At 63.7% G+C, this 49,664-nt stretch carries 44 protein-coding genes (1 of these 44 only partly in view); 27 read left to right on the forward strand and 17 right to left on the reverse strand.

Annotation, left to right across the window (positions count from 1 at the left end; all coding sequences use genetic code 11):
* On the forward strand, positions 1 to 1,582 hold the 3' portion of the coding sequence (locus AC3WL7_RS12005; RefSeq protein WP_492750389.1) for an ATP-binding cassette domain-containing protein. Its footprint begins 26 nt before the window's first position; only the last 1,582 of its 1,608 coding nucleotides appear in the window; the start codon falls outside the window, past its left edge; it ends in the stop codon at positions 1,580 to 1,582.
* A 63-nt stretch (positions 1,583 to 1,645) separates the two neighbouring features.
* On the opposite strand, the gene AC3WL7_RS12010 is transcribed toward AC3WL7_RS12005, so the two are convergent.
* Both AC3WL7_RS12010 and AC3WL7_RS12015 read right to left on the reverse strand, forming a co-directional pair.
* Positions 1,646 to 2,971 carry a GTP-binding protein gene (locus tag AC3WL7_RS12010; protein WP_492750390.1) on the reverse strand — a complete coding sequence of 442 codons (1,326 nt, stop codon included), beginning with the start codon at positions 2,969 to 2,971 and terminating at the stop codon, positions 1,646 to 1,648.
* Between the two features lie 129 nt (positions 2,972 to 3,100).
* Entirely contained in the window at positions 3,101 to 3,385 is a 285-nt protein-coding gene (locus tag AC3WL7_RS12015) for a metal-sensing transcriptional repressor (RefSeq protein WP_079220449.1), read from the reverse strand.
* Between the two features lie 50 nt (positions 3,386 to 3,435).
* On the opposite strand from AC3WL7_RS12015, the gene dmeF reads away from it, so the two are divergent.
* Positions 3,436 to 4,422 carry a CDF family Co(II)/Ni(II) efflux transporter DmeF gene (dmeF, locus tag AC3WL7_RS12020; RefSeq protein WP_492750391.1) on the forward strand — a complete coding sequence of 329 codons (987 nt, stop codon included), beginning with the start codon at positions 3,436 to 3,438 and terminating at the stop codon, positions 4,420 to 4,422.
* Positions 4,423 to 4,514: 92 nt separating this feature from the next.
* Here the strand turns inward: dmeF and AC3WL7_RS12025 are convergent, their stop codons facing one another.
* A complete protein-coding gene (locus AC3WL7_RS12025) occupies positions 4,515 to 4,790 on the reverse strand; it encodes a hypothetical protein (RefSeq protein WP_079220447.1) in 276 nt (91 codons plus the stop codon).
* Positions 4,791 to 4,878: 88 nt separating this feature from the next.
* Between AC3WL7_RS12025 and AC3WL7_RS12030 the strand changes: the two genes are divergently transcribed.
* Positions 4,879 to 5,295 (forward strand): hypothetical protein, encoded by a 417-nt coding sequence (locus tag AC3WL7_RS12030; RefSeq protein ID WP_492750392.1) that lies wholly within the window; start codon positions 4,879 to 4,881, stop codon positions 5,293 to 5,295.
* A gap of 252 nt (positions 5,296 to 5,547) precedes the next feature.
* Positions 5,548 to 6,390, forward strand: a complete 843-nt coding sequence (locus tag AC3WL7_RS12035) for a class I SAM-dependent methyltransferase (protein ID WP_492750393.1) — start codon at positions 5,548 to 5,550, stop codon at positions 6,388 to 6,390.
* 17 nt (positions 6,391 to 6,407) lie between these two features.
* Here AC3WL7_RS12035 and AC3WL7_RS12040 read toward each other — a convergent pair whose 3' ends face one another.
* Genes AC3WL7_RS12040 through AC3WL7_RS12055 form a run of 4 tightly spaced genes read right to left on the reverse strand, consistent with a single transcriptional unit; the run spans position 6,408 to position 9,268 of the window.
* Positions 6,408 to 7,376, reverse strand: coding sequence for a polysaccharide deacetylase family protein (locus tag AC3WL7_RS12040; RefSeq protein WP_492750394.1), 969 nt, complete (start codon positions 7,374 to 7,376; stop codon positions 6,408 to 6,410).
* 33 nt (positions 7,377 to 7,409) lie between these two features.
* A complete protein-coding gene (locus AC3WL7_RS12045) occupies positions 7,410 to 8,027 on the reverse strand; it encodes a hypothetical protein (RefSeq protein ID WP_492750395.1) in 618 nt (205 codons plus the stop codon).
* On the reverse strand, positions 8,024 to 8,569 hold the full coding sequence (locus tag AC3WL7_RS12050; RefSeq protein WP_079220442.1) for an RNA 2'-phosphotransferase: 546 nt from the start codon (positions 8,567 to 8,569) through the stop codon (positions 8,024 to 8,026). Before AC3WL7_RS12050 ends, AC3WL7_RS12045 begins: the two co-directional genes overlap by 4 nt.
* 51 nt (positions 8,570 to 8,620) lie before the next feature.
* On the reverse strand, positions 8,621 to 9,268 hold the full coding sequence (locus AC3WL7_RS12055) for a hypothetical protein (protein ID WP_492750396.1): 648 nt from the start codon (positions 9,266 to 9,268) through the stop codon (positions 8,621 to 8,623).
* Positions 9,269 to 9,406: 138 nt separating this feature from the next.
* On the opposite strand from AC3WL7_RS12055, the gene AC3WL7_RS12060 reads away from it, so the two are divergent.
* Positions 9,407 to 10,126 (forward strand): hypothetical protein, encoded by a 720-nt coding sequence (locus AC3WL7_RS12060; RefSeq protein ID WP_492750397.1) that lies wholly within the window; start codon positions 9,407 to 9,409, stop codon positions 10,124 to 10,126.
* Here the strand turns inward: AC3WL7_RS12060 and AC3WL7_RS12065 are convergent.
* The 3 genes from AC3WL7_RS12065 to AC3WL7_RS12075 all read right to left on the reverse strand — a co-directional run bounded on the left by AC3WL7_RS12065 (position 10,123) and on the right by AC3WL7_RS12075 (position 12,363).
* Positions 10,123 to 10,293 (reverse strand): hypothetical protein, encoded by a 171-nt coding sequence (locus tag AC3WL7_RS12065; RefSeq protein ID WP_174208929.1) that lies wholly within the window; start codon positions 10,291 to 10,293, stop codon positions 10,123 to 10,125. The two genes, AC3WL7_RS12060 and AC3WL7_RS12065, sit on opposite strands and share 4 nt — an antisense overlap.
* Before the next feature lie 51 nt (positions 10,294 to 10,344).
* The gene (locus AC3WL7_RS12070) at positions 10,345 to 11,469 is read right to left on the reverse strand and encodes a hypothetical protein (protein ID WP_492750398.1); all 1,125 of its coding nucleotides are present in this window, start codon (positions 11,467 to 11,469) and stop codon (positions 10,345 to 10,347) included.
* A gap of 81 nt (positions 11,470 to 11,550) precedes the next feature.
* Complete coding sequence (locus AC3WL7_RS12075) at positions 11,551 to 12,363, reverse strand: alpha/beta fold hydrolase (RefSeq protein WP_492750399.1); 813 nt, start codon at positions 12,361 to 12,363, stop codon at positions 11,551 to 11,553.
* A 301-nt stretch (positions 12,364 to 12,664) separates the two neighbouring features.
* Here AC3WL7_RS12075 and AC3WL7_RS12080 point away from each other — a divergent pair, with 301 nt between their 5' ends.
* The 8 genes from AC3WL7_RS12080 to AC3WL7_RS12115 all read left to right on the forward strand — a co-directional run bounded on the left by AC3WL7_RS12080 (position 12,665) and on the right by AC3WL7_RS12115 (position 22,195).
* Complete coding sequence (locus AC3WL7_RS12080; protein WP_492750400.1) at positions 12,665 to 15,403, forward strand: type VI secretion system Vgr family protein; 2,739 nt, start codon at positions 12,665 to 12,667, stop codon at positions 15,401 to 15,403.
* A 124-nt stretch (positions 15,404 to 15,527) separates the two neighbouring features.
* A complete protein-coding gene (locus tag AC3WL7_RS12085; protein WP_492750401.1) occupies positions 15,528 to 15,806 on the forward strand; it encodes a hypothetical protein in 279 nt (92 codons plus the stop codon).
* A gap of 21 nt (positions 15,807 to 15,827) precedes the next feature.
* On the forward strand, positions 15,828 to 17,162 hold the full coding sequence (locus AC3WL7_RS12090) for a hypothetical protein (protein ID WP_492750402.1): 1,335 nt from the start codon (positions 15,828 to 15,830) through the stop codon (positions 17,160 to 17,162).
* The gene (locus AC3WL7_RS12095; RefSeq protein ID WP_492750403.1) at positions 17,159 to 18,022 is read left to right on the forward strand and encodes a hypothetical protein; all 864 of its coding nucleotides are present in this window, start codon (positions 17,159 to 17,161) and stop codon (positions 18,020 to 18,022) included. Before AC3WL7_RS12090 ends, AC3WL7_RS12095 begins: the two co-directional genes overlap by 4 nt.
* Positions 18,023 to 18,175: 153 nt before the next feature.
* Positions 18,176 to 19,018: a hypothetical protein gene (locus tag AC3WL7_RS12100; RefSeq protein WP_492750404.1), complete on the forward strand. Its 843-nt coding sequence runs from the start codon at positions 18,176 to 18,178 to the stop codon at positions 19,016 to 19,018.
* A gap of 50 nt (positions 19,019 to 19,068) precedes the next feature.
* Entirely contained in the window at positions 19,069 to 19,908 is an 840-nt protein-coding gene (locus tag AC3WL7_RS12105; RefSeq protein ID WP_492750405.1) for a hypothetical protein, read from the forward strand.
* Between the two features lie 73 nt (positions 19,909 to 19,981).
* Positions 19,982 to 21,025 (forward strand): PoNe immunity protein domain-containing protein, encoded by a 1,044-nt coding sequence (locus AC3WL7_RS12110; RefSeq protein WP_492750406.1) that lies wholly within the window; start codon positions 19,982 to 19,984, stop codon positions 21,023 to 21,025.
* A gap of 297 nt (positions 21,026 to 21,322) precedes the next feature.
* Complete coding sequence (locus tag AC3WL7_RS12115) at positions 21,323 to 22,195, forward strand: PoNe immunity protein domain-containing protein (protein ID WP_492750407.1); 873 nt, start codon at positions 21,323 to 21,325, stop codon at positions 22,193 to 22,195.
* Between the two features lie 98 nt (positions 22,196 to 22,293).
* On the opposite strand, the gene AC3WL7_RS12120 is transcribed toward AC3WL7_RS12115, so the two are convergent.
* Complete coding sequence (locus tag AC3WL7_RS12120) at positions 22,294 to 23,436, reverse strand: YncE family protein (RefSeq protein WP_108745821.1); 1,143 nt, start codon at positions 23,434 to 23,436, stop codon at positions 22,294 to 22,296.
* 316 nt (positions 23,437 to 23,752) lie between these two features.
* On the opposite strand from AC3WL7_RS12120, the gene AC3WL7_RS12125 reads away from it, so the two are divergent.
* Together AC3WL7_RS12125 and AC3WL7_RS12130 are read left to right on the forward strand one after the other, a co-directional pair.
* Positions 23,753 to 24,886 (forward strand): hypothetical protein, encoded by a 1,134-nt coding sequence (locus AC3WL7_RS12125; protein ID WP_492750408.1) that lies wholly within the window; start codon positions 23,753 to 23,755, stop codon positions 24,884 to 24,886.
* A gap of 492 nt (positions 24,887 to 25,378) precedes the next feature.
* Complete coding sequence (locus tag AC3WL7_RS12130) at positions 25,379 to 26,026, forward strand: hypothetical protein (protein WP_492750409.1); 648 nt, start codon at positions 25,379 to 25,381, stop codon at positions 26,024 to 26,026.
* Between the two features lie 21 nt (positions 26,027 to 26,047).
* Here the strand turns inward: AC3WL7_RS12130 and AC3WL7_RS12135 are convergent, their stop codons facing one another.
* The 3 genes from AC3WL7_RS12135 to AC3WL7_RS12145 are packed head-to-tail and all read right to left on the reverse strand — an operon-like array spanning position 26,048 to position 31,005.
* Positions 26,048 to 27,046, reverse strand: coding sequence for a helix-turn-helix transcriptional regulator (locus AC3WL7_RS12135; RefSeq protein WP_108758651.1), 999 nt, complete (start codon positions 27,044 to 27,046; stop codon positions 26,048 to 26,050).
* Positions 27,043 to 28,746 carry a LeoA/HP0731 family dynamin-like GTPase gene (locus AC3WL7_RS12140; protein ID WP_492750410.1) on the reverse strand — a complete coding sequence of 568 codons (1,704 nt, stop codon included), beginning with the start codon at positions 28,744 to 28,746 and terminating at the stop codon, positions 27,043 to 27,045. Before AC3WL7_RS12140 ends, AC3WL7_RS12135 begins: the two co-directional genes overlap by 4 nt.
* Positions 28,747 to 28,758: 12 nt before the next feature.
* Entirely contained in the window at positions 28,759 to 31,005 is a 2,247-nt protein-coding gene (locus tag AC3WL7_RS12145) for a GTPase family protein (protein ID WP_492750411.1), read from the reverse strand.
* 809 nt (positions 31,006 to 31,814) lie between these two features.
* Between AC3WL7_RS12145 and AC3WL7_RS12150 the strand changes: the two genes are divergently transcribed.
* The 10 genes from AC3WL7_RS12150 to AC3WL7_RS12195 all read left to right on the forward strand — a co-directional run bounded on the left by AC3WL7_RS12150 (position 31,815) and on the right by AC3WL7_RS12195 (position 41,457).
* Positions 31,815 to 33,869 carry an McrB family protein gene (locus tag AC3WL7_RS12150; protein WP_492750412.1) on the forward strand — a complete coding sequence of 685 codons (2,055 nt, stop codon included), beginning with the start codon at positions 31,815 to 31,817 and terminating at the stop codon, positions 33,867 to 33,869.
* Between the two features lie 2 nt (positions 33,870 to 33,871).
* Entirely contained in the window at positions 33,872 to 35,173 is a 1,302-nt protein-coding gene (locus AC3WL7_RS12155) for an McrC family protein (protein ID WP_492750413.1), read from the forward strand.
* A 116-nt stretch (positions 35,174 to 35,289) separates the two neighbouring features.
* Entirely contained in the window at positions 35,290 to 35,505 is a 216-nt protein-coding gene (locus AC3WL7_RS12160) for a hypothetical protein (protein ID WP_200733685.1), read from the forward strand.
* Positions 35,506 to 35,988: 483 nt separating this feature from the next.
* A complete protein-coding gene (locus AC3WL7_RS12165; protein ID WP_492750414.1) occupies positions 35,989 to 36,357 on the forward strand; it encodes a hypothetical protein in 369 nt (122 codons plus the stop codon).
* 294 nt (positions 36,358 to 36,651) lie between these two features.
* On the forward strand, positions 36,652 to 37,443 hold the full coding sequence (locus tag AC3WL7_RS12170; RefSeq protein WP_492750415.1) for a hypothetical protein: 792 nt from the start codon (positions 36,652 to 36,654) through the stop codon (positions 37,441 to 37,443).
* 97 nt (positions 37,444 to 37,540) lie between these two features.
* Positions 37,541 to 37,759, forward strand: coding sequence for a hypothetical protein (locus AC3WL7_RS12175; RefSeq protein ID WP_492750416.1), 219 nt, complete (start codon positions 37,541 to 37,543; stop codon positions 37,757 to 37,759).
* A 159-nt stretch (positions 37,760 to 37,918) separates the two neighbouring features.
* Positions 37,919 to 38,686 carry an HNH endonuclease gene (locus tag AC3WL7_RS12180; protein WP_492750417.1) on the forward strand — a complete coding sequence of 256 codons (768 nt, stop codon included), beginning with the start codon at positions 37,919 to 37,921 and terminating at the stop codon, positions 38,684 to 38,686.
* Between the two features lie 96 nt (positions 38,687 to 38,782).
* Positions 38,783 to 39,214, forward strand: a complete 432-nt coding sequence (locus AC3WL7_RS12185) for a very short patch repair endonuclease (RefSeq protein WP_492750418.1) — start codon at positions 38,783 to 38,785, stop codon at positions 39,212 to 39,214.
* A gap of 64 nt (positions 39,215 to 39,278) precedes the next feature.
* Entirely contained in the window at positions 39,279 to 40,178 is a 900-nt protein-coding gene (locus AC3WL7_RS12190) for a NaeI family type II restriction endonuclease (protein WP_492750419.1), read from the forward strand.
* A gap of 322 nt (positions 40,179 to 40,500) precedes the next feature.
* Positions 40,501 to 41,457, forward strand: a complete 957-nt coding sequence (locus AC3WL7_RS12195) for a DNA cytosine methyltransferase (RefSeq protein ID WP_492750420.1) — start codon at positions 40,501 to 40,503, stop codon at positions 41,455 to 41,457.
* Between the two features lie 68 nt (positions 41,458 to 41,525).
* Here the strand turns inward: AC3WL7_RS12195 and AC3WL7_RS12200 are convergent, their stop codons facing one another.
* The 3 genes from AC3WL7_RS12200 to aceE all read right to left on the reverse strand — a co-directional run bounded on the left by AC3WL7_RS12200 (position 41,526) and on the right by aceE (position 47,327).
* Entirely contained in the window at positions 41,526 to 42,128 is a 603-nt protein-coding gene (locus AC3WL7_RS12200) for an HNH endonuclease (protein ID WP_492750421.1), read from the reverse strand.
* On the reverse strand, positions 42,125 to 44,560 hold the full coding sequence (locus AC3WL7_RS12205; RefSeq protein ID WP_492750422.1) for a tetratricopeptide repeat protein: 2,436 nt from the start codon (positions 44,558 to 44,560) through the stop codon (positions 42,125 to 42,127). The genes AC3WL7_RS12200 and AC3WL7_RS12205 overlap by 4 nt, the downstream gene beginning before the upstream one ends.
* A 79-nt stretch (positions 44,561 to 44,639) precedes the next feature.
* A complete protein-coding gene (aceE, locus tag AC3WL7_RS12210) occupies positions 44,640 to 47,327 on the reverse strand; it encodes a pyruvate dehydrogenase (acetyl-transferring), homodimeric type (protein ID WP_492750423.1) in 2,688 nt (895 codons plus the stop codon).
* Positions 47,328 to 47,964: 637 nt separating this feature from the next.
* Between aceE and AC3WL7_RS12215 the strand changes: the two genes are divergently transcribed.
* Positions 47,965 to 48,531 (forward strand): PadR family transcriptional regulator, encoded by a 567-nt coding sequence (locus AC3WL7_RS12215; protein WP_492750424.1) that lies wholly within the window; start codon positions 47,965 to 47,967, stop codon positions 48,529 to 48,531.
* 66 nt (positions 48,532 to 48,597) lie between these two features.
* A complete protein-coding gene (locus AC3WL7_RS12220; RefSeq protein WP_492750425.1) occupies positions 48,598 to 49,395 on the forward strand; it encodes a siderophore-interacting protein in 798 nt (265 codons plus the stop codon).
* Positions 49,396 to 49,664: the final 269 nt, after the last annotated feature.

Here is a 49,664-nt window from a genome sequence, read left to right on the forward strand (position 1 = left end):
TCGCGTGTCCTATCGGTTGGCCGATGGCCGATCGCTGTTTTCCGAACTGTCGTTTTCCTTTGAACCGGTGGCCACCGGCCTCGTCGGCGCCAATGGCACCGGCAAGAGCGTGCTCGCGCGCCTGCTGGCCGGGCAACTTCTGCCCGACAGTGGGCAGGTACGCAGCAGCGGCCGGGTCTTCCTGCTGCCCACGCCCGGTTATCCGCCACGCGGCTCGGTCGGCGAACTGGCCGGCGTCGGTGATGCACTGGCAGCGCTGGCGCGCATCGAAGCCGGCAGCATCGACGAAGCGGACTTCGCCTGCGTCGGCGACCGCTGGGACCTGCGCGAACGCCTGCAGCAGCAGTGGCATGCCCTCGGCCTGCCCGATGACCTGCAGCCCACCCAGCCAGCCGCACGCCTCAGTGGCGGCCAGGCCATGCGCGTGGCCCTGTCCGGCGCATGGGCCAGCGGTGCCGACTGGCTCATCCTCGACGAGCCCAGCAATCATCTGGATGCGCGCAACCGCCAGCAGTTGTACCAGCAGCTGCAGCGCTGGCCGGGTGGACTGCTGGTCATCAGCCACGACCGCGAACTGCTGGCCAACATGCAGCAGATCGTGGAACTGGATGCACGCGGGCTGCACCGCTATGGCGGGCCCTGGCAGCACTATGCCGACGCGCGCGCGGCCGAGCGCGATGCCGCCGCCGCGCAGCTCGACCATGCCCGCGCGCAGCACCGCCAGCAGCAACGCAGCGCGCGCGAACAGCACGAACGCCAGCAGCAGCGGCAAGCGCGCGGCAACCGCGATGCCAAGCAGGCCAACCAGGCACCGATCCTGCTGGGCGGGCAGAAACAGCGTGCGGAGGCCACCCTGGGCCGCGCGCAGCAGATCCAGGCCGACCGCCTGCAGGCCAGCGCGCAGCAGCTGCGCAGCGCGGCGGCAGCCGTGCAGGCCGCCCCCGAACTTGCCCTGTTTGCCAGCGATGGCGAACGTGGCAGCGCGCGCCTGCTGCAGGCACACGATCTGGTGCTGCCGCACGGTTGCAGCGCACCGCTGCAGCTGGAGATCCGCCGTGGCCAGCGCATCGCCGTGGTGGGCGACAACGGCAGCGGCAAATCCACGCTGCTGCGCGTACTGGCCGGGCAGCTGCAGCCGCGTGCGGGCGAGGTGCAGCGGCACGCACCGCTGGCCCTGCTCGACCAGCAGCTGCTGGCCCTGGCTGGCGAACGCAGCATTCTGGAGACCGTACAGGCAGCCAACGCGGCCGCCGACCCGGCCGAGCTGCGCACACGGCTGGCCCTGCTCGGGCTGGATGCACACCGCATCCAGCGCCCCGCCAGCAGCCTCAGCGACGGCGAGCGGGTGAAGGGTGCCCTGGCCAGCGTGCTCTACGCGCAACCCGCGCCGCAGCTGTTGCTGCTGGACGAGCCCGGCAACGCGCTGGACCTGACGGCACTACAGGCACTGGAATCGCTGCTGGGTGCGTGGGAAGGCGGTTTGGTGATGGTCAGCCATGACACCCACCTGCTGCATGCGTTGCAGCCAACGCAGGTGCTGCAGGTGGGCAGCGATTGCTGGCAGTGGCGCGACGCGTTGTAGAGCCACGCCACGCGTGGATGGCACGGCCCAGTAGAGCCACGCCACGCGTGGCTGCTTCTGCCCTCAGCGCTTCCACACCGGAAACGCCTGCGGCAACTGCTGCCACAACAACGGCCCCGCGCGCAGTTCGCTGTCGTTGAGCAGGCACGCATCCAACGCCGCGCGCACCGCACGCTCATCCATGTGCACGCCGATCACCACCAGCTCCTGCCTGCGGTCGCCCCAGAGCGGGTGCCAAAGGCGGGCCATCGCCGCGTGTGCCTCGCCATCCGGAAATTCCTCCCGCCCCGGCAGCGGCGCGCTCCAGCAGTCGGCCTGCTGCCGCGCCCAGCCCAGGTCGCTGTACGGCAGCGGTGTCGGCGGCAACAGCGGCGTGGTGTCCTCATTGCCGGCACGCACGCGCTCGCGCGCCGCGTACCAGAAGCCAGCCGCCTGCGTACGCGTCGCCGCCCCCACGCTGCTCAACTCGCCCACCCAGTCCATGCGGTTGGCCAGCCAGAACCAGCCCTTGCTGCGGATCACCCCGGGCATGCCCTCCTGCAGTGCGCGGGCGAAACGCCCCGGGTGGAACGGCCGGCGCGAGCGATAGACGAAGCTGCCGATCCCGTACTCCTCGGTTTCCGGCGTGTGCTCGCCGCGCAGTTCCTTCACCCAGCCTGGTGCCTGCTGTGCACGGTCGAAGTCAAAGCGTCCGGTGTCCAGCAGCTCGCGCAGCGGTACATCGCCAAACGAGGACAGCAGCAGCTTCGCATCGCGGTTCAGCCCGCGCAGCACCGCCAGCGTGTCCTGCAGCACGTCCTCATCGGCCCGGTCGACCTTGCTCACCACGATCACATCGGCAAACTCCACCTGCTCGCACAGCAGGTCCACCACGCCGCGATCATCGTCCGGGCCGGCCTGCTGGCCGCGCTCGGCCAGGCGCAGGGTCGATCCGAAATCAGCGAGGAACGCGCTGCCATCGACCACGGTCACCATCGTGTCCAGGCGCGCGATGTCGCTCAGGCTGAAGCCCTGTTCGTCGCGTACGGCGAAGGTGGCAGCCACCGGCATGGGCTCGCCGATACCCGTGGATTCGATCAGCAGGTAGTCATAGCGCCCGGCATCGGCCAGGCGGCGTACTTCCTGCAGCAGGTCGTCGCGCAGGGTGCAGCAGATGCAGCCGTTGCTGAACTCCACCAGCGTTTCCTCGGTGCGGCGCAGCTCGGCACCACCGTCGCGCAGCAGCTGCGCATCGATGTTGACCTCGCTCATGTCGTTGACGATGACCGCCACGCGCAGGCCATCGCGGTTGCGCAGGATCTGGTTGAGCAACGTGGTCTTGCCGGCCCCCAGGAAGCCGGACAGCACGGTGACCGGCAGGCGGCGGTCGGCGCGGGAAACAGGGTTCATGCGGGGCGAAGGGCTGTGGATGGAAATGTTACTATATAACATTAAACGGCCACGACGCAGCGACGGACTGCCGGCCAGCGGCCGGCATTACCGAGGGGTGCGTAGAGTCGAGCTCGCTCGACTGCTCCGCTATTTGCCGTAGCGGCGCAGCAGTTCCACCAGTACTTCGGCTTCCGCCGCCCGCTGCTGCGGGTCTTCGGCAGCCACCACGTGTTCCTGCAGGTGCTCGTGCAGCAGCTCCATCAGCAGGCTGTGCGCCGCGCCACGCACGGCAGCCACCTGCACCAGCACGTCCGCGCAGTCGCCTGCCGCGCCCTCCGGGCGGTCCAGTGCCTGCTCCAGCGCCGCCACTTGGCCGCCGATGCGGCGCACCCGGGTCAGCAGTTGTTTCCGGTTCTTGTGTACATGTGCCATGGCCGTATCGTATACCCTATGGGGGTATCCTTCCACTCATGAATGCCCCCATGCACCTGGACGCCCTCGCCGCCTCCCGCCGCCACGACCATCGCTTCGACGACGGCAATCCACTGGCCGAACGCAATACCCGCCGTGCCATGTGGCTCACCGTCAGCATGATGTTCATCGAGATCTTCGGCGGCTGGTGGTTCAACTCCATGGCCGTGCTCGCCGATGGCTGGCACATGAGCTCGCACGCCCTGGCGCTCGGCCTCTCGGTGTTCGCCTACCGCTGCGCACGGCGCTACGCGCACGACCCGCGCTTTGCCTTCGGTACCTGGAAGATCGAGATCCTGGCCGGCTACACCAGCGCCATTGCCCTGCTCGGCGTGGCCGCGCTGATGGCCGTGCAGTCGCTGCAGCGCCTGTGGGTGCCTGCGCCCATCCACTACGACGAGGCCATCCTCATCGCCGTGGTCGGCCTGGGGGTGAACCTGCTGTGCGCGTGGTGGCTGCACGACAGCCCGGGCCATCCCCACCACCATCACGGCCACGCGCATGGTCACGCGCATGGACACGACCATGACCATGACCACCACGATCACGCGCACGGTCATGCCCATGGCCACGACCTCAACCTGCGCTCGGCCTACATGCATGTGCTGGCCGACGCCGCGACCTCGGTGCTGGCCATCGTTGCGCTGCTCGGCGGCAAGCTGTGGGGCGCCGCCTGGCTGGACCCGGTGATGGGCCTGATTGGCGCCGTGCTGGTGACGGTCTGGGCCGTCGGCCTGCTGCGCGACAGCGGCCGCGTGCTGCTCGATGCGCAGATGGACGCGCCGGTGGTCGCGGAAGTACGCGAAGTGATCGAACAGGGGCCCTGGCCGGCACGCCTGGCCGATCTGCATGTGTGGCAGGTGGGCCGTGGCAAGTACGCCGTGGCTGCCAGCGTGGTCACCAGCGATGTCGATCTGGATGCCGACCAGCTGCGCCAGGCGCTCGCCGTGCACGAAGAACTGGTGCACGTGACGCTGGAAATCCATCGCACGGCGTGATGCCGCGGTTCTTTCCTGTAGAGCCGAGCCCATGCTCGGCTGGTTCTGCCCAGAGCAGCCGAGCATGGGCTCGGCTCTACCAAAGCGGGCGCCTACAGCTTGAACAGCATCCGCAACAGGTAGAGCTTCAACGGCAGCGCGCTCAACAGCGCGCCGCCGATGCCCAGCCACGCATGGCGCTCATCCCGCGCCCGCGCCGCCACGGCCAGCCCCAGCCCAACCACTGCCGAGGCCAGCACCCCCACGCTCAGCCCGGCCGCCGGTGCGCTGCCGCCAAAGGCCAGCGCCGCCAGCCAACCCGCGCCCCACCCGGCCAGCAGCCCCAGCCAGCTTGCCAACCCACACCACGGTGCCTTGCCCTGTGCCATCGCAGTTCCCTGGTTCTTGCCGATTATCGGTACGGGCAGGCCCTGCCCTCGCCCTACACTAGCTGCACCTGCCCCGTCGGGACATCCCATGCGCGCGCTCCGCCTGCTGCTGCCCGGCACCTTCCTGCTGCTGGGCGCCTGTTCCGGCGATACCCAGCTGCCGTTCTCCTCCGATCCCCTGCAGGGCTGCTTCACCACCAGCACGCGCAAACCCGCCGAGTTCCGCATCGACAAGGAAGGCGGGCAGTACTTTGTCTCCTTCGAGCGCGACGGCCACTGGCAGCGCGAGCCCAACGCACTGACCCAGGCCAGCCGCACCGACATCGCCCGCTACTTCCGCGACGATGCCGAACAGATCGACAGCGCCCTGATCCGCCGCGCTGGCGGCTTCGGCCTGTTCCATACCAAGCGGGGCGCCTCGCTGAAGGCCAAGGCGGGCGACAGCGACTATATGGCCCTGCTGCTGATCGGTGCAGGGCCGGTGTATGCGGTGAAGTGCGAATGATCTGCAACTTTCCTGATGGTATTGCGCTGCTGCGGACCTGAGGCTGGCCACTTTTGGGGGCTACGCCATGCTGCTGCTGTCGCTGCTCTTTGCCGTCGTGCCGGTCACCACCACCGGCGCCTATGACGAGGTGCGCCTGACCGACGATGGCCCAGCTGCAGCAGCACGCCATAGCGCCGACCCCACCCGTCCCTGCAGGGCTCACGGCCGGTCGGGTACCATGCCCTCCCCCGCCCAGCCCCGGTACCCGCCGTGACCCATTACACCGGCCCCCTGCTCACCCGCGACAGCGCCGATGCCCTGCGCCGCGCGCACGACAAGGATGCTGCCGACTGGCAGGGCTCGCTCGACCTGGGCCGCAGCCAGGACACCGTCGGCCTGGACGCCGAGGGCTTCAATTTCCGCGGCCGGCCGTACCCGTGGCCGGGCAAGCTGAAGGACCGCACGCTGTACTACTGGGACGGCGAGGACTTCGCCTCGATCTCGCGCTTCAGCGGCTCGCTCATCAAGCTGGTGCCCACCGAATGGGGCGCGCCCACCTTCGAGATCGACGGCATCAAGATGCTGCCGACCTCCAAGCTGTCACCGTTCGAAGACGCGCGCCGCAAGGTCGAGCTGGTTGCGCCTGCCGGCAAGTCCATCCTCGATACCTGCGGTGGCCTCGGCTACTTCGCCGCCTGCGCGCTGGAAGCCGGCGTCGGCCAGATCCGTTCGTTCGAGAAAAACGCAGACGTCATGTGGCTGCGCACGCTCAATCCGTGGTCGCCCGATCCGGAGTCGGCTGCCGCCGGTGGCCGCCTGCACTTCGGCCAGGGCGATGTCTCGCAGCAGATCGAACAGGTGGCCAGCAACAGCGTCGATGCCATCCTGCACGACCCGCCGCGTTTCGGTATCGCCGGCGAACTGTACTCGCAGGCGTTCTACGATCACCTGGCCCGCGTCATCCGCAAGGGCGGGCGCCTATTCCACTACACCGGTGCGCCGAACAAGCTGACCAGCGGCCGCGACGTGCCGCGCGAAGTGGCCAAGCGCCTGGAGAAGGCCGGCTTCAAGGCCGAGCTGGCGCTGGATGGCGTGCTGGCCGTCAAGCGCTGACGGCTAGCAGCTGGCCGTCATTCGTAATCGACCTTGGCCAGCGTCTTCACCCACTGCGGCACTGCCGGCTCGTTGCCGTAGTACGCCTTCGGCTTCTTCTCGGCCATCGCCCAGCGGTGCAGCCAGCTGGGGCCATAGCGGCCATCGTAGCCCTCGGTGCCACGCGCATAGGCCGGGTCGCGCAGCGCCTCTTCCAGCGAAATGAAGCGATAGCCGCGGCGCTTGGTGGCAGCCACCAGTTCGGCAAACGTTGCTGCATTGAGTTCGTTGGCATGCATCAGCCACACCTGCGGCAGGGCATATCCCAGCAGCGCCTGCGACTGCTGCTCGTAGTAGTCCAGCTTGTTCAGCATGTAGGGCACGTAGCCCTTGCGCAGGCGCGCCAAGGTGGCCGCGCGCTCGGGTGAATCCGGCTGTTCGTTCATCACGTTGGCGTAAGCGAACGCCCAGACCCACTCACCGTTGTCGACGGTCACCGGCGCGATGCGGTAACCATGCTCAGCGAAGAAGGTATCCATCACCGCACGGTCCTTCGGCGTGCGGCCCGCCCGCAGGTACGGATGGCGCATCCACTGCGGCACCTGGCCGCGCTCGGCCAGCAACGGCTTCAGTACGTCCTCACCGCGCAGGAAATCCTGCTGGAACGCGGCCACGCCCTTGGCGTTCAGATCCATGTGCGACCAGGTGTGGTTGCCCAGCACGTAACCGGCATCGCGCCAGTCGCGCAGCATCTGCACCCGCGCCGGCTGCACCACGCCATCCACTTCCAGCTTGTTGCCGTTGACGAAGCCCACCACCGGCACGCCCGCCTGCTGCAGCTGCGCCATCAGCGCCTCATGACGCGCCTGCAGATCAGGCGGCACGATCTCGTCCAGGCGCGCCCACGGCAGGTCGTCGATGGTCACCGCGATACGGCGATCCACCTCAGCGGCCTGCGCCACCAGCGAAAGCAGCAACAACGGCACGGCACGCAGCAACGAACGCATCAGTACATCCGGTTTCCGGCGGGAACCGACACTCTACCTGCGCTCACCGCGCCACAGCCACACCCCCATCACCAGCGCGACCAGCAGCACTGCCGCCAGCACCATCGCCAACCGCCCGGGGTTGTGCAGCAGGCCCGCGCTGCTGCCCATGAACAGCGCGAAGGCCTGCTGCGGCACCTGCGCAAGGGGCACGTCCGGATTGGCCGGGTCCAGCGCGCAGACCACCGGCGCCAGCTTCACCATGCGTGCCCAGGCGGTTTCGGCGCGGTACAGCGCCCAACCGGCCAGGCCCAGCGCGCCCGCGTGCAGCAGCACGTAAGCGATGGCGACCCTGCGCACCCGGCCCGCTGCGTGGCGTACCGCAGACACGCCGGCCAGCACGGCCGCCAGCAAGGCCAGCAGCACACCCGCAATGGGAATCCAGCGCAGTTCCACCCAGGGCTGCAGCGCCCGGCCCCGCTCCACCATCGCCATCACCACGGCACTGCGCGAGGCCAGGTCCGGGTGCGCGCAGGCGCCCGCGGCGGGTTCCAGCAGGTACTGCACACGGAAGTGCAAGCCGCCCTCGGCCAGCGCCAGTGCACACAGGGCCAGCACCGGCAGCAGGAACAACGGCGGGCCCAGTCCACGGGCAACAGCGAGGCGCTTCATCCCGCGATGTACTTCGGCGGCACGTGCGCGGTCAGCCACACGCCGTTTTCCGACTGGTGGAACACATGGCCATCGCCGTGCATGCGCCCGGCATCGATGCTGAGCACCACCGGCGTACCCCGCCGCGCACCCACCTGCAAGGCGGTGTCGCGGTCCAGGGACAGGTGCACGTGCTGGCGTTCTCCGGGGCGCAGGCCCTCGGTGGCAATGGCCTCCAGGAAGCGCGGCACCGTGCCGTGGTACAGCCACGGCGGAGGCACGAGCGGCGCAAGCCCAAGGTCCACCGCAATCGAGTGCCCTTGGCTGGCGCGGATACGCAGGCCATCGTCACTGATGGCAAAGCGTCGCTTGTCGTTCTCCTGCACCAGCCGATCCAGGCTCGCACGGTCCAGCGGCAGCCCATGCCGGCCCAGCCGCTGCAACAGCTCATCAATGCCGGCCCAGCCCTGCGCATCCAGCTGCAGGCCGATCTTCTGCGGTTCGTGCCGCAGCACCAGGCTCAGGAATCTGCTGGCCCGGTCAAGGGAAATGTCCTTTTCCATGGGCATAGCCTGACGCACTGCAGCGGCGAATGCCAGCGCCCATCCGCCGCATCACTCCACCGCCGACAGCGGCAGCGTCCGCCACAGCCATATCCCCACCACCGTCGCTGCCAGCAGCAGCGCGCTTACCAGCATCGCCAGGGCATCCGGCAACTGTGGCACCGGCAGGCCAGCGCCGGCCAGCATCTGCGGCACGGTGCGATGTGCCCCGCTCGTTGCATCGTCTTCCAGGGCGGTGGGACCGACCATGCATGCCGCCGGCAGGCCGGTCACCATGCCCGTCCACACCTGTTCGTACAGCCGCAGCAACTGCATCGCCAGGCCCAGCACCAGCAGATGCAGGCCGAACAGCCCCCAGGCACCTTGCCGGCGCCCACCCCATGTCCGGCGCAGCAGGTTCACGCTCACCGCAAGCGCGCCCAGCAGCGATGACAGCAGGGCGCTCACTACCACCCAGTGCACGGGCTGCCAGTCATCCAGCGCACCCGCTCGTGCCAGCAGCAGATCCGCCACATGCAGGCGCGCCACCGGATCGTGGCCGCCACACGCTGGCAGCAGTGGCATCGGGAAGGGCTCCAGCAGCAGCTGCGTGCGGTGGTGGAAGTAGCTCACCGCCAGTCCCAGCGACGCCAGCGCCAGACCATGCAGCAGGAAGAGCATCAACCCGGCGCCACAGAGGCGTCGGAGGCGGGCAGTCATGAAGGCCACGCGGTGCATTCCAGCAAAGGTTGGGCATCCTAACGAAGCAGTGGGGCGCTGTCGGCTGGCAGAAGCGACACCGGCGTCCATCTCGGCCATCATGTACGTCCTGCACAGGACGGCAGTACGCACCACGCAATGAGCGACTCACAGATCTACGCGCTATACCTGCTTGCCTGCCTGGTCACCTGCGGCATTCCGTTCGCACTGGCCGCGTATGGCTTCATCAAGGTGGTCGATGCGCGGCTGGCCAAGCTGCCGCCCCGCGTACTGGTCTCCCCGCTCGGGCCACACAGCCCCACGCGCCGGCAGCGCAAACGGTACTGGCGCGCCATGCGCAGGAATCCGGAATCGCTGACCTACAAGGTTCAGGCGAAAGCGCCACGGTGGTGGTCATTCGTGGGCGCAGCCCTGTTCATCACCATCATCGCCGTGTGGGCGTGGCTGATGCCCAACCCGGCACGCTTCAACGTGATGGTTCGCAACGCCTTCGGTTACACCGCCAACGTGGCCGAGGTGCGCATCGTGCAGCACCAGCACGGCGAACTGCTGCTGCGCTGGGCGCCCGTTGTCGTGCGCACCCCTCAGTACATCGTCCTGCCGCGCTATTCACGCGGGCCCATGCCCTACATCAACGGCTACCACGCCGATGTCCTGCCTCCGCTGGTGCGCCAACAGGGTGATGTGCTGCAGGTCGCCATGCCCATCCGCGCCGATCCCGCCGTGCTGCGGCGCGAACTGGCCAGGGCCAGTGGCCTGCCCGAGGAGAACATCCACATGCAGCAGCGCACGTTGGTGCCTTGGCGGGAAGACGGCTGGGAACCCTGGCCGATGGAGGAAGACGAGCCCGCGCGCTAGCCCCGTGGCAGCTTGGCGGCCCACATGTTGTCCACCAGGTTCGGGTAGCGCCGGCCGTTCTCCTCGGCCCGCTGCCGCGCCGCCGCCTTCTGCGCGTCGGACAGCGGCTGCTTTTTCTGCCCCTTCGGGTTGGGCTTCTTCCAGGGGGGCGTGCGTGCTGTGGGCATGGTGGCAGTGTGGCGCACTCCCGCACCAACGGTTGTGAACGACGGTGGTTGTCAGCAAGGCGCGTCTGGCATCAGCTCACCGCCGATCCACGCCTCCCCGGCCGCGAATGCACGCATCAGGCGCCGCTCTCTGCCCCACACCGCATACTCGAGCCGTACACCGTCGATGACTTCAGGCAATGGCGGCATCACGGCCGGTGCGTAGTCCGTCGTGGGCAGGCGGACGAGCCTGTGCCATTGGTTCCCCAGCAGCATCCAGCGTTCGAGGTACGCGATGGATGCCCCACCCTTAGCGGGAAGCGGCCAACGGAAGTGCAGGACGCCCTGTGCCCTGCCCTCCAGAACCTCCATCTGCGGTGCCGCACCGCGACGCCTCCACAGCCGGGCGCCATGATGAAGCCCTTGGCCTCCTGCCCAGAAACCGCCACCGCCTGCAACAATGAGCAACAGCACGGCGAGATAGGGATGGGCGCCGGAAACCAAGGCCAAACACGCGGCGAGCGCGGCACCCAGCAACATCAGGGCAACCGCCACAAGAAACTCCGCCATGCTCCACTCCGTCGGCGGCAGCGGCCACCCGGCCATGGGCGCGGTGTACGCCGCGGGTGCAGGCTCATCGGGCTGATGCAGCGCGTACAGGACTTTTCGGGGACCACCCCACGGCGCAACATGGAACTGCATCGCAGACGCACGCGGCAGCATCATCAGGTGCTGAACGTGGGTTCCGAATATGGGGCCGAAGCGCTCCGGCAGCTCCAGCTGCACCACGTAGTCGCCTCCATCCTTCCCAATGCCGGCAAACCACACCTCTGCCGAGAAGGAAGCACGCGACTCCCGCACGGAGGTCGGCGGAAGCGCTGCCCGGAGTCCCTGCCCGCGCCAAAGGGCTTGCAGGTAGGGGCCAAATATCCGAAGCACCAGACGTGCCTGTGCAATCGTTACCGCCGCGCCCGCAAGGGCCCATATCCCAAGGCCGATTCGAAACGGTGCCTCGATTGGGAAGAGGTATACGGCGGCAGCAGGAAGGAGCGCGAGGATCACCCCCATCAAGCTGGTGAAGACCAGGTTCCCAACCATCACCCCACGGCGGGCACGCACAGCCTCCCACAACTGCTCCCGCGCAAAAGGCGTCAGCGGCTCGCGTGTAAAAGGTGTTGCGTGTGGGTCTGCAGGCATAACGCGTCCTTGCGTCTGAATGCCCGCATGCTGAGCGCCACATCCCTCCTGGTCAAGTCGGTCGCGGCGCTTCCGTACGTTTCACTTCTTCAGGAAGTTCAGCAGCGCCAGATTGAAGTCATCAGCATGGCTGGTGTTGCAGCCGTGCGGCGCATCCTTCAGCAGCACCAGCTCGCTGCCGGCCAGCGCCGCATGCGTGCGCTCGCCTGAGCCTTCGAACGGCACGGTCGCATCCGCGTCGCCGTGCAGGATCAGCGACGGCACTGTCACGCGCTTCAGGTCAGCCCTGAAATCGGTGGTGGCGAAGGCCTTCATGCATCCCAGTGCCGCCGTCTGGTCGGACTGGTGGCACAGCGCGATCGCTGCCTGGCGCTCCTCTTCGGTCACCTTCAACTTGCCGTTGGCACTGAAGAAATCGTGGGTGAAGCCGTCGAAGAATTCCTCGCGGTCCTTTTCCAGGCCTTGGCGCATTTCGTCGGCCTTTGCCTGCGGCAACGGGCCATCCGGATTGTCGTCCGTCTTCAGCAGGTACGGCGGCACCGCTGACGCGAAGACCACGCTGTGCAGGCGGTCCTCACCGTGGTTGTTGATGTAGCGCGCGACTTCGCCGCCGCCCATCGAAAAGCCGACCAGGCTGACATCCTTCAGGTCACGTTCTTCGATGAGGGCTGCTAGATCAGCGGCCAGAGTGTCGTAGTCGTAGCCTTCGGTGGGCTTCTCCGAGCGGCCGAAACCGCGCCGGTCGTAGCTGATCACGCGATAGCCGGCGTCGCGCAGGATCGGCACCTGTGCCTTCCAGGCCTCGGCCGAGAGCGGCCAGCCGTGGATGAGGATGACCGGGCGGCCGGTACCGCCGGTGTCTTCGATGTGGAGGCGGACGGAAGAAGCAGTCATGGGAGCTCCCAGGGGAAGGAAGGCCCCAGCCTAGGGAGCCGGAGCGTCAGGCCCCGTGAGAGATTTGGCAGGCGCGCTGACGCGGCCTACACGTGCGGCGGCGGGCGGATCGCGAGGTCAGTCCACGCCAGCTTGTCGCGTTCAGCCGGATTCCCAGCCAGATCCGGTATCGCCGATTGTCGCTATCCGCACCCTTGTGAGCGGCGATCTGCGCACCTGCACACACTTCGAACGGATTCAACAAGGCTCTCCCCGCAGCCCTACCGGACAGTGAGCGCCTGACCTTCGCTGACCCCTCATCATGGCAATGGACGCCATTCATGCACTGGCACGCGCCATTGCACTCAGCAGCCAACATCCTCGCCAGCTCACGCTTCATGGCCTACATGAAGCGTGGGTGGTCGAGCGCTTCGAAGGCACCGAATCGGTCTGCGGCGACAACCGCCTGCAGATCGACTGCCTGGCGACTGACGCCTTCCTCGACCTCGCACCCTGGCTGGAACAGCCGCTGACCCTGCAGCTGCGCCAGGCCGACGGCGCGCTGCGGCAGTGGCATGGCCTGTGCACCGAGGCCGCGCAGCTGGGCAGCGATGGCGGCCTGGCCCGCTATCGCCTGATCCTCGAACCCTGGACCGCCCTGCTGCGCCTGCGCCGCAATGCGGTGATCTTCCAGGATCAGGACACCCGGGCGATCTGCGAGCAGATCTTCGGCGACTACCCGCAGGCGGTGTTCCGCTTCGACGTGCAGGCCGAACTGCCCGTGCGTGCGATCACCACCCAGTACCGCGAAACCGACTGGGCCTTCGTCACCCGGCTGCTGGCCGAAGCCGGCCTGGCCTGGCGCATCGAGCAGGCGCAGGGCGATGAGGCCGCACACACCCTGGTGGTGTTCGAGCCGGGCGCGGAGCTGCCGGACAGCGGCACGTTCCGCTTCCACCGTGCCGACATGGCCGAGGCCAGCGACGGCATCACCGCCTTCGCCGAGCGCCAGCAGCTGGTGCCCAACGCCAGCACCGTGGCCAGCTGGCACAGCGAGCAGGTCAACGCCGTGGCCGCGCAGTCCAGCGCCGATGCCGGCACCCTGCCCGCACTGGAGGTCTACGTGCAGCCACGCGCCGGCCGTTTCGCCCAGCCCGGTTGGGCCGACGCCGAGGCGCAGGCGCGGCTGGATGCGCTGCGCGTGGGCCAGGTGCTCTACAGCGGCAGCGGCAGCGAGCGCCAGCTCGGTGCAGGCGCCACCTTTGCCCTGTCCCAGCACCCGCAGCATGCCGGCCAGACCTTCCAGCTGCTGGCCGTGCAGCACGTGGCGGTGAACAACCTGGACCAGGGCATCGCCGAACTGCTGGGCAACACCGCGCTGGAACGCGGTGCCTACCGCAACAGTTTCATCGCCACCGGCGCCAGCGTGCCGCTGCGCGCCCTGCCGCTGGACCGCCCCACCCTGCACGGCCCGCAGACCGCGCGCGTGGTGGGCGTGGCCGATGCCGCGCTCAGCCCCAACCGCGAACACCAGGTGCGCATCCAGTTCGGCTGGCAGCGCGGCAGCAAGCCCAACCCGGGCGGCCTGAACGACACCGGCAGCGCGCAGCCCGGCCATGCCCCCGGCGACCACACCAGCGGCAGCTGGGTGTCGGTGGCCGAATGGGTGGCCGGCCCCAACTGGGGCACTGCCTTCCTGCCGCGCGTGGGCGCCGAGGTGCTGGTGGAATTCCTGCACGGGGACATCGACCAGCCGCGCATCACCGGCCAGCTGTACAACGGCGAAGTCGCCCCGCCCTTCGGCGGCGGCATTGACGAGAACGCCCGCCATCCCGGCGTGCTCAGCGGCCTGCACACCCAGGCCCATGACGGCAGCGGCACCCAGCAGTGGGTGATCGACGACACGCCCGGCCAGCTGCGCACGCGCCTGCACAGCTCGCTGGCCGACAGCCGGCTGGAGCTGGGCTACCTCATCGCCCACCAGGACACCGCCCGCGGCGCCCTGCGCGGCGAAGGCTTCGAGCTGGCCACCCAGGGCTGGGGCAACGTGCACGCCGGCGAAGGCCTGCTGCTGTCGGCCAGCCTGCAGCAGCGCGCCGGCTCCACGGTGATGGACAACGCCAGCGTGGTGTCGCAGCTGAAGGGTGCCGAGCGCAGCCTGGAACAGATGCAGCAGACGCTGGGCCAGCAGCAGGTGCCCGGCCTGGCCGAGTTCGAGCGGACCAAGCAGCTGCGCGAGCAGATCGATCCGCAGGCGCAGGGCCGCTACAGCGGCGACGTGAACGGGCAGAACGCGATGAAGCCCGGCAGCGATGACCGCAGCCCCGGCGAGCAGCCGGTGGAACGGCTGGGCAAACCGCTGCTGCTGGCCGAAGCCCCGCACCATGTGGCCTGGACTACCCCGGCCAGCGCCGTGGCCTATGCCGGGCAGAACCTGCAGATGACCGTACAGCAGGACCTGCACGTCAGCGCCGGCGAGACCATCGCCACCGTGTCCGGCGAGCATGTTTCGCTGTTCGCGCAGAGCGGCCCGCTGCGGGTGATTGCCGCGCAGGGGCCGGTCAGCCTGCAGGCCAACGACGGCGAGCTGGAGCTGCTGAGCGACCAGGCATTGACCATCACTGCCACCGACGACCGCATCGACGTGCTGGCGCAGACCAAGGTGGTGCTGCAGGCCGGCAGCAGCGCGATCACGCTGGAAGGCGGGAACATCACGTTCAGCTGCCCGGGCGAGTTCAAGGTCAAGGCGGGCGAGCATGCGTTCTTGGGGGGCGAGTTCAATCATGCTGGCATCGCTCCGTTGCCGAGGCAGCTTGCGCCACGGTTGAAATATCGCAGGAAGCTGCGTGTGGTGGATGCGCAGCAAAGGGCCCGACCCAGCACGTACTACAAGATTGTCACCGCTGACGGTGAAGTGTTGGCCCAGGGCGTTACCGATGACAGCGGGCGCAGTATTACCGCCGCGACTGAGAGGCCGACTGGCGTGACGGCCTACATCGGCCGGGGTCGCTGGCGCATCGAAGAATCCCTGATGGACGAAGACGACGACTGCGGTTGCTGATACCAGCCCGCTTACCCATACCCTTACTTACGCAGGGCCCACCTTGAAAACGCACACGCACCGGACGTCGCACGGAATCACCGAACTGAGATTCTCCACATCATTGGGGACGCCCGTAGAGGGTTTGAGCTATCGCCTGCGCGACGCCCGCGGGCGAACCCGAGCGGGCGTCACCGGTGCTGATGGAGAGGCTACCCGCCTGCTATCCCGCCGCGCCGCATCAGCCCTCGAGACAGAGGGCACGTGGTTGCTTGAAGGTCCCGCGATACTCTCATTGGACGTGCAGCGCGACGACGGCTCGTGGGTTCTGATCGGCAGCTTCCAACATGAAGAAAACGCTCACAAGAGCGTGCGCGTGATCGCACCCGCCGTTGCAATACCGCTGCAGATGGACCCTATCTGACAAGACACAGGACTACGTCGAATGAACCGACCAATCGGTGCGCTACAAGTCCCCTTTCACACCGAAGTTGACGGAGACGGCGTCACGATGAGCGTGTGCCGGTTGGATCAAGTGTACTACGCGAAGATCAAGTTGCAGATGAAGAATGGTGGCAAAACCGTTCCCGCCTCCATCCTGCCTTATGTGATTGTGCATGCCACAACTGAAACTCCCGATACTTGGAGAGTTGCACCACATCCGCCCGAGATTGCTCAGCGCACCCCTGGCAGTGGCACCATTCTTATCAGAGTAGAGGGGGCCGGCCGCTACCGCTTGTACATCAAAGAGCCGACCGAAGACTTCCCTGAAAACGCGTTGTTTGAGATACAGCAGCACATGTTGGCTGACGGAGGGCAAAGCGGACGCGAAGTTCAACCTTTAGTAGAGCTTGACGTCAATCAGAATTCAGACTGCACCCTGTCCATACGGGCGTTGAACACCAACGGCCTTCTTCGTACAAGAGGAACTGGGCCTGACAGCATTCCGAATGACCAGGACTTCTTAAAGTTCACTGATGCTCACTCAAGCCAGGAACTGCAGAGCGCCCTTGACCTCGGAAATCACCTCATATCGTTCCAACTGTGGGCCGATGCCTCACGCACCTATGGGACCCAGCACCCGATAGTGCAAGGAAGCGCTTATCGGGAAGCATTAACTGACCTCTACAGTGAGGGATTGAATGTCGGCAGCGGTACTGGTGACATTGCACACAGCCGCTTCCTGACCTTCGGTGGACGAGAAGTGGAGTTCAACCATCAGTCGACTACTGGCGGACGAGGCAGACTCTCCTTCCTCGCAGACAATGGACAACCCAATAACCGCATGATGGCGGACGAATCATTGCGTCGCACGCATCCAGCTACGATGGAATTTCTGCTTAAGATGATGGACGACCTGGACATAACGTATGCACGGGTCACTGGAGCTTGGCGTCCACACGTCGGCTCGACAAGACACCGCTATGCGTCGGCGATAGATCTCACACACGCCAAGAAAACCGTGATGGACGAGAACAACCAACCGCAGCTCGTTTCGATTCACTTCCACAGTGAGGATTCGGCACAGTCCAATCCGCTAAGCGATGGCAGGCGCGAGTCACCGGAGCGCACGCGAATGCGCGAGTTCTCTTACAGAGTTCATCAGTACATAGCCAATGCGCGAGCGCAAGGGGGAGCTGGTTGGCTGGGCGGGCCATGGGCACTGACTTATGGTGAGCTCGGCGTTGGAGCAGCAGATCGGCCCCGCGATCTCGCCATTCGCACTGATGCGACCCATGTGCATCACCTTCATATCAGTGTAGGAAACGACCAACCATGACGCCCATCGGAATGGTTTTTCTCGCAGCCGCCGCTGGCCTTCATTTGGATTTCGAGAGGCTGCCTGGCAGTGCAATCGGCCCAATCAACTGCCCGGAGCCACCCGCTACCATCCGTACTATGGAAGGCCGCATCTATGAGTGCCGACCGGAGGAGGGACAGGATCCTTACGTCGACGTCACTCCACCGGACGAAAAGTCCCACTGGATGCTCCCGTTCGGCTCGGCAGATCTGCCTCCTCGTGGCACTGGCAGTTACCACCCTGTAGAGGATTGGCCGTTCCGAGCAATCATCTCGCGTGACAATCCTGCAGCGCATCACGTGGAGTACTACTACGTCTTCGATCAGCAAGGGATCGTGGTCGATTCCAATGCGCCTGATGCAATTGGTGATCGAATGACGGAAGTGCGGATCTCTGGCGTCCGACTGTGGCCCACCGCGAAGATCTACTACCGAATGCGACTTCCCACCGCTGGCGAGGCTATGGAACCGCGCAGGTCCACAGAGCGAATCGGTGCAGCTGCAGGCTTCGCAATGATCCTGAGTGGGGGAAGGCTGTGCCCTGTGCTGGATGAAAGCTACGTCAGCGAATGGGCACACCTCGATGATTCGACTTATCCCGCAGGAAAGTTCGTGAATGGACACTGTGGAGACTCATACAGGATCCCATCACGATTCCCCGACGACGACATTCACAATCCGCACTACTACGCCTACCCGGGCTTCAAGGCCGGCGGCCTCGATCTTCGTTGGAGTTTCCAACGCCATGATGAACCTCGGCGCCCGGTTCTCAATAGAAAGGGGGAGTGTGTGGCCCTCTGCGCGCAACCGGATGAGGCCGAACACCCACAGGAGGAATGAAGGCTGCGCCAACCAATTACAGATCGAGCTGGCAGTGCTGTTCGGCTTTCGATGGCTGTATGAGAGCAGCTTGTCTTTTCTCATGCCCGGCTGGCTTAACTGTAATAGCTGGAAGCTTCATCACATTCACATCAGGCTGGGATACATCGAATCATGAAAATGATGCTGCTTCATTCCCTCGTATCTGCAGGCGCAATCCAAGCACCGGTTGAGGATCTTCCTGCAGCAATCGGCGAAAACTGCCCACAGCCACCCGCAACCGTCAGCTTCCTTGGAGGTCGCCTGTATCAGTGCGAACCAGAAGAAGGCGAGGATGCATACAAGGACGTCACCCCTCCAGACGACAGCGCGCATTGGAGCTTGAACTTCGGGAGCATCGAACAGCCTCCCCGTGGGACCAGCAACTTCCGTTGGGCTGATGCTTGGCCTTTTCGATCCATCGTCATCATGAGTCTGCCGGCGCGCCAGAGCAGGGATGCGTACTACATTTTTGATCACAACGGCACCGTAATCGACTCCAGCAAGGAAGAAGCAATCGGCGAAAGAATGGCGGAGATGACCATCTCAGGGTTGCGCGTTTGGCCCACTGCCAATGTGTACTACCGGATGCCTACCGGCAAGAATGGCGACGCAGGAACGGACCGTGATCCCATGCAAAGGGTTAACGATCCGTCGTACTTTGCACTGATAGTCGATCAGGCCATGCTCTGCCCAATCCTCAGAGAGTCCGAGCTTGTGAACTGGCCGCGCGACCGGCGCTCTGGCGACAACACTGGGACGTACATCAATGGCCACTGCGGCGATGCGGAAAGCCGCTCTTTCAGCTTCCCAGGGATCGAGCATGACCCACAGACGTATTACATGTATCCGGGATTTCCAATCAGCAAGCTCGAGCTTTTTTGGACCTTCCAACGCCATGACGAGCCAGAACGTCCGGTGCGGGACCGAGAAGGGAAGTGCGTTGCGCTGTGCGGCAGCGATGAGTCGAATCGCTAGAACGCATTCAAGGTTTGTGTGCCGTTGAACTGCAGGAATCGACATTACCCATGAAGTACGCTCTGTTTTCCTTGCTACTCCTGTCAACGGCGGCCTCTGACGCGCCCGCAGGTGAGTTGAAGAGCCCTCCGCGACGCATCGAGTGTCCTGGCACGCCCGCCATCACCTTCGTCAATCGCGATGGGCAAATGCTCCATTGCGTACGGGATGGAGATGAGCCCTATCGACATATCCCTTTCCCGGACGACCGTTCGATCTGGCGACTACCTCTTGGTATGGATCATCCCATCGAGCCCGGCATGCTCAGCTACAGCCCTGCTGCGGAATGGCCATTCAGATCCATTGTCATCGCAGACGATCCCACTGCCATGGACCGCGAGTATTACTACCTGTTTGACCGTACTGGCGTTATCACCCACTCCAGTGACGCCGCTGCTGTAGGTGAGCAGATGATGGAAATTCGACTCGAGCAAGCGCGGCTATGGCCTTGGGCTTCGGTCTACTACCGAACCCCACGCACGGCAGTACTGCGAAGGTCACGATCGTTCAACGCCGTGGCGCGCATCGATCAGACATCGCGCTACTCCCTCGTCGTAGATGGAGGCTTGCTCTGTCCTGTGCTGCATAGCCGCCTGTATTCAGACTGGGAGGATCCGCGAACTCCGCCGTCCTTGGGGGCAGCCTATCTCAACGGTCACTGTGCGAGCGCCTTCCGCACAGATTCCCAGATTTCGCCGGACGCGCAGGGGCAATGGCTCGCCTATCCGGGATCTTCGATCAATGGCCTCAACATGATCTGGAGTGTGCAGCGCCATGACTCACCCGAGCGACCGATCTTGGGCCGAGATGGAACGTGTCTGGCGCAGTGCGACTTCGACAAGGGCGAATAGCGATCGACTGAGCGCTCATGAACATGATCCTCCTCCCGCCTTTTTGCAGCTTGGTACTTGAGTGGCTCTGACCATGAACCTGCCCATGCCCGACTGGAAGGAATGGAATCGTTGGAAGATTCCCGAGTCCGCGTTCGACACCCGACGCGAGCCCTACCTGCGCCATGAGATGTACGCCACGCTCTTTGCCGACGAACTGGGCGGTATAGCGATGGTGACCACGGATCTGCCCAGGTTCGCAGATCGAGCGCGCAAGGGAGGAATGATGACGTCCACCCGCCGACGCCTGTGGCGCACCTTGGACTGGATGAGTCTGCAGTACTCCGCCGGTGCGCCCGTCCAGCAGTTGGCAGACGTCTGGCAATATGCCTTGGAATGGGCCGAAGAGTACGGGCGCATCGATGCAGCCTACGACGAGTCACCGGAGAACACCTCCGGAAGACGGGTTCCGCACGCTCCGCTCGTGTCACCGAGTTACTGGATCGTCGCGCTCCGCTTGGTCTGTTTCGGCCTGCTGACTGGCAACGCCGAGAAGATGCCACGCGTGATGGCATTCCTGGACTACGTCAACGCCGAACTGGATATCCACGATGGTCTGCTGGAGCGACTGGTGGCCCAGTGGGCACCCGGTCGGCCTATCCCAGACAAAGCCACCCGCCATTTGCCGTACCGGCGTCTGTTCAAGGTGTTTTCCGCCGAGCCTGCGCAGCGGCCCGCGCTGATGATCGACTATCTGGACAACTGGTACCACCACAGCCGCCGCGAGCCCTACATCGACCAGCACGAAGGCAGTGGTGTCATGTTCTACGGCTACTGGTCCTGGGAGGCTGCGGCCACCACAGTGGTTCTGGGCATTGACGACGCCAGCTACCGCGACATGCCGTTCTATCCCAAGGATCTGGTCGACTTTGCGCGGGAGTGCGCAGCACCGCAGCCGCAACGACCTTCGCGGGTTCCCGCGGGGCAACTCTGCCCGCAATCGGGATGGTGGTACAGCCCCGCCCAAGGCATGAGGCACTTGTTCGAGGAAGGTGATGTGCTTCCCGACGTCAACGGCGACTGGGGTGACACCTTCTGGATCTGGGCCGCAGATCAGACGCCCCCGGCGCTAGGCTGAATCACCACAACAAGCATCGCTACTTAAAGCATCGCTGGCGTTCGCGATCCAGGCATAGGGAGATAACGCCTCCATCTTCGGCGCCGAATCAGTAATGGATGACTAGGGCGGGCCGTCCAATGCATTGGTCCAATGTCCATATGACCGCAGCATCATCACCGTGGTGGGACCCAACCACAATCTGCACGATCGGGCGCGTGCTCCTGCTGTTGGCCGGTGTGGCAAAGGCGCAGCCAGCCACCAGATCGCTACTGAATTCATCCTGCCCAACTCGTTGTTGTTGAAATGAGAACGCTCATGACCCTGCCCATGCCCGACTGGAAGCACTGGAACCACTGGAAGATCTCCGAGACCGCGTTCGACGCGCGGCGTGAGCCGTATCTGCGCCACGAAATGTACGCATCCCGTTTTGCTGACAAGCTGGGGGGGATTGCGATGGTGACCACGGATCTACCCAAGTACGCAGATCGGGCGCGCAAGGGGGGAATGATGATGTCTACGCAGCAACGTCTGTGGAGCACGCTTGATTGGATGAGTCTGCAATACTCGGCCGGTGCGCCGGTCCAGCAGCTGGCCGACATCTGGCCGTATGCCTTGGAATGGGCCGAAGAGTATGGCCGCTTTGATGCAGCCTACGATGAGTCACCGGAGAATACCTCCGGGCGGCGCGTTCCGCATGTTGGACTGGTAGATGAGGAGTTCTGGATCGTCGCCCTGCGCCTGGTCTGCTTCGGCCTGTTGACTGGCAACGCCGAGAAGATGCCACGCGTGATGGCATTCCTGGACTACGTCAACGCCGAGCTGGGCATTCACGATGGTCTGCTGGAGCGACTGGTGGCCCAGTGGGCACCCGGTCGGCCTATCCCAGACAAAGCCACCCGCCATCTGCCGTACCGGCGCCTGTTCAAGGTGTTTGCCGCCGAGCCTGCGCAGCGGCCCGCGCTGATGGTCGACTATCTGGACAACTGGTACCACCACAGCCGCCGCGAGCCTTACATCGACCAGCACGAAGGCAGTGGTGTCATGTTCTACGGCTACTGGTCATGGGAGGCTGCCGCGACCACGATGGTGCTCGGCATTGATGATTCAAGCTACCGCGAAATGCCGTTCTATCCCAGGGATCTGGCCGATTTCGCCCGGCAGTGCACACCGGCGCCAATAGCTGGATGACCGCCGATCGTCGGTACAGCTACGCCGCGTAAATACCGCCGGGCATGGCCCGGCGCTACCCATTCCTTCATCACCAGGCGTGGCTTGGCGCTACCGCTTTACAGCTGGATGCGCGCCACGCTCTCTTCCGAGCCCTTGGCATCCTTCTCGCCGTTCTTGATGCTCACGAACAACACGTTGTTCTTTGCATCCAGCGCCAGGCTGTTCGGGTGCGTCGGCACCGCATAGCTGGCCACCTTCTTGTAGCTGGCGCTGTCATAGGCGGTCACCGTGCCACCTTCGCGGTTGGTCACGTACAGGCGCTTGCGCGGTGCATCCAGCAGGATGCCCAGCGGGCCGGCATCGGTCGGGAGGCTGGCCAGTTCCTTGCCGGTGCTGCGGTCGAGCACCAGCACGCGCTGGCCCGGGTGCTTGCTGACGAAGCCCTCGCTGCTCTTGGTCACATAGTCGCGGATCATCGCCGAGCCTTGGTCGGTCACGAACAGGCGCTTGCCGTCCGGGTCCAGCGCGATGTTCATCGGCTGCTCGGCGGCGATCTTGTGCTGGGCCACCACCTTCTTCGAATCGGTACCCACCACCACCAGGTCGGCCAGCAGGTTGCTGGTGTAGACGCGCTTGTTGGCGGCATCCAGCGCCAGGCCCGGCGCCTTCGCCTTGCCCAGGCCCGGGATGGTGTCGATCAGCTTCAGCGTGGTGGTGTCCACCACGAACAGCACGCTGCCCTCACCGGAATGGCCGGTGACGTACAGGCGGTTGGCGGCGCTGTCGACCACCAGCTCGCGCAGGTCATGGGTGTAGCCGGCCTTGCCGTCCTTGCCCACCTTCTTTTCCATCAGCTGCACGGTGCCGATGGCCTTGTTCTGCGCGGTGTCGACCACGGTCACCGAGGTGTCAACGGTGTTGCCCACATACAGGCGGTTGTGGGCGTCATCCAGCACCACGCCGAAGCCCTTGCGCTCCAGCGGGATGCGGGCCTGCACGGCCAGCGTGGCCGGGTCCAGGCGCAGCACCTGGGACGGGCCGGCGTTGTCGCCGAAGCCGCCGGACGAGGCCACGAACACGGCGTTCTGGGTGGGGCTGTAGGCCAGCTCGTAGAGGCCCTGGGCGATGGCCTGGCGCTGCACGGCGGTGCTGGCGGCGGGTGCTGCGGTCGCGTTGTCGGCAAATGCGGCCGGGGCGCCGACGCTGAGCGAGATGGCAACGGCCAGAGCGGCCGAGCGGAAAGCGGAATGACGGGTCATGCGAGCATCCTTGAAAGGGCACGGGAGGGTGTCCTGGCTCGCTGGGCCGTTCTGCGACGGCCCGCCCTGCAACTGTCTGCGCAGGGTGGGCTGGCTGGGTAGCGGGGGAATGGTAGCAGGTGGGGGGCGTGGAGGGGCGTGCCAGATGCCAGCGGGTGCCTGCGGCCTGAGCGGGTGAACCGTGGCGCACAGCCCGCGCCGCCCGCTGCAAACCCATCGCTAACAATTTGCCGGTGACGGTCGATCTTGTTCCTGAAGCTGCGCCCCTGCACAGCTCGGCACGAAATCGCCCTCTTAACTCTTGAAAGGACGCGCCATGACGGATGAACCGCAATCTTCACCCAACCCCACTCCGAACTCCGATGCAGCACCCCGTCTCTGGACTCAACAGCTCGCTGAAGCATTTTCGTGGGCCGAGAAGCATCCAGTAAAGCTCACCGCAGCGTCCATTGCACTGCCCAGCGTCAGCCTGTCTTGTTACCTTCAATCCGAGCACGTTCCACTCAGTGTTCTCTCATCGGATGTCATTTCAGGTTTGCCGTCGCTGCTGGTCATGATCTGCGTGATCACGCTGGCGCTGTTTGCTTTTGCACTCATGCCACTCATGGTGATGTTCGAGGAAGCACAGACGGCAAGCGATGGCAGCTTAAATGTGCTGAAGCTCTCGGAGAATATGGTCGCCAACATCGCCAAGTGGATCCTGAGGCTCATGCTACCTGGAGCGATACTTGCGATCTCAGTCATGCTACTGGCGGCCCATCCTGGCAACGACAAATGGGGTATTCCGCTTGCCATTATCCTGGCAGGCGGCGTGTTCACTGTCTTCGCCTTCTGGCGGGACCCCGACCGCAAGATTCGCCATTGGGTTGAGCGAACCTGGTCTTCCATTGCCTCAAACCTGATTCAAATGATGCTGGCGCTGTTCGTCATGAAGGGCGTGCTGGAACGGTCAACCCACATCGAGAGCGCCTTTTGGATCTTTCTGGTGCTTCTGCTCTCAATGGGAGTGATGGCGCTGGTACAAGTTGTGTTGCTCCGGCTGATCGAAGCAGGCAGCAAGGACGGTAAAATTGTCGAAAGAGCCTTCCGTGCAAGTTTGATCATAATTGCCGTCGTCTGCATCTTCCCGCCAACCGGAGGCTGGTTGGCCGGGCGGGTAGTTTCCAACAGCGCGTCAGGCGGTATGAATTGCCTGCGCCTGGTGATCACTGGCGACAAGTCAGATTTCGGCAGCTTCATTGACCCTGGTGACAAGTCCCAGCAGATCACGAAGGAGCTGAGGATGCGCGCGGCCACCTCCTCGCGGTACTACGTTCGGCTGAAGGGCGAATCGAATGGCATTGGCACCATTCCAAGCGACCGGGTTTCGAAGTTCGTCGAGTGCGCGCCGAAAAGCACAGCGGCCAAAGCCTCCCCTGCCCCAGCTGCGCCGGGAGCCCCACAAAGCTGACCTTCAACCAGAATCACGCGACGCAGCCTGTCGCAGCGCTCCGCACAATGAACACCGACGGATCGACACGGGGCACGGATGCCCCAGCTACCCACCCACGAAAGGAATTCCATGTTCAAGATCATTGGTGCAACGGTGGTTTATGGCTTCGCCCTGTATGGGCTGGGCCGCTGGCTGGTGGAACAGCAGCACGTTGGCGTAGATGACTGAGGCCCGGCTGACCATGTGGGGCCGAGCACAGAAGTTGACGTATCACTGCAAGGACTGCGGCTGGAAGCGCGTCACGCCGCCCACCGGCGATGTCCGCATCGAGGGGCTTACCTGGTTCCGCAGCTGCCCCGAGTGCCGCTCGACCGCACTGGAGTGCGGCAATGCAAACGCGCTGGACACCCTCTGGCAGGGGCTGCCCGAGGCATGGCGCAGGGCACGACGTCTGGAGTAGTTCCCCCGCCACGATCGCCCCGCATAATGGTGGCGATAACAGGGGGAAAAATGGATTCGACTACTCTGAAGGAAGCGCATCGCCTTGTCCGCGATGCGCAGCCGGATTCCACGCGCGTGCGCCTGCACCGCGCCATCAGTTGGCTCAACCGCGCTGAACAGGAAGACCAGGATACGGATGCCCGTTTCCTGTTTCTGTGGATTGCGCTCAACGCAGCCTATGCCCAGGAATTCGGCTTCGAGAACGCCGAGCGCGAACAGCTGCGCAGGTTCTTCGAGGCACTGCTGGCACATGACCGGCAAGGCAGCCTGCAGGACATCCTGTTCAAGCAGTTTCCCGAGCCCATCCGCACGCTTATTGGAAACCGCTTCGTGTACGCACGCTTCTGGAAGGCGCTGCGCGAGCACGACAGCAGCAACCGCTGGGCGGAGCGCTTCGCCACGGACCAGCGCTCGGCGCTGCAGGCCGTCGTTGAGCGGCGCACCGAGGTCGTGCTCTCCATCGTGCTGGACCGCCTGTATGTGCTGCGCAACCAGCTGGTGCATGGCGGGGCCACCTGGGACAGCCAGGCCAACCGCGCACAGCTGCGCGACGGTGCCGCCATCCTGGGCCAACTGGTGCCGGCCATCCTGCAGTTGATGCTGCAGGATGGGGCGCCGGAGCTGGGCGAGGTGGCCTACCCGATGCTGCCGGGGTAACCGGCAGCCGTCGCACATGCTTCAGCTGTACCGATGGGCTGCTGCGTTCACCTGGTCCGCAATCTCGGCGCGCAGCTCAGCCGGCTCCAGCACTTCAACCCGGCTGCCGAAGCCCAGAAGCCACCAGCGCAGCGTCTGGTCATCCTCAACCGTCGCTGTGAGCTCGACATCAGCGCCTCCCTCGTCACCGGTAATCTGCTGGTCGGCCGACAACGGCGTATCCCGGAGATGCGCCGCGGCTTCGGCGGCAAAGCGGGCCTTCAGCTTCAGCGGACCGGCGGGCCGGTACTTGGGGCCCTCGTGGGCCACATAGTCCTGCAGATTGAATCCCTCTGGCCGCTGGCAGTCTTCCGCCGTCACGGACAGGTCGCTGAGGCGGTGCAACGCCAGCTTGCGGATGTCACCATAGTCGCGAAGGGTACAGATCAGGTACTGCGCCGCACCGCGCATGACCAGGCCCAGCGGATGGATCTTCATCCGCTTGGCCTCGCCTGCCGCCCGAGACTGGTACGCGCCTTCCAGGCATCGCCCCAGGCCGAGCGCGGAATGCACGGCTTCCAGTACCGCCGGCTCAACCAGCGGCGCAATCAACGGCATGCCCGACGGCATGATCGCCGTGCGCCGGTGCCAGTCGTGCCAACCGCTCGTGGCCAGCTCGCGCTCTGCCATGTCGAACAGCGGCCAGAGATCGGCCATGGCCAGGCGAGGCAGCAGATTGCGCAGATGCATGCGCGCCGACAGCAGCGTCACTGCCTGCGAGGTCGTCAGGCGTGCACCAAAGGCGAAGTTGGCATCACGTGCCCAGCTCCATCCATAGGGGCGGCTTGATTCGTCCGATGCCAGCGGAAAGCGTTCGGAGAGCTCCTTCAGGTCACGCTCGATGGTGCGGCTGGTGGTGGTGAATCCCTCCACTGCCAACCGCTCCCTCAGCTCCCGCACCGTGATCTTCCACGGTGCGGGCCGGATCATCCGCAGCATCTCCCACTGGCGCGCGAGCGCGTCATGGGTGGCCGTGCTCATCCCGCACGCAGCCGCTTGTACTCGGCCTTCAGCACGTCCGCCTGCTGGTGCCAGCCGTCGAAGCGAACCTTCTTCGTCGACATGTCCTCCAGCGCAGCCTTCAGCGAGGCCAGCATATCCTGAAGCTCGCGCAGATCCGGGAAGTAGGTACGGACGAACTGACTATCGCTGCCAACCCCATCAAGCTCATCGTTCAGCGACTTGCGCTGGGCCTCCAGCGTTGCCACGAACTCTTCCACGCCGGCCTTGAACTTCTTTTCCTTCTCGATCTTCTGGTAGGAATCCCACACTTCCATCGCGATGCCCAGGCCTGCGAGCGCGCCATTCACGCCGCCGGCCAGCTTGTGCGCGCCCCACGGTGCGAACTTGAGGTTCTTGCTCAGATCGAAGCCGACCATCTTGCCCGCCGACACGACACCGTCGCGCATCATCAGGATGGACTTGTTGTTCACCAGCTTGGCGTCCAGCAGGTACTTGACGCCCTGCTGGCCCATGGACGAGACCACCGTGTTGAAGTGATTGATCTCGTCCACGAAGCTGCCCTGCACGGCCTCCAGGTTGAGCTTGGCGGTGCGCAGCGACTTGGCGTATTCCTCCTGCAGGCGCATGCGGATGATGATGCCTTCCGCCCCGACTTCACGCTCGAAGAAGGTCGGCCAGGTCTGCATGTCCGCGCCTCGCGCCTGCAGGATCAGATCGGCGAAGTACTGCCCCAGGAAACGCCGGATCTGGCCCTTCGCATCCTCCGCCTGCTGCGTGGCGAGAGTCACCTGCCCGGACAGGTCCTGGACAGTGTCGGTCATGCGCTCCAGTTCCGCGCTGATCAGCACCCCGCGCTCGACGGCGATCGGGAGGTGCTTGTTCAGCACGTCGGCAATGATGGCGGTACGCGTGTCGGCCACCAGCCGCTCGGTGCCACCACTGGACTGGATGCGGTCCACGGTTGCCTGCTGCAGCGAGGGGATGCGCGAAAGCTTGCGGTGCTCGTCCTGGTTCGCCAGCCAGTAGTCGATGCCCTGGTCATACGGGTTGGCCGAGACGGCGACGATGCTCAGCGCTTCAGCCTCTGCCGGCGAGAGCCCGATCAGCTCCACCAGGCGCTGGCGCACGGCGCTCCGCTTCACTTCCAGCAGGCGCTGGTACTCGTCCTCGTCCTCAAGGTCGGCCACCGCGTCGAAGCGGCTGAGCACGAACACCGTCCGGGACAGCAGCGCCAGGTCGCGGAACAGCCAGGTCAGCTCCGTCTTGTGGCTCTCCTTGATCGGGTTGGTCGGGTCCATCACGTACAGCACGAGATTCGCTTCGCTCACGTACTTGCGGGTGAGTTCCTTGTAGGTCTCACCGTCGATCTCGCGCTCGCCGAACAGCCCCGGGGTGTCCACCAGCAGCAGATCGTCGCCCACCGGGTACTCCAGCACGTGGTCGGTCGACTCCGCCTGCGAGATCTTCATGCCCTGGCGGTCCAGCCGGTTCATCCACGCAGCGGCGATGGACGTCTTGCCTTCCGAGAACCCGCCCACCAGCGCCACCTTCAGCCGTTCGCCGGTCACCGCGCCAATGGCGGATTCGAGCTTGTGCTCGAATGCATCGTCCATCGTCACGCCAAAATCGGCGCCGGCCTTCAGGAACTCAAGCAGCTCCCGCAACATCCCTGCAGCGCGTTCCTGCTGCGCTTTGAATCGTTCAAGCGTGTTATCCATGGTGATGCCCCCTCAGGCCAGTGTGGTATCGATCCGGGCGCTCAGCGCGTCCAGTCGTGTGGTGGAAAGCCGCAGCACGGCGGCCTTTGCCTTGATGTCCTTCTGCGGAAGCGCCAGGCGCTCCTTGGCCTCGGTGCAGGCGGTTTCGAGCGCTTCCATCACCGCGCGCTCGCTCTTCTCCAGGTCGTCCTTCAGCGAGGCTCGGGCCTTCTCGAGGTTCTCGTCCACCGCCTTGCGCTGCTGGGCCTTCTTGTAGTCTTCGCTCAGGAAGCCGATCGCCGCCTTGACCACACTGATCACGACGCCAAGCGCGCCCAGCGTGAGGAATACCCAGCCTGCCGGTCCGCCGAGCAGCAGTAACACGCCGCTGACAGCGGAAGCGGCGAGTCCTATGACGCTGATGCCGTTATCAATCTTCAGATCCAGCGAGAAGCCCGAATCCTGCACGCCGCGCTTCTGCTTGTTTGCAAGCTCACCCAGGTCCTTCAGGTGCTTCTGGAAGCGCTCGGTGGTCTTGGCAATCGAGTCCTGGAACGTTGCCATCGACTTGCGCGACGCCTTGGCCAGCTGCTCCTGCAGAGCCGTCGCATTGCGGGTCATGCTCGCCTGCAGGCGTTCCTTCAGCGCATCGTTGGAAAGGCCATCATTGATCTGCCCGTAAACCTCTTGGCGCACGCTCGTCTCAAACGTCCGCAGCGCATCAGAGGCGTCACTGCGAAGGCTTGAACGCAGGCGCGTTGCGGCCATGTCCACCTGTCCCTGTGCGGCCTTGGTCTCGGTGACCACCTTGCGCGCGTGCGTTTCCAGGCTGGTAGCGTGAAGATCCAGCTCTTCCACCACGGTGCGCAGCGACTGGTTCGCCTTGAACACGTTGGCCTGGCGGATCTTGCGTGGCGCATCCACCGCCATGCTGGCAAGGTGGCTTGCCATTGCGGCAAAGCCGGTCTTGTCCAGCAGCTCGCCAGCCTCGAACTCGGCAAGGAACTTCGCCCGCGCCCCGCGCCGGTCCTGCGCAGCGTCGGCCAGTGCCTCCGGCGGCGGCAGGCGGTCTGCAAGGGCCAGGAAGGCCGGATAGGCACTGACCGGCAGTACGCCCTTGTAGTTGCCCGCCAGCGCTTCGCGCAGGCCCGTGTCCAGATCGGCGATGCCATCGGCATCGGTGGCAAACAGGCCTGCCGGCTTTCGCAGCGGCATCGCGGCGGTCACGCGCTTGTTGAACACCGCCCAGACCTCGGTCTGCGGCCCCAGGTGGCGCTTGATCTTCTCCAGCGTGCCGTCTTCCTTGTCGCCGTGCTGCGGGCGTGCCGCCTTGCCGGTGACATAGAACACGGCGTGTGCGGTCCGCACAGCACGGTCGATGTGCGCCTTTACGCCGGCTTCGCCGCCTTCGATGCCCGGCACGTCCAGCAGGACGATCGGCGCACCGCCATTGTCGAAGACATAGCGCTGCGTTTCGCGGGTGAAGTCAGGGCGGCCATCGCCGATGATCGCGCCGTCAGCGTGTTCCACCAGCAACGGCAACGAGCGCAGGCGACGCCCCAGCTCATTCTCGGCACTGGCCAGTGCGGCGTCGGCGGCCGCCTTCTCCTTTTCAAGCTGCTGGCGCTCCTGCGCCTGGCGCGTGCGGAGATCATCCAGGCGCGCCTGCAGGGCGGCCGTCGCGGCCGTCTGGGGGTCGCGCTTGAACCTGCCCAGCATCCGCTGCCACCACGTGCGGCTGGCGGTAGCAAGGGCCACGGCCTGCTTCTGCTCGTCCACTTCGCGCTCAAGCGCCTGCAGTTCGCTCTGCGCCTGCGTTTCCAGTTCCGTGCCACGCTGCAAGGCAGCGGCCGCCGAGTCGCTGGCGCGGGTGATCGACCGCCGCGAGGCCTCGATCGATTCCTCGTCCAGCCCGTGCGATGCCATCAGCGCGTCGTAGCGGCCGCGCTGCGCACGCTTCTCCGCTTCGCCCAGATGGATCCGCAGCGATTCGATGATGGTGGACTTGCCCGCATTCGTTTCGCCATACAACGCGACGGTGAAGTCCTTCCAGTCAGCGGCGGCGCGGAGCTCTTCCTGCTTGCCGGCCACACGGGCCTGCATCAGGCTGAGCGCTGCAAGGATCTCGCTCTGCACCGGTTCATCGTCCGCATCGGCAGCCTGCGTCTCCAACGCGTGGATCACATCCCGAACGCCGTTGGTCACATAGCTGTAGATCTGCTCCGGCGACCCGGCATCAAGATCGGCCACCCCCACTGCCCCCACATCACTGGCGCGCATGGTTCACCCACGCTGCTGGCACGTTGCGGTCACTCTGGCTGCTCATGTTTTCCCCTGTTTCTGGTTCGCTGGCTGTACTCAGCCGGGTGGTGTCAAAGGCCCTGTGGGGCGTGTGTCTGAAAGGTCATCCCCGGCGCGCGCGCATTGCCGAAGCAGCACTGGCAAGCGTGGCTTGCAGCTGGCAGGGCGGGGGGGTTATCGAGAGGCTTGCGCCAACGCAGGCACGGGCAGGCATTGCCGACGGGTGCGGGGTAATGGCGTGATGGGCACAACATCCTCGTCGTCTTCTCCTGCATCCATGCATGGCGTAAATCGCGCGAACTGCGTCACAGTTTGTCGCAGCCGAAGCGGAGTATAGGCACAGACCGCCCGGTGTAAACAGGTCACCCACGCACCCGGCCGACACCGCCTTCTTCTGCAGCCCTCAGGGCAGCCGATGGAACAGCGCCAGCCATCCCGCCAACGCCAGAATGGCGACGGCCTGAAACACGGAGCGTCGAATGAAGGTCGTGCCGAACGGCCTCGGTATGGAAGATGGGATCCATACTCCCAAGCGATGCGACATCTGGTGTCGCGTCAATTTCCTGACTCACGTTCTGCACCGCCAATGGCCAGAAGTCTAGCAACGAGGCACTGCTCGGGAATCTACAACGAATCAGAAAATTGCCAGGCCGCGCTGCAAATCACTGTCCCAGAAACGTAGGCTCAAAACGCTAAAGTTTCTGCCGCCGTGGCCGCCCAGCATTGGGTGCCACAACCACATCGGGTCGGAATGATTCTGCCCGCACACACACGAGACGGAAGCCTCAATGTCCCAGTTCTATACCCGCGAGCACTTCGAACTTCTGCAGTCGCTGCACGGCACCAAGCATGACCCTGCCAATCCCAGGCTGCAGCGCGGCTACCAGACGCTGCGCGACGCGTACAACGTGACGCTCGAGTGGGCCACGCAGCTCCAACAGGCCCGGTTCCCCTCCGGCCGGATCAGCATCCGCCGCCGCCCGACCACCCAGGGCAACACCTTCGCCTCCTACAACTGGGCGAAGATCTATCCCGAGCCCGACTCCCCTTCTTCGCTGGCGTACACGGTCGGCCTGAATGGCCACGAGGGCTTTGTCGTCAAGATCGATACGGTGATGCAGCACGACGGGAACCCGGTGCGCGACGCCTATCGAGCACTGCGTGATGCGGGCGACACGCCGCCCTTCGTGGCCGTGCTGCCGATCGAGGAAGGCCTGGCCATGACCCTGGACGAGCTGACCGCATGGAGCATCCAGGCCATCGAGCGCTTCGAGATGAGTTATGACGAGGTGGCCCAGCGCATCGGCCTTTCCGGCCATGTGGAAGCAGACGCGGTACTGAAGCACTTTGACATCAGCGAGGCCTTCCGGAAACAGCGCAGCGGCTGGTCCGCGCAGGAAACCGCACAGTTCTGCCGCCTTGCCCGCCTGGTCCACGAGGCCGACATGGACTGGTGGTTTGCGGGTACGCGCCTGCATCTGCGCTTTGGCCGTAAGAATCCCAACAGCGGGCGCGCCGTGGCCATGGTTGGCGCGGTACGCGGCACGCGCACCTGCCAGGTAACGTGGCGCCCAGAGCTGGAAAGCATTGCGCGGTTCGTAAAAGAGCCCATCACCAAAGAGATGGTCGACCGCATCGAAGCGGCACTGAATGCAGACGAGGAGATTCTCGAGGACCTCGTTCGCACGGATGACGGACGCGGCGGCTTGTGGCCCGCCCAGGTGGGCGACGACCTCGATACGGACGAGGGCGCCCCCGAAACGGCTGCCAGCCACGGCGCGGATCCGCACGCCAGGCCCCGCAAAGCGGTAGCCACCGAGCTGGCCTTCAACCGCATCTATTTCGGCCCGCCCGGCACCGGAAAGACCCATGGCCTTGGCGATGTGCTCAAGGAGTTCTTCACTGCCGACGAAGAGGATGCCTCCTTCGCCGAAGGCCACGCCGAGCGCTTCAGCTTCGTTACCTTCCACCAGTCCTATGGCTACGAAGAGTTCGTGGAAGGCCTGCGCCCGGTCATCGACGCAGGCAACGAACAGGGCAATGTGCGTTACGAGATCCGCCCAGGTGTTTTCAAGCAGCTGTGCGAGCGTGCGCGCCGCTTCCCGGACGAGATGTTCGCCATCGTCATCGACGAGATCAACCGGGGCAACATCAGCAAGATCTTCGGCGAGCTCATCACGCTCATCGAGCTGGACAAGCGCACCGGCAGGGAGGGCTGCCATGCAGTCGTACTGCCCTACTCCCAGGAGTCGTTCTCGGTGCCCGCCAACGTCAGCATCATCGGCACCATGAATACCGCCGACCGATCGCTTGCGCTGCTGGACACGGCCCTGCGCCGCCGGTTCGAGTTCGAGGAAGTGCTGCCCAACACCTCCGATGAGGGCGTGGCCCCCTTGGCGGGCCTGCGGGTCAACACCAAGGGGGCCTGCATCCACATTCCCAACATGCTGTCGGCCATCAACCAGCGTATTGAAGCGCTGTACGATCGCGACCATCTGATCGGCCACTCGTACTTCACCGAGCTGAAGGACTACGAAGATGGCATCGCGCGCATGGCCAAGCTGGGCAAGATCTTCGACAAGCAGATCCTGCCGCTGCTGGAAGAGTACTTCTTCGATGACTGGCAGAAGATCCGCCTCGTGCTGGGCGACAACCAGAAGCCGAGGGATCTGCAGTTCGTGCAGGAATCCAGCGACGAGGATGAATCACTGACGCGCCTCTTCGGCGAAGGATCCGTGGGCGAATCGCACGGCGTTCGCGCCCGCTACACCCGCAATACCCGCGTCCTGCTGGATCCGGAAGCCTACGTCCGCGTCTACGCCTCGCTGCTGGGTCACGCGTAAACGTGGCGGCTTCCCTTACGCTGCACGAGTACGATGTGCTCGTGCCCGCACCGTTGCTGGGCCCTGCGCCCAGCAACGTCCGCGTGGTGTCGCCCGAGCTGTATGCGTGGCTGGAAGCGCAGTCCATCGCGCTGGTGGGTGGCAAGCAGATGCCCTGGGTGCGCCGCAGCCGCCGCGGCGTGCAGGTCACCAGCTACGTGGGCGTCGTGGCCGCGCCTGGCGGCACCCTTATCGAGATCCTCCCCAAGATCGGCCGGGCACGGGCAGCCGGTACCGGGGAAGCGCGCGCCCTCCTGTTGAAGATGCTGCGTTGCCAGCCGCATATCTCGCGCCTGCGGTTCAACAGCGCGCAGCTTGCCGCCGACCGCATGCCGATGCTGGAGGTATTCATCGGTGAGTTCCTGCGGGCGGTGGTTGCGGTCACGCGGGGCGGGCTGAGGAGCACCTATCAGCTACGCGAGGATGATCTGCCTACGCTGCGTGGAAAGCTGCTGGTCTCGCAGCAGCTTCGGCGCAACCTGACACGCGCCGATCGCTTCCACACCGCGCACGACGAGTTCACCGCGGACCGGCCCGAGAATCGCCTGATCCATGCGGCGCTTCGAAAGGTGCTGGGTGTTTCGCGCGATGCGGACCGCCAGCGGTTGGCGCGCGAGCTGGCATTCGCCTTTACCGATGTACCGGTCAGCCAGGACCCGGAGAAGGACTTCCAGCGCGTGCAGCTGGATCGCAACATGCGCAGCTACCGCGATGCACTGGACTGGGCAGGCATGGTGCTGAGGGACTTCACGCCCACCTCGGCCATTGGCGACCAGCAGGCCCCCTCGCTGTTGTTCCCCATGGAAAAGCTGTTTGAGGCGTATGTTGCCCACCATCTGCGCAAGCAGCTGCCCGGCCACTTCCGCCTGCATGCCCAGGCAAAGCGCCACCACCTGGTACGGCATGAAGGCGCCCATTGGTTCCAGTTGCGCCCGGATCTGGTGGTCAGCCGCCAGGGTACCGACGTGCTGGTGATGGATACCAAGTGGAAGCTGCTGGATTCGACGGAGGAAGGCGGGCCGCGCAGGTACGACCTCAGCCAGGGCGATTTCTATCAGCTGCATGCCTACGGCCGCAGCTATCTGGGTGGCCAGGGGGCTGTTGTGCTGATCTACCCGCGTACCGACCACTTTGATCAGCCGTTGCCGGTGTTCGACTTCCCCTCCAGTGAAGGGCTGCAGTTGTGGGTGCTGCCGTTCTGCCTGGAGCGCAGCGAGCTGGTGCTGCCTGAGGGCTGGGCGTGGCCGGGAGGTGGTGGCGGCTGAGGGGGGCCAGGCCATGCCGAACCGGGGCGGGTGAGCCGGGGCCTTGCCCGCAGCTCGCCCCGTCCCAGTCCGTGAGACACCCCCACGTCATCCTCCCCTGCCCCAGGAGGATGACCATGACCAAGATCGACGCAGCGTGGCTGGAAGAGTTTGACGAGGCCCTGCTGGGCCTGTTTGCGGTGGACCACAGCGATGCGGGCATGGATGAGTACCTGCTCAACTGCTACGCGGATCTGGAGCCGCGCGAGGCGGCGATGGCGTTTGGCAACGACTACGATCTGGCCCGCACGCCGTTGCTGTGGCCGATGCCGGGTTTGGCGATGCATAGTTGAGCGGTGTCGCAATTGGCACGTTTCGCGGTTTGGCGCTGCGATGGGGCTGTCGTAATCGGGCTTACAAGTCTTCGTAAAGCGGGCATTTTGAGGTGCATTCGGGTGTTGACTTAACAACGCCCGAAACCATTGCACCGCAAAGCATTCGGGCGATGGACAGCATGCAACAATGCCGTAAGCGTCAGCACTTGCGGCCTCTTCGGACTGCGGTTTCTTGGCATCCCGCTGCCAGGCGAGTACACCTTGGCTTGCCACAGAGCACTGTGGCGCGGGACTCGAAAACCCGGGTAAGTGTCAGCAGTAAACGCTTGTCAGCCGGCGTCACCTTTGTGTGGCGTCGGCTGGCAAACCGTTCGCGCTCTTTATGGCGGGCGGTGCGTGGGGGCTTCGTGCCCGCCGGTCTGACACTTACCGGTTTTCGAGCCACGCATCGTCCGCCACCATCATGGGTGGCCCTGCTGTCTTTCTGCATGGAGCATTGCCATGAGCGCAACGAAAGCCCCCGTTCTGAAGATCCAACCCGAACCGGCCATCGACGATCACGAAGAAGACCTGTTCCCCGATCCCAACAGCTTTGTCGCCACGCTGCGGCGCATTGGCGAAGGTGCCGCCGCCGATGGGCAGCCCTGGCCCGAGCTGCACCTGAGCCTGGGCCGCCGCATGCAGATGGCCGATGCGGACTGCGCCCTGTGCGGCCTGCGCACCGTGGCCGAGATGGCGCTGGCCGGGGAGCGCTCGCGGCAGAACGGCGCGCGGGAGGATTGCCTGGATGATCGTTCGATGGAGGGGCTGCTGATGGCGGTGCTGTCGCTGACCATCCTGGCGACTGAGCGGGCGCAGGGGCGGGTCTGACTGCACGTAGCTGATTGCGTTGCGCAGAGGGGGCTGACATGAGAGGCGAACGCGTTCGCGGGCTCACGTTTGAGGCGCTGGTGGGCTTGTTGGAGGCAGGTGACTTTGCTGGGGAGCAAAGCAACCCGGTAAGGGATCGCGGCATCGTCGTGGGGAGCGATGCCGCAACGACCCGCTCGGCGGAGGAGATGCTGATGGCAATGGTCGCGTTTAGCGTGTTGGCGCTTGAGCGTGCGCCGACGCAGGGTCGGGAAGCTGCATAGTCCGCACGTTGGTCCTGCAAGGGGGTTTTCCATGAGCGGCTTACCTTCTTACCGGTATGGCTTCTTTGCATTGGGGGTCGCCTTGGCGGCCACCGCCTGTGCACCGGAGCCATCGCCGGGCATCGATGACGACATCCTTGCCTTCATGGTGGACCCCAACCAGCCACGCATGGTGGAAGGCCGCAGCTACTCCACGCAGCCGGTGGAGGCGAACGCGGGCCCGCGCCGTTTCATGTTTCCGGCCAATCTCTACTTCAACCAGATCGGCCCGTTTCCTGATGGCGGGGTGATGCTTGCCGTGCTGTGGCCAAATCTGGAAGCAGCCGCGCCGGGCGACTTTGCACTACGGACGGTGGAGGATGGCTACCGGCAGGTATCCATTGAGCTGCGCTATGTGGGCCACGCGCGGACCGGCGATTATCTGGCGCCGCACATTGGCAGCGGCTGGGCGCAGAGCCTGGCGGAGCGTGTGGCGCAGCCGCCACGGTTCGGGCTGACGCCGTATGCCATCGAGCATGCGGCGGGGGCGGATGATGCGCAGGCGTTGGAACCGGACTGGTATGTGGTTCGTGCGGACGGTGGGAGGCTAAGGACATTCATCAGCTGCAATGCAGCGAGGGTTACGGCTGATGGTCTGGTGATGGGATCGCGGACGCTTGTGCGGTCTGGAGGGGACCGGATCGCGATGTGCCGGCATTCCATGGTGGACGTGGAGAGTGGGATAGCGGTGGAGATGAACTACGCGCGGGTGATGCTGGTGGAGTGGCAGCGGTTGGAAGCGGCTGCGGTGGGGCTGATGCGGCGTTATGAAGTTAGGGGGTGAGCGGGCGGCGCGGATTCAGCACCACATTGCGCTACGCGTAGCGTCCCATTTCATGAGACCTCTCTACGCCATTCTTCCGTGCCCCAGGAGGAAAAACATGACCAAGATCGACAGTGAGTGGCTGAAAGCCTTTGATGAGGCTCTGCTGGCTCTGTTTGCCATCGACCACAGCGACGCCGGCATGGATGAGTTCCTGCTGGGCTGCTACGCGGACTTACCTCCGCGCGATGCGGCGTTGGCATTTGGCGAAGACTACGACTTGGACCGCGATGATGCTTTGTGGCCACGGCTTGGACTTGAGCGCCAAGATGAGTAGCGATCCGGGCATTATGCAGCCCTAAGGCTCAGAGCCAGAGCATCCTGATCAGCAGAGTAGTCCCTGCACACCCAATTAGCGCCAATTACGACAACTTCTGGCGTCTACTGCATACTCCTCCGGTAGCGGCTCATGGAGCCGACAGAGGAGAGCTTGGCTGTGAACGAATGGACGGAAGACGAGCTCGCTGCGGCGGTTGCGGCCTATCGTCGCATGGAGGCACAGCATGCCCTCGGCGCCAAAGTTGAAAAGGCTAGTGTTTACAGAGCGCTGGCAGCTCTCCACGGACGTACGCCCAAGGCGTGGGAGTACCGCATGCAGAACATTTCTCACGTCCTGAAGCAGGCCGACAAGGAGTGGCTGCCCGGGCTCCGGCCAGCGGCGAACGTGGGGACTAATGTTGAGCTTCAGTTGGCAAAGCTCCTGGCCCTTCCTAGTGAAGTGAGCACCTTCGTAACCGGCCCTACGAAGGAGATGTTGCAGACAGAGGTTAAGAACGCTGAGGCTGCAGGCGCATTTTCCCCACTGAGCGAAATCGACGAACGGAAACGGGTGCTCGCAACTATCGTGCGGCGCCAGGGGCAGCAGGAGTTCCGTTCGGCCCTTTTGGAGGCCTACGGTGGGCGCTGCGCAATGACTGACTGCGATGTGGTCGATGCGCTAGAGGCCGCTCACATTTGCTCTTACTCCGGCCGATCAAGCAACGCGGTCAGTAACGGCCTGCTTCTTCGCGCGGACGTGCACACCCTGTTTGACTTGTATTTGCTCGCTGTCAGTCCCGATTCACTGCGGATAGCCGTTGCGCCAGCCTTGCTACATTCCGCCTATGCGGAGCTCGATGGCCGCGAACTGTTGCGCACAGTTTCAACCGAGCTTTCACCCAGCGTGGATTGCTTAGCCCTGCATCGTTCGCGCTGCACCTGGTAGCAAAGATCATGCTGATCGTGAATCGGTCACTAGAGGGCGTCCTAGGATCGCTGGGCAGGCGAGTATTCTTGTCGTGGACGGACACGAGGCTGCCAGATGGCCGACATTCTCAGCGTGGAAGCCCGAAGCGAGCGGATGTCCAGGATCCGTAGTTCGGGCACTAAACCAGAGCTCAGTTTGCGCAAGGCCCTGCACGCGCGAGGCTTTCGCTACGTTCTAGGTGGTGGAGGCTTACCCGGTCGACCCGACCTCATCCTTCCAAGGTACAAGACAGTCATCTTTGTGCATGGCTGTTTTTGGCACCTGCACAGTTGCTTGAAAGGCAGAAGGCCGGGAAGCCACGTCGACTATTGGTCACCGAAGTTAGACGGAAACGTCCGGCGCGACCGGAGGTCAGCACGCCGACTTAGGGCTGCGGGCTGGAGGGTGATTACCGTTTGGGAATGCAGGATTAAGAAGTCCGAAGGTCTCTCTAGGGAGGTGGAACGAATTGCGGCCTTGCTTCGCAGCGTTGTACGAGCGCGCTAGGCCACGATTCGCAGAAGGCGTCACTGACTTTCGCAATTAGCCTGCTTCGTGATAGAAGGGGAAAATGAATGGACTTTTCTCTCTCCCCCCTCAAACGAACGACGATGCGCTGGAGGCGGTCGCTGCGGCGCTTTTGCGCGACCCTTCTCTGCTTGCCAAGGTCGGCCAGGCTCTTCGGACAGCGTTTGACGAGGTGATCGATGCCCCGCGAACCGGTCGGTATTGCGTTGATCAACTGGAGAAGACTGAAAAGACCTACATCGGCACCAAGGTGGAGATTCTGCTCCGGAAGACCTTAGCTTTGGAGCGCGGGACACTGCTGGACAACCTGATCGCCGGCCACGAGGTAGACACGAAGTTCACCGTGAAGAGCGATTGGATGATCCCCCAGGAAGCGATGGGCCAGCTTTGCATGCTTGTTCGAGCGGACGATACGCGTGGAGTTTGCTGGCTGGGCCTCCTGAGAATGACCCCGGCAGTGCTGACCAACGGCCAGAACAGAGACGGCAAGAAGTCAATCTCCGCCGCTGGCAAGGCTCAGATTCGATGGCTCGTAGAAGGGCCAATGCCCAGGAACTTCATGCTGGATCTTCCGGAAACGGTCCGTACAACGATCTTGTCCCAGCCTAGCGGCCGACAGAGGGTACGCGCGCTCTTCACCATGGCAACGGGTGTGCTCATCCCACGCGACGTGATCGAGCAGTTGGCACAGCAAAGGGATGCGGTGAAGCGGGCTCGCGAGATGAAGGAGACGCTGGCCAAAGAGGGCTATCAAGTCCTGTGCGCCACCTACCTCGCGGATCGGGAGGTCATGATTTCGCGAGGCTACAACCCTGTCGCTCGGGACGAGTGGCTGAGCATCAGAGTCCCTGATGACGTCCTCAGCCCAGGTGCGGACGTAGCGATTCCCCGCTCTCACAAAACGGCGAAGTGCTTTGACTCCAAGCCCCACGATAGGGCTTGACAACCATCACAGTTCAGACATCTACAGGCGGAATCGACTTCCCCTGGCTGATTAGCCATGCGCCCTGAATCCAAGCCACTTGCACTAGCAATCAGGCTTGGTACGCTGGCGGCTGCCAAAGATGGGGCACCCAGGAATCTGGACAGGCACCGGCCTGTCAGGCGAGGTTGGACCACGCATGTTCCAGTCTCAGCTTCTGATACGGCATCAGCGTGTACTTCCCAGCCCTAAGCCCCCTATCCGACACCCGGCGTCCGCAGGAATCCGTGCTGTACCCAGCGCTTCCCCCTCCCTGCGGAGGCCCTATTGATCCGAGATCTACATGAGTCAATTCACTTCCCTTGAAATGTGCGCTGGTGCTGGCGGACAGGGCCTCGGCCTGGAGATGGCCGGTTTCGACCATTCCGCCCTCGTGGAATGGGAGCCGGCAGCCTGCCAGACGCTTCGATTGAACCGGCCCAATTGGAACGTAATTGAGGGAGATCTTCGTGAGTTCGACGCTTCTCCCTACTTCGGCGTCGACCTGGTTGCCGGCGGCGTTCCCTGCCCCCCTTTTTCGAAGGCAGGGAAGCAACTTGGCGCTGACGACGAGCGCGATCTGTTCCCTGAAGCCATTAGAATCGTGGACCAAGTTCGTCCTCAAGCCATCATGCTGGAGAACGTCCGCGGCCTCCTCGACCCAAAGTTTGAAGATTACAGAAAGGGTGTCGAGAAGGATCTCAAGAAGCTGGGGTACGTGGGCGATTGGCGGTTGCTTCACGCATCAGATTACGGCGTTTCCCAGCTTCGTCCGCGCGTAATATTCGTCGGCCTGCGAAAGGAACTGGCCTCGGGCTTTTCTTGGCCAGAAGCATTGGAAGTGCCGCCGAAGACGGTCGGTGAGCTTCTGCACGATCTGATGGGTGCGAGAGGTTGGGATCAAGTTGACGCATGGCGTGAGGGAGCGAATGCGATTGCTCCTACGCTTGTCGGTGGATCTAAGAAGCACGGCGGCCCGGATCTTGGCCCGACTCGGGCGAAGAAGGCTTGGGCGGCGCTTGGCGTTGATGGCATGGGTCTTTGGGACCAGGCACCTGAGGCTGATTTTGTTGGCATGCCCCGGCTTACGCCCCGAATGACTGCTCGTATCCAGGGCTTTCCGGACGCTTGGGAATTTGCGGGGCGAAAGACTGCAGCCTACCGGCAGATTGGCAATGCGTTCCCTCCGCCGGTTGCCGCGGCGGTAGCCACACAAATTAAGCGCGCGCTACTTCAGCACCGTACGTCTAAAGCGGCCTAGGGGGTTCCCGCCTCCGACCCTTCCAAAAATTTGGCTGAACGGCAATTGCCGCTCAGCCATTCCTTGGGTCAGTTTTCAGTCTTGAACTTGCTCTGGAGCCAGGCGAGCAATCGTAATTGATCAGCAACTGTGGAACGCCGAACCTGCGTCACCAGCGTGATCCAGCTAGGTCGAGTTAAAGTGGAATTTGAGGCACCTTGGTTGCAGCGAACACACAGCGCCCGAAGGTTGTCGGCGGTATCTCCACCACCGTGGCTCTTGTCGATTACATGCCCCATCTGGAGCTTCACTTTACGACCAGGAGCTTGGGTGTCAGCCTCTCCGGCCATCGCCCCACACATCTGACACGTATAACCATCGCGATCGAGAACAAAGGCCCTTGTCGAGCTCGATATGCGCCTTTCCATCGACGGAATTGGGTTCGATGAGATCAATAGATACTGACCAGGCTTTAGCTTTGCATCATCATTGTTGGTAAGTATCTGATATCCCTCTTCAGACTTAAGCTCGCGAATACGTCGTCCCCATTCGTTGATTCCACCTGACGCGCGGCGCAGTTGATCGGCGTTGAGAATCGTCCCGACGTTGTCCAGGAAAAACTCTCGAAGCTTGGATCGTGCTCCGCGACGCACCTTTGGATCTGAGCCGGAATTTGCTTTCCGTTTACTCACTTTGGACCTCCCGAGCTAGCTTTCGGGCGCCGGTCAGCGAGTGACTTCATCCTACGCTTGAGCAGGTCAATTTCACCCATTACCCTGCGGTCGCTAGATTTTGACTTCAGGTAGGTATCAAGCCTAGCCAACTCCTTTGCCGCGAGTGGCAATTGCGGAGGCCTAGCCTTAAGAAGGCCCCACGTTAGCTGTACCGAGCATCTGTACCACGGCACACCTAGGTCTTCTGCCTTGGAGAGAGATAGGTCACATGCGCGAACATCACCTTGTCTTGCTTCAATCATTCCACGAAGGAACCAAGCTTCCGGATCACCAGGCAGCAAATCGACAGAGGCCTTGGCCTGATGAAGCGCGGCATCCATGTCTTGTCTCGCCGAGAACAGGAAATATGCAAACTTTGCACGCAGGTGGCCGTTCATGCTGTCAGAGGCAACAGCTTGCTCGAACAATCTCTGGCTCTCGTCAATCTTGCCTTCTCGTCTGGCGATCTCGGCAGCCCTAGCCAATGGGGTGCGAACTGCCTCACTGCTAGCTCCAGTCAGGTACCTCGCTGCATTCCTTACCATTGCGGACACTCTTGCCGTAACTCGCAGGACATCCTCTGCAGTCGGCGAATCGACACCATTAATGCCTTTCACCTTCTGACCACTAGCGAAGTCAACGAAGTTCCTGGAAAAACTAACTTGCACGTCATTCGCTACCGTTACGAATGACGCAATACCGCTTGATTGCTGAAGGACTCGTTCCATCGAAGAAACGGGGACTCCAAATTCTTCGCAGCAGGTCTTAAATGAGTACGACTGGTGGACATCACCTACGCGAGCCATCAGCAACAACACCCGCTTCTCATCCGGCGAGAACTTCGACCACACGTCAGCGAACAAGAACTCTCCGAGATCCTTGCTCAACATTTTTGAAACCCATTCCGTCGCGCGAGATATTTTCCTAACGCCTGGATCACAAAGAGCTCCAACGAATGCCTCGAGAACGATAGGCCTCCGCTCAATTCTATCTATCTCCCCCTCCAGTTCCTCATCTGAGGCCTCATAGCCCAATTTGCACTGGAGTGATCGCGAGCGCTCCCTCACAAATGCAATGGCCTCTCGCATTTCGAAGACAGGAACCTCGATGGGAGACGCTTCCAAATGCTCCATTCGCCTGGAGGTCAGGAGCACCCTTCCAATCCTTCGCGCAACTTCTTTTATTTCCTTTCCAACCAGCCGACCTTCGCCTTCATCAGATATCAGTGTTTCAGTATTATCTATAACAAGCCATATCTCTTGCCTCTTCAGACCGACTTGATCCTGAATTTTGCCCTGAAGTTGCGAAGCGGCGGCAGCGAGATCCAGCCTGTAGAAATCATTGGCGGGGAATGCACCAAAAAGGAGAAGGTGCACATTGACCAACAACTCGATGAGATGCGGCTGCCCGGCCTTGATTGGCTCGAGACCACCCAACCCCCATTGCGTCCTCTTGGCAGTATAGAAAATAACAACCTTTGGCTTCCAAGATATTTTTATGTCTTCGTCAAGCACACGATGAACAAACTCAATTGCGAGGGTCGTTTTTCCGTAGCCACCATCGCCGTAGACCAAGCACGCTCGAGCGTCCTGGTCTTCATACCACTCTACAAGCTCGTCAACTTGCGCTTGTCGACCAGCAAACGAATCGGTTTTTCGATCCGGCATGAAAACCTTTGGGCGCCAGCTGTTGTTCCATTCGACTAGCGAAGGAAGCTCTTTCACGCCCAAGCCAGCAAAAGGATTGGACGCATCGTAGTTGAATTCCGCCCGCCCGCCCTCCCCGTAAAGCTGGCAGTAGACCCTCACCCTATCCGAGGCAATTCGACGAATTTTTCGTACGAGTGCCGGGCTTCCATTCCACAATCTTAGAAAATTAAGCGAGACCTCGTCGGGCTGAACGCCGACAACAAGACTCTTTCCGTCAGTCGTTTTCGGGAGAACAGGAGCAAGTGCTTCGACAAGGAACGAGATCGCATCTATTTCGCTCTCCGGTCGATACCCACCGATCAGACCGTGGCCCTCAGCGCCATTGTTTCGCATCTGAACAAGTGATCGAAGAAGCCCCAACATATTCTTTGGGCCATCACCGCAGATTTCCTCAGCAGGTCGATCAACAACACTCCTGATCAGGATTCTTGATATTCCAGACCAGCCGGTTTGATCAGCACAGATAAGCAAGCTATCAAGCGCATCAACCAACGCCCCGTCGGCAGGCTGCCACAGTGAGTCAACGATACTTCTAGCGGGAGCAACAGAAGGATCAGGAACTTTCTGCCCCACCCATTCAGCCAAACCGAACACTGCTTGCTGCATGAGAAGCCGAGTCGCTGCAATTACCTTTGCGCGAAGCTCAACTTGATTATCCGTTTTGCGTACATCATTTACGAGATCATCAAAGTAAGACTGCATCCCCCCTCCCAAGACGCATAAAGAAAACGGGGCGGCCAAACTAGGCCGCCCCGCTCAATCTAACATGCGCTGAGAGAAATCAAACCCCAACAGGGTTAGCCTTCTCCGGATCAATCTTGTACTGCTTGATCGCCCGAGCCACGTCCTTACCCGTCATCTTCCCGTCCTTAGCCAGCGCCGCAATCGCGGCATGCGCGATGTAGTACCGGTCAACCTCGAAGAAGCGACGCAGGTTCGCACGGGTATCCGAACGACCGAAGCCATCCGTACCCAGCACGGTGTACGACATCGGCACGAACGCACGGATCTGGTCCGCATACGCACGCACGTAGTCGGTGGCGGCAATCGCCGGGCCCTGGCGGCCTTCCAGCAGCTCGGTCACGTAGGCCTTGCGCTGTTCGCCTTCCGGGTGGAAGCGGTTGGCACGCTCGGCGTCAAAGCCATCGCGGCGCAGCTCGTTGAAGCTCGGGCAGGACCAGATGTCGGCGGTCACGCCGAAGTCCTTGTCCAGCAGCTCGGCGGCGGCAATCACTTCACGCAGGATGGTGCCCGAACCCAGCAGCTGCACGCGCAGCTCGCCCTTCTTCGGCTTGCCGGCGTCGGTCAGCAGGTACATGCCCTTCACGATGCCTTCGGCTGCACCTTCCGGCATTTCCGGGTGGGTGTAGTTTTCGTTCATCAGGGTCAGGTAGTAGTACTCGTCTACCTGATCTTCCATCATGGCCTTGGTGCCGTGCTGCAGGATCACCGTCACTTCGAAGCCGAAGGTCGGGTCGTAGCTGCGCACGTTCGGGATGCCGCCGGCCACCAGGTGGCTGAAGCCATCTTCGTGCTGCAGGCCTTCACCGTTCAGCGTGGTGCGGCCGGCGGTGCCACCCAGCAGGAAGCCGCGGGTACGCATGTCAGCGGCCTGCCAGGCAATGTCGCCCACGCGCTGGAAGCCGAACATCGAGTAGTAGATGTAGAACGGCAGCATCGGCACGTTGCTGACCGAGTAGCTGGTACCGGCAGCCATCCACGAGCTGATGGCGCCCGGCTCGCTGATGCCCTGCTGCAGCACCTGGCCGCTCTGGTCTTCGCGGTAGAACATCAGCTGGTCGGCGTCGACCGGCTTGTACTTCTGGCCGAACGGCGCGTAGATGCCGATCTGGCGGAACAGGCCTTCCATGCCGAAGGTACGGGCTTCGTCGGCCACGATCGGCACGATGTGCGGGCCCAGTTCCTTGTCGCGCAGGGTGATGTTGAGGCTCTGCACGAAGGCCATGGTGGTGGAATAGCTGCGCTCGCCGCTGCTCTTCAGCAGGCGCTCGTAGGTTTCCAGCTTCGGTGCGTTGAAGCTCTTGTCGGCCTTGCGGCGGCGCTGCGGCAGGTAACCGCCCAGGGCGCTGCGGCGCTCCTGCAGGTACTGCACTTCCGGCGAATCCGGGCCCGGGTGGTAGAACGGCACCTGGCCATCGGCCAGCTGCGCGTCGGTCACCGGAATGTTGAAGCGGTCGCGGAAGTGGCGCACCGCTTCGTCGTCCAGCTTCTTGGTCTGGTGGGTCGGGTTCAGTGCCTCACCGGCGCTGCCCATGCCGTAACCCTTCACGGTCTTGGCCAGGATGACGGTCGGCATGCCCTTGGTGTTCACGGCCTGGTGGTAGGCGGCGTACACCTTGTGCGGGTCGTGGCCACCACGGTTCAGGCGCCAGATGTCGTCGTCGCTGAGGCCGGCGACCATCGCAGCGGTTTCCGGGTACTTGCCGAAGAAATGCTCGCGGGTATACGCGCCGCCGAAGGCCTTGCAGTTCTGGTATTCGCCGTCGACGGTTTCCATCATCAGCTTCTTCAGGACGCCATTGGTGTCCTTGGCCAGCAGGGCATCCCAGTAACCGCCCCACAGCAGCTTGATGACATTCCAGCCGCCGCCACGGAACACGCCTTCCAGTTCCTGGATGATCTTGCCGTTGCCGCGCACCGGGCCGTCCAGGCGCTGCAGGTTGCAGTTCACCACGAAGATCAGGTTGTCCAGGCCTTCACGGCCGGCCAGGGCGATGGCACCCAGGGTTTCCGGCTCGTCGCTCTCGCCGTCGCCGATGAAGCACCACACCTTGCGGTCGGACTTCTCGATCAGGCCACGGTTTTCCAGGTAGCGCATGAACTGCGCCTGGTAGATGGCGGCCAGCGGGCCCAGGCCCATCGACACGGTAGGGGTCTGCCAGAAGTCCGGCATCAGCCACGGGTGCGGGTAGGACGACAGGCCACCGCCGTCCACTTCCATGCGGAACTTGTCGAGCTGTTCTTCATTGATGCGGCCTTCCAGGAAGGCGCGCGCGTAGATGCCCGGGGCGCTGTGGCCCTGGATGAACAGCAGGTCGCCCGGGTGGCTGTCGCTCGGGGCGCGCCAGAAGTGGTTGAAGCCCACGTCGTACAGGGTGGCACCCGAAGCGAAGGAGGCGATGTGGCCGCCCAGGTCGCCCGGCTTGCGGTTGGCACGCACGACGGTGGCCATCGCGTTCCAACGGATGATCGAACGGATGCGCCATTCCAGTTCCGCGTTGCCCGGGCTCTTGGCCTCCAGCTGCGGATCGATGGTGTTGACGTATTCGGTAGTGGGAGAGAACGGCAGGTACGCACCCGAACGACGGGTCAGTTCCACCATGCCTTCCAGCAGCTGATGCGCGCGCTCGGGGCCCTCGACATCAATGACGGCCTTCAACGACTCGATCCACTCCTGGGTTTCCACAGGATTGGTGTCGTTGTTCAGCACTTCGTTCAACCAGTTCATTAGCGCTCCCATTACCGCACGCACGCGCGCGACTGTTGTATAGATATCTAGACCGCAAAGTGTAGCGCACCAAGGGCTTTCGTCGTTTGGCTACGCTGCCGTATGGATGCAGGCGGCCACTGTCCGCAAGGCCTGTCCCGGGCCAGCGCGGGGCGGGACAAGCGGCTGCAACCCTCTGTTTTTTCCGCCGTATCGGCCTGCGTCGGCTGTCGCTTACGGCCTGCTGCGTCCACGTGCAGGACGCAGTGTTACCGCCACGAATGACCATGGTGGGGCAGCCCGGGCCCGGGTAAGGCTTGCCTGACGGTGCGCGGCTGAATGTCTGACAACCCGTCGCGTCTGGCTCTGGACCGGGGCGGCCGCAGGTGCGCACTTTGGCCGCGAGCAGGCCCCTTCCAGCGGTTCGCCGCGTGTCTGCCCGCCCCGGAGCACCGGGGCACCCCCGCAGCCGCTGTTGCGTGGCCTGGCACGGATGCCGGGCCACGCAATGGTGGCCTGCAGCGCGCGCACGCCCTGCCCTCTGCCCTTGCCCTGCCCGGCCCCGTGGCCGAAACCGCACATCGGTCTGGCCGAAACCCTACTTGTCCGGTTCGGCTTATCGATATATCGTTTGCACACTCGTTACCGATATATCGAAATGGCCCGGACCTCTACCGCCAAGGCGCCCAAGGAAGACGATGCACCCGCCGTGCCCCGCCGCAACGGCCAGCCCCGCGTGCTCAGCCGTGGCGATCTGCGCCTGCTGGTGCTGGCGCTGATCGGCGAACAGCCGCGCCACGGCTACGAGCTGATCCAGCACATCAGCGGCTTGTTCATGCAGGCCTACACGCCCAGCGCCGGCACCATGTACCCGCTGCTGGCCAGCTTCGAGCAGGCCGGCTGGGTGGCCTCGGAAGAAGAGGATGGCCGCCGGGTGTTCCGCATCACCGCCGCGGGCGAGTTCGAGCTGAAGGTGCAGCGCACCCAGGTGCGGCTGGCCCAGCGCCGCGCCTTCGACCGCGCCCGCGAGATCACCAAGGCCTCGCTGCCGCCGCCGCTGGCCGCCGCCCTGCGCGAGTTCAAGCAGGCGCTGGTGCGCCACCACGGCCGCTGGAGCGAGGGCGAGGCCGAAGCCGTGGCCGCGCAGCTGTCGCGTGCGTCTGCGCTGCTGAACGGCGCGCTGGGCGATGGCCCCTACCCCGTTACCCCGACCCAGCCAGACTGAAGCCCGCCAGGTCGTTCACCCCTTCCACGCGCGCGACCCCGCGCGCCTACCTGCACAGGTACTGCAATGACCCAACATGAGAATTCGCGCCTGCGCCTGGATGTGCGCTTCCGCCAACTGACCGTGCTGCGCACCGAGACTGTCACCCCGCACATGCGCCGCGTGGTGCTGGGCGGCGCCGATCTGGCCGGTTTCGATTCGCCCGGCCCGGATGACCACATCAAGCTGTTCTTCCCCAACAGCAGCGGCGAGATGGTGCTGCCGACGATGACCGCCGAGGGCCCGCGCTACCCCGAGGGCAAGGAGCACTCGGTGGCGCGCGATTACACCCCGCGCTGGTGGGACCACGAGGCCGGCGAGCTGGCCATCGACTTCGTGCTGCACGACCAGGGCATCGCCGGGCCGTGGGCCGAGCGTGCGCAGCCGGGTGACAGCCTGGCCATCGGCGGCCCGCGCGGCTCGTTCGTGGTGGCCGACGATTACGACGCCTACGTGCTGATTGGCGATGAAACCGCACTGCCGGCCATCGCCCGCTGGCTGGACGTGCTGCCCGATGGCGCGGAGGTGCAGGCGTACATCGAAGTGAGCGACGAGGACGAGCGCCAGGACCTGCCGCAGTACGAGAACGTGCGCATCCACTGGCTGGAGCGCAATGGCTTCCCGGCGGCCAGCAGCACGCTGCTGGAAGACATGCTGACCGACTTCGAAGCGCCCGACGGCGACACGTTCTACTGGATTGCCACCGAATCGCGCCGCGCCCGGATGATGCGCAAGTTCATCGAAGGCCACCTGGGCGTGCCGCGCGACTGGATCCGCTCGACCGGCTACTGGAAGGCGCACCCGGACGAAACCGACGGCGATTGATGTCGCTTGGGGTAGGTGCGGACCGCACCACCTTCGGTAGGTGCGGACCGTTGGTCCGCACTGCCTGCCCTGTAGAGCCGAGCCCATGCTCGGCTGCTTCATCGGCAAGCCGAGCATCGGCTCGGCTCTACAAGGGCGGCGCTACCCGGCGCACCCGGACGAAACCGACGGCGATTGATGTCGCTTGGGGTGGGTGCGGACCGCACCACCTTCGGTAGGTGCGGACCGTTGGTCCGCACTGCCTGCCCTGTAGAGCCGAGCCCATGCTC

This window comes from Stenotrophomonas sp. FW305-3-2-15-E-LB1 (genome assembly GCF_058787375.1).

Coding starts and splice junctions, on each gene's coding strand:
- AC3WL7_RS12135 (WP_108758651.1), bottom strand. CDS start 27,046: ATGAGCACGGCCACCCATGACGCGCTCGCGCGCCAGTGGGAGATGCTG.
- aceE (WP_492750423.1), bottom strand. CDS start 47,327: ATGAACTGGTTGAACGAAGTGCTGAACAACGACACCAATCCTGTGGAA.
- AC3WL7_RS12185 (WP_492750418.1), top strand. CDS start 38,783: ATGGCCGACATTCTCAGCGTGGAAGCCCGAAGCGAGCGGATGTCCAGG.
- AC3WL7_RS12175 (WP_492750416.1), top strand. CDS start 37,541: ATGACCAAGATCGACAGTGAGTGGCTGAAAGCCTTTGATGAGGCTCTG.
- AC3WL7_RS12120 (WP_108745821.1), bottom strand. CDS start 23,436: ATGACCCGTCATTCCGCTTTCCGCTCGGCCGCTCTGGCCGTTGCCATC.
- AC3WL7_RS12110 (WP_492750406.1), top strand. CDS start 19,982: ATGAACCTGCCCATGCCCGACTGGAAGGAATGGAATCGTTGGAAGATT.
- AC3WL7_RS12060 (WP_492750397.1), top strand. CDS start 9,407: ATGAGCGACTCACAGATCTACGCGCTATACCTGCTTGCCTGCCTGGTC.
- AC3WL7_RS12095 (WP_492750403.1), top strand. CDS start 17,159: ATGACGCCCATCGGAATGGTTTTTCTCGCAGCCGCCGCTGGCCTTCAT.
- AC3WL7_RS12105 (WP_492750405.1), top strand. CDS start 19,069: ATGAAGTACGCTCTGTTTTCCTTGCTACTCCTGTCAACGGCGGCCTCT.
- AC3WL7_RS12075 (WP_492750399.1), bottom strand. CDS start 12,363: ATGACTGCTTCTTCCGTCCGCCTCCACATCGAAGACACCGGCGGTACC.
- AC3WL7_RS12080 (WP_492750400.1), top strand. CDS start 12,665: ATGGCAATGGACGCCATTCATGCACTGGCACGCGCCATTGCACTCAGC.
- AC3WL7_RS12215 (WP_492750424.1), top strand. CDS start 47,965: ATGGCCCGGACCTCTACCGCCAAGGCGCCCAAGGAAGACGATGCACCC.
- AC3WL7_RS12065 (WP_174208929.1), bottom strand. CDS start 10,293: ATGCCCACAGCACGCACGCCCCCCTGGAAGAAGCCCAACCCGAAGGGG.
- AC3WL7_RS12150 (WP_492750412.1), top strand. CDS start 31,815: ATGTCCCAGTTCTATACCCGCGAGCACTTCGAACTTCTGCAGTCGCTG.
- dmeF (WP_492750391.1), top strand. CDS start 3,436: ATGCACCTGGACGCCCTCGCCGCCTCCCGCCGCCACGACCATCGCTTC.
- AC3WL7_RS12130 (WP_492750409.1), top strand. CDS start 25,379: ATGGATTCGACTACTCTGAAGGAAGCGCATCGCCTTGTCCGCGATGCG.
- AC3WL7_RS12165 (WP_492750414.1), top strand. CDS start 35,989: ATGAGCGCAACGAAAGCCCCCGTTCTGAAGATCCAACCCGAACCGGCC.
- AC3WL7_RS12170 (WP_492750415.1), top strand. CDS start 36,652: ATGAGCGGCTTACCTTCTTACCGGTATGGCTTCTTTGCATTGGGGGTC.
- AC3WL7_RS12100 (WP_492750404.1), top strand. CDS start 18,176: ATGAAAATGATGCTGCTTCATTCCCTCGTATCTGCAGGCGCAATCCAA.
- AC3WL7_RS12040 (WP_492750394.1), bottom strand. CDS start 7,376: ATGCGTTCGTTGCTGCGTGCCGTGCCGTTGTTGCTGCTTTCGCTGGTG.
- AC3WL7_RS12015 (WP_079220449.1), bottom strand. CDS start 3,385: ATGGCACATGTACACAAGAACCGGAAACAACTGCTGACCCGGGTGCGC.
- AC3WL7_RS12205 (WP_492750422.1), bottom strand. CDS start 44,560: ATGCAGTCTTACTTTGATGATCTCGTAAATGATGTACGCAAAACGGAT.
- AC3WL7_RS12115 (WP_492750407.1), top strand. CDS start 21,323: ATGACCCTGCCCATGCCCGACTGGAAGCACTGGAACCACTGGAAGATC.
- AC3WL7_RS12055 (WP_492750396.1), bottom strand. CDS start 9,268: ATGACTGCCCGCCTCCGACGCCTCTGTGGCGCCGGGTTGATGCTCTTC.
- AC3WL7_RS12190 (WP_492750419.1), top strand. CDS start 39,279: ATGAATGGACTTTTCTCTCTCCCCCCTCAAACGAACGACGATGCGCTG.
- AC3WL7_RS12045 (WP_492750395.1), bottom strand. CDS start 8,027: ATGAAGCGCCTCGCTGTTGCCCGTGGACTGGGCCCGCCGTTGTTCCTG.
- AC3WL7_RS12030 (WP_492750392.1), top strand. CDS start 4,879: ATGCGCGCGCTCCGCCTGCTGCTGCCCGGCACCTTCCTGCTGCTGGGC.
- AC3WL7_RS12050 (WP_079220442.1), bottom strand. CDS start 8,569: ATGGAAAAGGACATTTCCCTTGACCGGGCCAGCAGATTCCTGAGCCTG.
- AC3WL7_RS12220 (WP_492750425.1), top strand. CDS start 48,598: ATGACCCAACATGAGAATTCGCGCCTGCGCCTGGATGTGCGCTTCCGC.
- AC3WL7_RS12010 (WP_492750390.1), bottom strand. CDS start 2,971: ATGAACCCTGTTTCCCGCGCCGACCGCCGCCTGCCGGTCACCGTGCTG.
- AC3WL7_RS12160 (WP_200733685.1), top strand. CDS start 35,290: ATGACCAAGATCGACGCAGCGTGGCTGGAAGAGTTTGACGAGGCCCTG.
- AC3WL7_RS12090 (WP_492750402.1), top strand. CDS start 15,828: ATGAACCGACCAATCGGTGCGCTACAAGTCCCCTTTCACACCGAAGTT.
- AC3WL7_RS12195 (WP_492750420.1), top strand. CDS start 40,501: ATGAGTCAATTCACTTCCCTTGAAATGTGCGCTGGTGCTGGCGGACAG.
- AC3WL7_RS12125 (WP_492750408.1), top strand. CDS start 23,753: ATGACGGATGAACCGCAATCTTCACCCAACCCCACTCCGAACTCCGAT.
- AC3WL7_RS12145 (WP_492750411.1), bottom strand. CDS start 31,005: ATGCGCGCCAGTGATGTGGGGGCAGTGGGGGTGGCCGATCTTGATGCC.
- AC3WL7_RS12070 (WP_492750398.1), bottom strand. CDS start 11,469: ATGCCTGCAGACCCACACGCAACACCTTTTACACGCGAGCCGCTGACG.
- AC3WL7_RS12025 (WP_079220447.1), bottom strand. CDS start 4,790: ATGGCACAGGGCAAGGCACCGTGGTGTGGGTTGGCAAGCTGGCTGGGG.
- AC3WL7_RS12140 (WP_492750410.1), bottom strand. CDS start 28,746: ATGGATAACACGCTTGAACGATTCAAAGCGCAGCAGGAACGCGCTGCA.